The sequence below is a fragment of the Streptomyces globisporus genome (assembly GCF_003501885.1).
Taxonomy (GTDB): Bacteria; Actinomycetota; Actinomycetes; order Streptomycetales; family Streptomycetaceae; genus Streptomyces; species Streptomyces globisporus_D.
The window spans coordinates 1-55,116 of sequence record NZ_QWFA01000062.1; the positions used below are offsets into that span (position 1 = coordinate 1).

The following is a 55,116-nucleotide window of genomic DNA, read 5'->3' on the forward strand; positions in this document are numbered from 1 at the left end:
CCCGCGTAAGCCTTAGGCGGGCCCGTCCTCTGCCCGAGGGGTGGTCGGGGGCCTTAGGAGGCGGGCCCGCCCGCCTTACGCGGGTGCTCGGGCCCGGTCAGCCGCCGGCCGGGGTGCCCGCGCTGGGCAGGGAGGCGAAGAGGTCGAAGTACATGCCCGCGGAGATCAGCACACCGAGGACGCCGAGGGCGACACCGGCCAGGGCGACCGCGCGGACCCAGGCGGGCTGCGGCCGGTCGGCGGGGGCGCCGAAGGCGGGGCGGACCAGGACGACGACGCCGACGAGCAGGGCCAGCACGGCGAAGACGCCGTTGACCAGGGCCGTGGTGTGCCAGGCGTCCCCGTAGATCTCCGAGATCTGCTGGGCCGGGCTGCCGCCGCCGGAGAGTTTGATCTGGCCGATGAGCGTCTCGCGCTCGGCGGCCACCCGGCCGGTCCACGCGCCGGTCAGGGCGACGACGCCGAGGGCCGCGGAGACGACGGCCGCCGCGCCCGCGCCGACGCCGTGCCGGGCCGTCTCGAAGGGGTCGGGCTCCAGGTCCTCGTCCTGGACGCCGTCGTCGGCCGCGTCGTCACGGACGGCCTGCTCGCCGAGGTCGTCGGCCTCCGACGCCGTACCCAGGGCGTCCTTCGTCTCCGTGTCCTTCGTCGCCGCGTCCTCCGCGGCAGCCGTCTCGTCGGGGTTCGTCGTCTTGGAGGGGGTGGTGTTCATGCGCCGCACGCTAGGGGGCCCGGATGAGAGCCCCCTTAACGCCGGGCGTGCGCCGGGGTTCAGCGCCCGGTGCGGGCCTTCCACTCCGGGGCGAGCACCGACCAGATCTCGGAGTCGTGGCGTACGCCCCGGTAGAGGTAGTTCTGCCGGATCACCCCGTCGCGGGTCATGCCCAGCCGCTTCGCCACCGCGATCGACTTCGTGTTCGCTGCGGAGGCGTCCCACTCGATGCGGTGCATGCCGCGCTCGTACACCGCCCAGTCGATCAGGCGCTCGGCGGCGCGGGTGATCAGGCCGCGGCCCTGGGCGGCGGGCTCCAGCCAGACGCCGATCTCGCAGTTGCCGGACGCCGTGTCGAAGATCCGGAAGAGGACGCCGCCGACGAGGGTGCCGTCCAGCCAGATCCCGTACAGCCGCCCGGTGTCCGCCGCCTGCTTCTCCGCGTACCGCTGGAGCAGGGCGCGGGCCGAGTCCCGGTCCGTGGCGAAGGAGGCGAAGGGGATCCAGGGGTCGACCAGCTCGCGGGCCCGGTCCATGTGGGCGAGGAACTCCTCGTCCTGCCAGACCTCCAGCGGTCGCAGCTCCGCCTTGTCGTCACCCAGGGATATGGCGAACATCGTGCTCCTCCTCCGTCTGCGCGACACCCTCCTCGGTGGCGCGCGCCCCGGGGATCTTCGCATGGAGCGGTACGCAGTCGGGCGGCTCGATGGAGATCCGGGGCAGCCGCTTCTCCAGCCAGCCCGGCAGCCACCAGTTCGCGCCGCCGAGCATGTGCATCAGCGCGGGCACGAGCAGGGTGCGCAGGACGAAGGCGTCCAGGGCGACGGCGGTGGCGAGCGCGATGCCGAACATGGCGATGACCCGGTCGCCGCTGAGCACGAAGGCGAGGAAGACGGAGATCATGATCACGGCGGCGGAGTTGATGACCCGGCCGGTCTCGGCGAGGCCGACCCGTACGGAACGCCGGTTGTCGCCGGTCTCCAGCCACTCCTCGTACATCCGGCCGACCAGGAAGACCTGGTAGTCCATGGAGAGTCCGAAGAGGACCGAGACCATGATCACGGGGAGGAAGGGTTCGATGGGCCCGGCGCTCCCGAGGCCGAGCAGTTCGCTTCCCCAGCCCCACTGGAAGACGGCGACGACGACGCCGAAGGAGGAGGCGACGGCGGCCACGTTCATCACGGCGGCCTTGATCGGGATGCCGATGGACCGGAAGGCCAGGAGCAGCAGCAGACAGCCGAGCCCGATGACGACCCCGACGAACAGGGGCAGCTTCCCGACGATGATCTCGGCGAAGTCGTCGTAGCTCGCCGTCACCCCGCCCACATGGGCCTCCAGCGAGGTGTTGTCCCGGACCGGTGGCAGCACGTCGCCCCGGATCCGGTCGACCAGCTCGCTGGTCTCCTGCGACTGGGGCGAGGAGTCGGGGACGACGGTGAGGAAGGCGGTGTCGCCGCCGCTGTTGTACGTGACCGGGCTGACGGACGCGACGCCCTCGGTGGTGCGCAGCTTCTCGGGCAGCGAGTCCAGGGCGAGCCGGTCGTCGGCGCCGTCGAGCTGGGCGGCGATGGTGAGCGGGCCGTTGACGCCGGGCCCGAAGCCGTCGGCGAGGAGGTCGTAGGCCTGCCGGGTGGTGGCGGTGGCCGGGTTGTTGCCCTGGTCCGATGTGCCCAGGTGGAGACCGAGGGCGGGCAGGGCGAGCACCAGCATGACGACGGCCGCGACCCCGCCGAGGAGCTTGGGGTGGCGCTCGACGAAGGCGGACCAGCGGGCGGCGAAGCCGGTGGGCAGTTCGGGGCGCGGTCCGTGTTCGGCGAGCTGCCGGCGTTCGCGGCGGCTGAGGGCCCGCATCCCGATGAGGGAGAGCAGGGCGGGCAGCAGGGTGACGGAGGCCAGCACGGTGAGGACGACCGTGAGCGAGGCGGCGATGGCGACGCCGTTGAGGAAGTCGAGCCGCAGGATCAGCATGCCGAGCAGGGCGATGCAGACGGTGACCCCGGCGAAGACGACGGCGCGGCCGGTGGTCGCGACGGCGTTCTGAGCCGCTTCCGGCACGGACATGCCGCGCCGGAGTCCTCTGCGGTGCCGGGTGACGATGAACAGGGCGTAGTCGATGCCCACGCCGAGCCCGATGAGCATGCCGAGCATCGGGGCGAAGTCGGCCACGGTCATCAGATGGCCGAGCAGCACGGTGCCCGCGTAGGCGGTGCCGACGGAGACCAGGGCGGTGGCGATGGGCAGCAGGCTGGCGGCCAGCGAGCCGAAGGCGAGGAAGAGCACGACGGCCGCGACAATCACGCCGATGCCCTCGGCGACGTGGGCGGACGGCGCTTCGGTGAGGGCGACGGCGGTGCCGCCCAGCTCGACCTGGAGTCCGTCGGCCTCGGCGGCCTTCGCGGTGTCGACGAGGGCCTGGGCCTGGGAGGCGGGGATCTCGTCGGCGGGGCGGTCGAACGTGACCGTGGCGTAGGCGGTGTGGCCGTCCTGGCTGATCTGGCCGGGGCCCGCGGTGCCGTAGGGGCCGGTGACCGCGCCGACGCCCGGCAGGTCCTCGATCGCGTGGAGCGTGCGGGTCATGGTCTGTTCGACGTCAGCGGCTCTGACCGTGGAGTCGGTGGTGTGCCAGACGACGGTGTCGGTGTCACCGCCGAGGTCGGTGAAGCCGCGGGAGAGCAGCTCGGTGGCCCGGCCTGATTCGGTGCCGGGGACCTCGTAGTCGTTGGAGTACGCCGAACCGGCGATGCCCGCCGCTGCGGCGGTGCCGCCGAGGGCGGCGAGCCAGATGAGAACGGCGACGAGACGGTGCCTGATGCACCAGCGGGCGATGGCAGCCAACGGACGAGCTCCCTGCGGGTTCGTGGACCTTTACCCGCAGATAACGTGATCTGCCCGTAAACGTCTCATGACCTGAGACCGCCAACTCTGACAGCAGATCGTGATCCTTTGTCCGTTTCGTGGCCATGGTCACAGGGCCTGATCTGCCCCTTATACGGGGCAGATCAGGCCCTGGGGCCTCTGCGGTCGGTCAGCCCGAGACGCTCGCCCGGCCGTTCTCGATGTGCCCCATGAGCCGCCGCCGGAAGCCGTCCTCCCCGTCGACGGTGACGTCGAGGTCGTACCAGCCGTGCGCGTCGGCCGCCGAGTGCACCAGCGACCGGCTGCGGCCCGGCTTGACCGTGACACGGCGGGTCCAGTCCCGTACGTCGTCCTCGTCGACGTAGCCGAGCGGCCGCACCAGGAAGGTCAGGGGGCGGCGGCCGGTGTTGCGCAGGGTGAGGTGGATGTCGCGGTCGCGGTGGTCGATGCGGCTGGCGACCTCCGCTCCCCCGTCGGCCGGTCCGGCGAACTCGCGCCGGAAGCCGTTCGGCCCGGTGACCGTGAAGCGGTACGCCTCCCCCGCCACCGGGACCGCCCAGTGGGCCCGGCCCCGGACGTCCTTGTGCTGCGGGGCCGGGAATTCGTCCGCGTACGGGTAGAGCGCGAAGTGCGCCGAGGACCGGCCGCTGTTGTCCAGCTCCACCCGCAGTCCGCCGTCGGTCCGCCGCGCCTGGGCGTCCGGCCGGTAGGGCAGCGGGCGCGCCGGGCGTACGCCGGGCTCCTGCTCGGGGAGGTGCTGGACGGCGGGCGGCTTCGGCTGCCAGCGGCCCTCGAACGGCGGGATCGCCCCGGGCGTCTGCACGGCGGGCTGCCGGCGGGCCCGGGTGAAGTCGAAGGCGGAGGTGAGGTCGCCGGTGACCTGGCGTCGCCAGTCGCCGATGTTGGGCTCCTTCACCCCGGTCCAGCGCTCCAGGAACTGGATCACGGAGGTGTGGTCGAAGACCTCGGAGCAGGCGTATCCGCCGACGGTCCACGGCGAGACGACCAGCAGCGGCACCCGGATCCCGAGGCCGGTCGGGCGGCCCTCCCACTGCTCCTCGGTCACCTCGGGGGGTGCGACGGGCGGCGGGACGTGGTCGAAGAAGCCGTCGTTCTCGTCGTAGTTGATCAGCACGGCGGTGTGCCGCCAGACGTCGGGGTGCTTGCCGAGCGCGTCGAGGATCTTGTAGACGATGGTGGCGCTGTGCACCGGCGACGAGGTGCTCGGGTGCTCGGAGTCGACCGCCGAGGGGACCAGGTAGGAGACCTCCGGCAGCGTCCCGGCGGCCACGTCCTTCGCGAACTCCTCGGCGAGCGTCCCGGTGGGCACCCGGCGCAGCCCCCGCTCGAACAGGCTGCGCTCCTGCTTCGTGAGCGTGGTGACACCCTCGTCCAGCAGCCCGAGGAGCCGGGTGCGCTCGGCCTCGGACGCGCCGCGGACCTTGGCGTAGAAGGCTTCCATGTACGTGTGGCCGCCGGTCTTGGCCAGTGCCTTGCGGGCTATGGCCTTGAAGGTGGCGTAGAACTCGATCTGGTTGTCGGTGAAGTTCTCCCACTCGGTGTACGTCCGCCAGCTGCGCCCGGCCTTCTCCAGCCGCTCGGCGTAGGTGGACCAGTCGTAGCCGGGGTGGGTGCCCTCGTTGTAGGCGTCGTTGCCGACGGCCCGTTTCCCGTTCGCCTCGAAGCCGGTCTTCCCGCTCCAGAGGTGGTTGCGGTTGGGGCTGGTGGAGGTGTGGATGGAGGAGTGGTAGGCGTCGCAGACGGTGAAGGTGTCGGCCAGCTCGTAGTGGAGCGGGATGTCGCGGCGGTCGTAGTACGCCATCGTGGCCGCGGTCTTCGCGCTGATCCAGCCGTTCATCCAGCCGCCGCCCCAGGCCTTCGCGCCGCCGCTCCAGGAGTGGTCGAGGGCGCCGATGTACTGGAGGTCCTTCTTCTGCTCCTCGGCCGCCCCGCGCACCGGGAAGGGCAGCACGGTGGAGCCGGCCGCCCCGGGCTGCTCGAACACGGTCCCGCCGGTGGGCAGCTCCACGGCGTTGCGGTCGCCGAAGCCGCGTACGCCGCGCAGGGTGCCGAAGTAGTGGTCGAAGGACCGGTTCTCCTGCATCAGGATCACCACATGCTTGATCGACCCCAGCCCGCCGGACCCCGCGTGGGCGGGCTGCGCGGCGATGGCGGCCTGGAGCGACGGCGGCAGGAACGATCCGGCCGCAGCGGCGCCGAGTGCGCCGCCGCCCAGCGCGAAGAGCCGTCGCCGTGACATGTCCGTGGTCAAGAGAGCCTCCTGGTTCCGGTGGTTACAGCCGGGAAGCTAGTCAGACCGGGTGGCGTCGGGAAGGACTGTGCGCGGCCCGGTGGTGAACGTCCAAGAGGTCCGGCCCGAAAGTCCAACCCGGAGTGACGGCGTTCTCACACCCCGATGAGGTGCAGGGACCCCCAGAGCGCGAGGGTGGCGGCCAGCAGCGTCGCCGGTACGGTCGCGATCCCCAGCCGGGTGAAGTGGCCCAGCTCGGGGGCGTCCCCGTGCACGTGCAGGATGCGCCGCCACAGGAGCGTGGCCAGCGATCCGACGTACGTGAGGTTCGGCCCGAGGTTCACCCCGATCAGGGCGGCGAGCAGCGGCCCGGGCCCCGCCGCCGCGACGATCGGGAGCAGGGCGAGGATCGCGGGCAGGTTGTTGATCACGTTGGCGAGCAGGGCCGCGACCACGGCGACGCCGAGGAGGGCGGGCAGGGTGTCACCGTCCGGCAGCAGGGCGGCGATCCCGTCGCCGAGGCCGTTGTCGACGACCGCCTTGACGACGACGCCGAGCGCGAGGACGAAGACGCAGAACAGCGGGTTGGCCGAGCGGACGACGGCGAGCGGCGTGGTCTCCCGCTTGGCGAGCGCCCGTACGGCGAGCACCAGGGCCCCCGCCAGTGCCGCCCACAGCGGCTCGGCGCCCTCGAACGAGGTCACGACGAACCCGGCCAGGGTCAGCGCCAGCACGACGAGCGTGAAGACAGGGACCGGCGTGCGCTCCGCCTCGGGATCCGGCGCGTGCGCCCCGGCGGCCAGGTCGTCCTTGAAGGCGCGGCGGAAGACGGCGTACTCGACGGCGATGGCGGCGAGCCAGGGCAGCGCCATCAGCGCGGCGAACCGGGTGAAGGAGAGCCCGCTCGCGGTGAACGCCAGCAGATTGGTCAGGTTGGAGACGGGGAGCAGGAGGGACGCGGAGTTGGCGAGGTGCGCGCAGGCGTAGACGTACGGGCGGGGCCGCGCGCCGACCCGGGCGGCGGTGGCGAGGACGACCGGGGTGAGCAGGACGACGGTGGCGTCCAGGCTGAGGACGGCGGTGACGATCGAGGCGACGACGAAGACCCCGCCGAGGAGGGGGCGCGTCTGCCCCCGGCAGGCGCGGGCGACCCAGTCACCGGCGGCCCGGAACAGCCCTTCGTCCGCGCAGAGCTGGGCCAGCACGAGGATCGCCGCGAGGAAGCCCACGACGGGCAGCAGTTCGCCGACCTGTTCCCGCGCCTCGGGCCAGGACACCGCGCCCAGGGCCACCACGAGCACGGCGGCGGGCACGGCGACGGTCGCCTCCGGCAGGCCCCGGGGGCGCAGGACGGCGAAGGCGAGGACACCCAGGAGCAGGGCGAAGGAGACGATCTCGGCGGTGATGGTGTTCAGGGGGACTCTCAGGGTGGTTCAGGGGATCGATCAAGGTGCTGCGAAGCACGAGGGGCCGACGCGTCCGCGATGGCGTACGGCTCACGGCCGAAGGGGCGGCGCGCCCGTGGGTACGTGAGTACGTACGGGTGCACCGCCCCTTCGGGGACGATCAGGCGGTCAGCCCTCGACGCCGAGCTTCTCCAGGATCAGCTCGCGCACGCGCGCCGCGTCCGCCTGTCCGCGGGTGGCCTTCATGACCGCGCCGACGAGCGCGCCCGCCGCCGCGACCTTGCCGCCGCGGATCTTGTCCGCGATGGCCGCGTTGCCCGCGATGGCCTCGTCCACGGCCGTGGACAGCGCGCCCTCGTCCGAGACGACCTTCAGGCCGCGCTTCTCGACGACGGTGTCGGGGTCGCCCTCGCCCGCGAGGACGCCCTCGATGACCTGGCGGGCCAGCTTGTCGTTGAGGTCGCCCGCGGCGACGAGCGCCGCCACCCGGGCGACCTGCGCCGGGGTGATCGGGAGCTCGTCCAGGCCGCGGCCGGTCTCGTTGGCGTTACGGGCCAGCTCGCCCATCCACCACTTGCGGGCCTGGTCCGCAGGGGCGCCCGCCTCGATCGTGGCGACGATCAGGTCGACCGCGCCCGCGTTGAGGATGGACTGCATGTCGTGCTCGGAGACACCCCACTCCTCCTTGAGCCGCGCCCGGCGCAGCCGGGGCAGCTCGGGGAGGCCCTTGCGCAGTTCCTCGACCCAGTCGCGCGCGGGCGCGACGGGGACCAGGTCCGGCTCGGGGAAGTAGCGGTAGTCCTCGGCGTTGTCCTTGATGCGGCCGGCCGTGGTGGAGCCGTCCTCCTCGTGGAAGTGCCGGGTCTCCTGCACGATCGTGCCGCCCGAGGACAGCACGGCGGCGTGCCGCTGGATCTCGAAGCGGGCGGCCCGCTCGACGGAACGCAGCGAGTTCACGTTCTTCGTCTCGGAGCGGGTGCCGAACTTCTCGGTCCCGTTGGGGCGCAGCGACAGGTTGACGTCGCAACGCATCTGGCCCATCTCCATGCGGGCCTCGGAGACCCCGAGGGCCTTGATCAGCTCGCGGAGCTCGGCGACGTACGCCTTGGCGACCTCGGGGGCACGGGCCCCGGCTCCCTCGATCGGCTTGGTGACGATCTCGATGAGCGGGATACCGGCCCGGTTGTAGTCGAGCAGGGAGTGGGACGCGCCGTGAATACGGCCGGTGGCGCCGCCGACGTGCGTCGACTTGCCGGTGTCCTCCTCCATGTGGGCGCGCTCGATCTCCACCCGGAAGATCTCGCCGTCCTCCAGCTGGACGTCCAGATAGCCGTTGAAGGCGATCGGCTCGTCGTACTGCGAGGTCTGGAAGTTCTTCGGCATGTCCGGATAGAAGTAGTTCTTCCGGGCGAACCGGCACCAGTCGGCGATCTCGCAGTGGAGCGCGAGACCGATCTTGATGGCCGACTCCACGCCGATCTCGTTGACGACCGGCAGGGCGCCGGGCAGTCCGAGGCAGACCGGGCAGGTCTGGGAGTTGGCGTCCTGCTTCAGCTCCGTGGAGCAGCCGCAGAACATCTTGGTCTTGGTGCCGAGCTCGACATGGACTTCGAGGCCCATGACGGGGTCGTAGGACGCGAGCGCGTCCTCGTACGACACCAGGTCAGTGACAGTCACGGTGAAACTTTCCCTCTCAGCCCAGCAGGACGTCGTCGTCGCCGAGACGCTTCAGTTCGCGATAGAGGATCGCGAGTCCGGTGACGATGGCGGCCGCGGAGACGGCCGCGTCGACGAGCCGCAGCACGTCGTTGTCGTTGCGGGCGAGCTTCGCCTGCTTGACGACACTGATCGCGCCGAACGCGGTACTGCCGATCGCGATGTACGCGCCCGTCTTGGACTTCTGGAAGTTCTTGGCCTTCTTTGCCATGGCACTCACAGCGACGGAGCCTCCTCAAGCAGCGGGTGCCCCCACTTTTCCACGAAGGCGGCCTCGACGGCGGATCCGACCTTGTACAGCCGGTCGTCCTTCATGGCGGGGGCGATGATCTGCAGTCCGACCGGCAGGCCGTCCTCGGGAGCCAGGCCGCAGGGCAGCGACATGGCGGAGTTGCCGGCCAGGTTGGTGGGGATGGTGCACAGGTCCGCGAGGTACATCGCCATCGGGTCGTCGGCGCGCTCGCCGATCGGGAAGGCGGTGGTCGGGGTCGTCGGGGAGACGATCACGTCGACCTGCTCGAAGGCCTTCTCGAAGTCCTGGGTGATGAGGGTGCGGACCTTCTGGGCCGAGCCGTAGTACGCGTCGTAGTAGCCGGAGCTGAGCGCGTACGTGCCCAGGATGATGCGGCGCTTGACCTCGTCGCCGAAGCCCGCCTCGCGGGTGAGGGCGGTGACCTCCTCGGCCGACTTCGTGCCGTCGTCGCCGACCCGCAGGCCGTAGCGCATGGCGTCGAAGCGGGCCAGGTTGGAGGAGCACTCGGACGGGGCGATCAGGTAGTACGCGGAGAGCGCCAGGTCGAAGGACGGGCAGTCCAGCTCGACGATGGTGGCGCCCAGCGACTTCAGCAGCTCGACCGACTCGTCGAAGCGCTGGAGCACACCGGCCTGGTAGCCCTCGCCGCGGAACTGCTTGACGACGCCGACGCGCATGCCCTGGACGGAGCCGTTGCGGGCGGCCTCGACGACCGGCGGGACCGGCGCGTCGATGGACGTGGAGTCCAGCGGGTCGTGCCCGGCGATCGCCTCGTGGAGCAGCGCCGCGTCCAGGACCGTACGGGCGCAGGGCCCGCCCTGGTCGAGGGAGGACGAGAAGGCGACCATGCCGTAGCGGGACACGCCGCCGTAGGTGGGCTTGACGCCGACGGTGCCGGTGACGGCGGCGGGCTGGCGGATCGAGCCGCCGGTGTCCGTGCCGATGGCGAGCGGGGCCTCGTAGGAGGCGAGGGCGGCGGAGGAGCCGCCGCCGGAGCCGCCGGGGATCCGGGTGAGGTCCCACGGGTTGCCGGTGGGGCCGTAGGCGCTGTTCTCGGTGGAGGACCCCATGGCGAACTCGTCCATGTTGGTCTTGCCGAGAATGACGACGTCGGCGTCGCGCAGCTTCTGCGTGAGCGTGGCGTCGTACGGCGGGACCCAGCCTTCGAGGATCTTGGAACCGACGGTGGTCGGCATGTCCTTCGTGGTGAAGATGTCCTTCAGCGCGAGCGGGACGCCGGCCAGCGGGCCGAGCTTCTCGCCCGCCTCGCGCTTGGCGTCCACGGCACGGGCCTGGGCGAGAGCGCCCTCGCGGTCGATGTGCAGGAAGGCGTGGACCTTCTCGTCGACGGCGTCGATCCGGGCGAGGTGCGCCTCGGTGACCTCGACGGCGGTCAGCTCGCCGGAGGCGATCTTCGCGGCGATCTCGGCCGCGGTGAGCTTGATGATGTCCGTCATGGCGGTTAGTCCTCCCCCAGGATCTGCGGCACCTTGAAACGCTGCTGCTCCTGGGCCGGGGCGCCGGAGAGCGCCTGCGCGGGGGTGAGCGACGGACGGACCTCGTCCGCGCGCATGACGTTGGTCAGCGGCAGCGGGTGGGAGGTCGGCGGTACGTCTTGGTCGGCGACCTCGGAGACGCGGGCGACCGCGCCGATGATGTCGTCGAGCTGACCGGCGAAGTGATCGAGCTCTTCGCCCTTCAGCTCCAGACGCGCCAGCCGGGCGAGGTGGGCGACCTCCTCGCGCGTGATGCCAGGCATGCAGCGATCCTCAGGGGTTGGTGTGTGGTTTTGGCCCAATCCTATGGGGTCTCGGGGGGACGGGTGCCCCGGCCCGATCGGGCTACGCCTGTGCGGGCTCCACTCCCCGGGATCTTCAGGCGGTGTCGGTCTCCGCGGCGCTGTTCACCGTGCTGTTCACCGCGCCGTTGAGCGACCCGTTCATCGAGCCGGTCGCCGAGGCCGTGGCCGACCCCGCGGCGGCCGCCGCCTGGGCCTTCAGCTCGGCTGGCCTGCGCCAGCCGTGCTCGCCGCGCGCACGCAGCCAGGCCGTGGTCTCCTGCGGCGGCATCGCGGCCGCCACCAGCCACCCCTGCACCGCGTCGCACCGCAGATCCCGCAGCCGCTCCCACGTCGTGTCGTCCTCGACGCCCTCGGCGACGACGACCAGGCCGAGCGAGTGGGCCAGGTCGATGGTGCAGCGGACGATCTCCGCGTCCTCGTGGTCGACGGCCAGCCGGGCCACGAAGGAGCGGTCGATCTTCAGCTCGCTGACCGGGAGCCGGCGCAGGTGGACCAGGGATGAGTAGCCGGTGCCGAAGTCGTCCAGCGACATCTTGACGCCGTGCGCGGTGAGCCCGGCCAGGGTGTCGGCGGCGCGCTGCGGGTCCTCCAGCAGCACATGCTCGGTGATCTCCAGTTGGAGCGCTCCCGCGGGCACGCCGTGGCGGGCGAGGCGGGCCGCGACGCCTCCGGCGAAGCCGGGGGTGTGGACGTCGCGCGGGGAGACGTTGACCGCGACGGGCACGCACAGGCCCTGCGCCCGCCAGCGGGCGACCTGGGCGAGCGCCGTCTCCAGGACGTACTCCGTGAGGTGCGGCATCAGTCCGGAGGACTCGGCGATGGCGATGAACTCGTCCGGGGGGACCCGGCCGCGCTCCGGGTGCACCCAGCGCACCAGGGCCTCAAGGCCCGCGACCTGCCCGTCGAAGCGGACCTTGGGCTGGTAGTGCAATTCGACCTCTCCCGCGTCCAGCGCCCGGCGCAGATCGCCGAGGAGCCCGAGCCGGTCGGGGGTGTTGCTGTCCCGCTTGGACTCGTAGACCTCCACTGCGGTGCGGTCCCGTTTGGCCTGGTACATCGCGACGTCCGCCCGGCGCAGCAGGCCCTCGGCGTCGAGGGCGTGGTCGGGGTAGACGGCGACCCCGGCGCTGGCCTCCAGGACGAGGGTGAGCCCGTCGAGGTCGAGCGGTGAGGACAGCTCGGCGACGAGGTGGCGGGCGACCTGCTGGGCGCTGGTGGTGGAGTCGGTGTGCGGGAGGAGGACGGCGAACTCGTCGCCGCCGAGGCGGGCCGCCTCCGCGCCGCGCGGCAGGGCGAGCCGCAGGCGTTCCGCTATCTGGAGCAGCAGCCGGTCCCCGGCGAGGTGGCCGAGGGTGTCGTTGACCGCGCGGAAGCGGTCCAGATCGATGAGGACCAGCGCGGAGCGGGTTCCGATGGACTCCGCGTCCTCCAGCGCCGACCAGGTCCGCTCCAGCAGCCACTGGCGGTTGGGCAGCCCGGTCAGCGGGTCGCGCAGCTGCTCCTCGGCGCGGGCGCGGGCGATCCAGAGGGTGGAGTCCAGGGCGATCAGCGGCACCGCGAAGAGCGGCAGCAGTATGGGCATGGACATCGCGACGGCGCAGATCAGCGGGGCGAGCCCGAGGAGCGCGACGGCGACGAGTCCCTGGCGCAGCATCGCGGTGCGGGCGATGGTCGGCAGCCCGCCGTTGTGAGGTGCCTGGGCGTACCACAGGAGGACCCGGGTGACGAGCAGATACGTCGACGCGGTCAGGAGCAGTTCCGGGACGGCCGCGATGCCCCAGTCGAGTGGCCGCCAGGGCTCCTCGACGGTGGGGGCCACGCCGAACGCGGCCAGCACGAGCGCCGCCGCGCCGATGCCGAGCATGTCGACCCCGCCGTGCAGCAGCCCCTGCCACCAGCGGTGCCGGCGGGCGGTCCCGACGAGCACCACGACGGCGAGGCTGACCAGGACGGCCGGCAGCCAGCCGTACAGCAGGAGCACGGCGAGGGTGAGGGCGGCGCCGGAGCCGGTGCCGCCCCACCACCGGTCGCGGCCGAGGGCCACCAGATGGCCGACGATGATCCCGGTGAGCACGGCGAGGGACCAGCCCACCACTCCGTCCGGGAAGAGTGCGTGGCCCTGTTGGACCGTTCGGTAGGACCCGACCGCCAGCAGTAACGCGGCGATCCCCACGACGGCGGCGCCCACCGGGGGCGTGAGGCCGACGAAACCTTGCAGCCGCGACACCGGGGCGGCGCTCTCGGTCGGTTTCATTCCGTCCCTCTCACAGCCGGCGGTGCCGATGACCCTCGGTGGCGCCCGCTTCCGTGGCACCACGGCCCGGTCGAGGGCCGTGCACGGCGGGCGCACCTCTCAACAGTAGGCCGCGAAAGGCTTCCAGGGGCAGCGCTCTACAGCTCTTGCCCGAATGCGAACCGACCACCCGTCACCATCTGCTATTGGCCCGAACGGGTGGTACGGCAGGGCCATTCGGGGAGCGCCCGACCCTTCTTCACCCCTCTGCCCCGTTTCCTTCCCCGCACGAAGCGCGCCACGCCGGGGCATCGTCTCGAAGGCGTCTCGATCCGGGAAACGGGGAGCGAACGACGGTCCGGCGGACGGTCACTCCCCGTCCACGCCCCCGTCTACGCTCCGCCGGCATCCGGAGCGGCCTCGGGAGCGGCTTCCGGGTCGGACAGGGCTGCTTCCCGGGCGCGTTCGGGTCCGTCCTCGAGCAGGATCGCGAATCCGTCCTCGTCGAGCACGGGCACCTTCAGCTGCATCGCCTTGTCGTACTTGGAGCCGGGGTTGTCGCCGACGACCACGAACGCGGTCTTCTTGGACACCGATCCGGTGACCTTCGCGCCGAGCGCCTGGAGAGCTTCCTTCGCGCCGTCGCGGGTGTGGGTGGCGAGGGTGCCGGTGACGACGACGGTGAGGCCTTCGAGGGGGCGGGGGCCCTCGTCCTCGTCGGAGCCCTCGTCGGCCATCCGCACCCCGGCCTCGCGCCACTTGCGCAGGATCTCGCGGTGCCAGTCCTCGGCGAACCACTGCTTGACCGAGGCGGCGATGGTCGGCCCGACGCCGTCGGCGGCGGCCAGCTCCTCCTCGGTCGCCTCGTCGATCCGGTCGACGGAGCGGAACTGGCGGGCCAGCTCCTGGGCGGCGACCGGCCCGACATGCCGGATGGAGAGGCCGGTGAGGATCCGGGCGAGGGGTGCCTCCTTGGCGGCGGCGATGCCCTCCAGCATGGCCACCGCGTTCTTCTTCGGCTCGCCCTGCTGGTTGGCGAAGACCGTCGCGATCTTCTCCTCTCCGGTCTTCGGGTCGCGCTTGGGCAGCCCGCTGTCCTGGTCCAGGACGTACGCCCGGATCGGCAGCAGCTGCTCGACGGTGAGCGAGAACAGATCGCTCTCGTCCTTGAGGACGGGCTCGGCGGGCTCCAGCGGGCGGGTCAGGGCGGCGGCGGCCACATAGCCGAAGTGGTCGATGTCGAGGCTCTTGCGCCCGGCGAGGTAGAAGACACGCTCGCGCAACTGGGCCGGGCAGGTGCGGGCGTTGGGGCAGCGGAGGTCGATGTCGCCCTCCTTCATCGGGCGCAGCTCCGTCCCGCACTCGGGGCAGTGGGTCGGCATCTCGAAGGCCTTCTCGGTGCCGTCGCGCAGGTCGACGACGGGGCCGAGGATCTCCGGGATGACGTCGCCCGCCTTGCGCAGGACCACGGTGTCGCCGATGAGGACGCCCTTGGCCTTGACCACGTTCTGGTTGTGGAGGGTGGCGAACTCGACCTCGGAACCGGCCACTTCGACCGGCTCGACCTGGGCGTACGGGGTGACGCGGCCGGTGCGCCCGACGCCGACGCGGATGTTGACCAGCTTGGTGTTGACCTCTTCGGGGGCGTACTTCCAGGCGATGGCCCAGCGGGGGGCGCGCGAGGTGGAGCCCAGGCGGCCCTGGAGCGGGATCTCGTCGAGCTTGACGACGACACCGTCGATCTCGTGCTGCACGGAGTGCCGGTGCTCGCCGAAGTACGCGATGAACTCCCGTACGCCGGCGAGGGAGTCGACGACCTTGTTGTGCCGGGCGGTGGGCAGGCCCCAGGCGTGCAGGAGGTCGTAGGCCTGGGAGAGGCGGTCGATGCTCAGGCCCTCGTGGGCGCCGATGCCGTGCACCACCATGTGCAGCGGGCGGGAGGCGGTGACCTTGGGGTCCTTCTGGCGCAGCGATCCGGCGGCCGCGTTGCGCGGGTTGGCGAAGGGCTTGTCGTCGGCGGCGACCAGCCGGGCGTTCAGCTCCTCGAAGCCCTCCATGGGGAAGAAGACCTCGCCACGGATCTCGACGAGCGCCGGGATGTCCTCGCCCTTCAGACGGTGCGGGATCTCGGCGATCGTCCGGACGTTGGGGGTGATGTCCTCGCCGGTGCGGCCGTCGCCGCGGGTGGCCGCCCGGGTGAGGCGGCCGTGCTCGTAGGTGAGGTTGACGGCGAGGCCGTCGACCTTCAGCTCGCACAGGAAGTGATGGTCGGGGGTGCCGGTCTCCTTGGCGACCCGGTCGGCCCAGGCGGCCAGCTCCTCGTCGTCGAAGGCGTTGTCCAGGGAGAGCATCCGCTCCCGGTGCTCGACGGAGGTGAACTCCGTGATGTACGGCCCGGCGACCTTCTGGGTCGGGGAGTCGGGGGTGCGGAGCGGGGGGTACTCGTCCTCCAGGGCCTCCAGGGAGCGCAGCAGCCGGTCGAACTCGGCGTCGCTGACGACCGGCTGGTCCTTCACGTAGTACCGGAAGCGGTGCTCCTCGATCTGCTCGGCCAGCAGCGCGTGCTCCTCCCGCGCCTCCGCCGGGACCGAACTCTCCTGCTCCACCCGCTCTTCGCCCGCCATCGTCCCGTCCTCCTGTGTACCCGTCGTCCCCGTCACTCAGGGTTGTCCGCGAGCGACCTCGCCGCCCGGGCGCTGTGGGCGAGCGCGGTACGGGCGTACGCGGGCGACGCGCCCGCGAGACCGCACGACGGGGTGATCGTGACGGACTCGGCGAGAGTCCCCGGATTGAGCCCCAGCCTGCTCCACAACGTCCTGACCCCCATGACGCTACCGCCCGGGTCTGACAATCCCTCCGAAGCCGCGTCCGTGGAGGGCACCACGCCCAGGAAGAGGTGGGTGCCGCCTTCGACCGCTTCCCCGATCGCCTCCTCCTCACGCTCCGTGAGCAACGAGAAGTCGAACGAGATGCCGTCGGCGCCGGCCCGGCGCAGCAGCGCGACGGGCGCCTCGGGGGCGCAGGAGTGGACGAGCGTCGTCCCGTCCTCGCCGGCCGCCGCGAGGACGTCGCGCAGGGCGCTCTCGACGACCTGACGGTCGACGGCGCGGTAGGTGCGGTAGCCGCTGGCGGAGCGGACCCGGCCCAGCAGGACGGCGGTCAGGGAGGGTTCGTCGAGCTGGAGGACGACGCTAGCCCCGGGCATTCGGCGGCGGACCTCCGCGAGGTGGGCGCGGAGCCCCTCGGTCAGGGATCCGGCCAGGTCGCGGCAGGCGCCCGCGTCGGCCAGCATGGCTTCGCCACCGCGCAGTTCGAGGGCGGCGGCGAGCGTCCAGGGCCCGACGGCCTGGACCTTGAGCAGTCCCTCGTACCCCTGGGTGAACTCCTCCAGGGCGTCCAGGTCCTCTCCCAGCCAGGAGCGGGCCCTGCGGGTGTCGCGGCCGGGCCGGTCGCTGATCCGCCAGCCGCTCGGCTCCACGTGCCCGTACATCTCGACGAGGAGGCCGACGCTCCGGCCGATCATGTCGGCGCCCGGCCCGCGCGCGGGCAGTTCGGCCAGATACGGCATGCCCTGGCCGTCGGCGAAGGAGCCGGTGACGGTCTTCGCCGCCTCCCTCGCGTCTCCCCCGGGCATCGACCCGATGCCGGTCGCCGGACACCCGCTGAACTTGCTCTTCTCGCTCACCCGGGAAGCCTACGGTCCCCCGTACGCCGGTTGCGCGCCGGCCCGCTCAGCGTCCGGGGCGGACCGTGAGGTCGTTGACCTCGGCGTCGCGCGGCAGATCGATCGCCATGAGGATCGTGGTGGCCACCGACTCCGGGTCGATCCAGCGCTCGGCGTCGTACTCCTTGCCCTCCTGCTGGTGCACCTTGGCCTGCATGGGGCTGGCGGTGCGGCCCGGGTAGACGGAGGTGACGCGGACCCCGTTGCCGTGTTCCTCGTGGCGCAGCGAGTCGGCGAGCGCCTTGAGGCCGTGCTTGCTCGCGGCGTACGCGCTCCACCCGGCGTGGGCGTTGAGTCCGGCGCCGGAGTTCACGAAGAGGACGTGGCCCCGGGCGACGCGGAGCTGCGGGAGGAGGAGGCGGGTGATCTCGGCGGGGGCGATCAGGTTGGCGTCGATCTGGAAGTGCCAGGCCTTGGGGGTGAGCTCCCCGACCTCGCCCAGCTCGACGACGCCCGCGATGTGCAGCAGGGTGTCGATCCGCTCGGGCATGGACTGCTGGCCGAACGCCCAGGACAGCCGGTCGGGGTTGCCGAGGTCGCCGACGAGCGTGCGCGCGCCCGGGTAGCGCTCGGCGAACTCCTTGGCGCGGCCGGCGTCGCGGGCGAGCAGGACGAGATCGTCGCCGCGCTCCTGGAGACGGCGGGCGACAGCTGCGCCGATGCCGGAACCGGCGCCGGTGATGAGGTGGGTAGCCATGGGGCGATCCTAGATCCGGGGCGCTTGCCGGCGTCCGGCGGTCTCCTCCGGGTGGGCGAGCGCCGCTCCCGGATCCGGGCCGCTCACTGGAGTCCGGCGGTCTCCTCCAGGTAGGCGAGCGCGCCGACGCCGTCCTTGGCGAAGAAGACGAGGTCGGTCAGCGGCAGCGGCAGGAAGCCCTCGTCCTCCATGCGCTGGAACTGCTGGCGCAGCCCGTCGTAGAAGCCCGCCGTGTTGAGCAGGACGACGGGCTTGGTGTGCTTGCCGTGCTTCTTCAGCTCCAGGATCTCGGTGGCCTCGTCGAGCGTCCCGGTCCCGCCGACCATGATCACCACGGCGTCGGCCTTCTCCAGGAGGAGCGCCTTGCGCTCGGCGAGGTCACGGGCGATGACCATCTCGTCGGCGTTCGGGCGGGCGCTCGCGGCGAGGAATTCGACGGACACCCCGACGAGCCGGCCGCCCGCCGCCTGCACCCCGTCCGCGACGACCTTCATCAGCCCCTTGTCCGATCCACCCCAGACGAGGGTGTGCCCGCCCCGTCCGAGCAGCTCGGCGAACTCGCAGGCGGGCACGGTGTAGCGGTCGTCGAGGTCGGCGGCGGAGAGGAAGACGCAGATGTTCATGGGGCAACCGTACGACCCCGCCTCGGACACTCCCCCGTTCCGGGGAAGGTTCGGCGTACGGGGAAGAAGCCCGCCCCGTACGCCGCTGAAACGGGTATGACTGCCACCCGAGGACACCGCATCACCGTCGAGCAGGGCACCGAGCACGTGCGGGCCGTGCACGACGGACAGGTGCTGGCCGAGAGCCGCCGCCCGCTCGTGCTCCGCGAGAGGGGCTGTCCGGTTCGCTACTACCTGCCGCCCGAGGACGTCCGCACCGAGCTGCTCTCCCCGTCGGACACCTCCACCCACTGCCCGTTCAAGGGGGACGCCTCCTACTGGTCGCGGCCCGGGGCCGCCGATCTCGTCTGGGCCTACCCGGATCCGAAGCCCGAAGTCGCCGCGATCAAGGACCACTTCTGCTTCTACGCCACGGAGACGGTGGCGGACTGACCCTCGATCCGCTCGCCCGGGAACTTTTTCTCGGGCGAGCGATGAGTTTCCCGGCCCGCCCCGGTCTCCTCTCCCATGGACAGGATTCTCTCCGCCGACGGCACGCCGATCGCCTACCGCCGCCAGGGCGAGGGGCCACCGCTGGTGCTGGTCGGCGGTGCGCTGAGCGTGGCAGCGACCGACGCGGCGCTGGCCGCTCTGCTCGCGCCGCGTTTCACGGTGATCACCTACGACCGGCGGGGCCGGGGCGCCAGCGGTGACACCGGGCGCTGTGCCGTGGCGCGGGAGATCGAGGACCTGGCCGCCGTCGTCGGTGCCGCCGGGGCGGACACGTCGGTCTTCGGGATGTCCTCCGGCGGGGCGCTGGCCCTGGAGGCGGCCGCCTTTGGGCTCCCGGTGGAGCTGCTCGCCGTGTACGAGCCGCCCTACACGCCGGGGGCGTCCGGGCTGCGGTTCAAGGCCCGCTGCACGGCCCGGCTGCAGCGGCTGCTGGCGGCCGGGGACCGGGGCGGGGCGGTGGAGCTGTTCCTGTCCATGACGGGGGTCGCCGAGGAGACGGCCGCCCGGATGCGGCGGGCCCCGGTGTGGCCGGAGCTGGAGGCGATGGCGCACACGCTGGCGTACGACGACGCGCTGCTGGGCGACGGGGCGATCCCGGCCGAGCGGTTCTCGGCCGTCGCCGCCCGGACCCTGGTGATCTGCGGCGGCTTCAGCAGCGCCCCGGCGCGGGCGGCGACCCGGACGCTGGCCGAGGCCCTGCCGCGCGGCCGGCACCGCACGCTGACGGGCCAGATGCGCGAGGTGGCGCCCCAGGTGCTCGCGCCGGTGCTGACGGAGTTCTTCGCGAGGGACGTGTACGCGTACCGAAGGGCGTCCTAGCCGGTCTGTACGTGTACGCGTACCGGTAGGCGTCCCAGGACGGCACGCCCTGGGGGCGCCGCGCGGGCTCAGCCGCCCGCCGCCACCCGTTCGCGGCGGACCGTCGTCGCGATGGTGGCCGAGCCGACCACGCGCGTGCCGTCGTAGAGGACGACCGCCTGGCCGGGGGCGACGCCCCGGACCGGCTCGGTGAAGGTGACGTTCAGCTCGGAGCCGTCGACCAGCTCGGCGATGACCTCGGTCTCGCCGCCGTGGGCGCGGAGCTGGGCGGTGTACGTACCCGGGCCGGACGGAGGCGTTCCGCACCAGCGGGGCTTGATCGCGGTCAGCGCGGTGACGTCCAGGGCCTCGACGGGACCGACGGTGACGGTGTTGTTCACCGGGGAGATGTCGAGGACGTAGCGCGGCTTGCCGTCGGGGGCCGGGTGGCCGATCTTGAGGCCCTTGCGCTGGCCGATGGTGAAGCCGAACGCGCCCTCGTGGGTGCCCAGCTTCGCACCCGACTCGTCGAGGATGTCGCCCTCGGCCGGACCGCCGAGGCGGTTCGCCAGGAAGCCCTGGGTGTCGCCGTCGGCGATGAAGCAGATGTCGTGACTGTCGGGCTTCTTGGCGACGGCCAGGGCCCGGCGCTCGGCCTCGGCGCGGATCTCGTCCTTGGTGGTGAGGGTGTCGCCGAGCGGGAACATGGCGTGGGCGAGCTGCTTCTCGTCCAGGACGCCGAGCACATAGCTCTGGTCCTTGGCCATGTCGGACGCGCGGTGCAGCTCGCGGCTGCCGTCCTCGGTGAGCACGACCGTGGCGTAGTGGCCGGTGCAGACGGCGTCGAAGCCGAGGGCGAGGGCCTTGTCGAGCAGCGCGGCGAACTTGATCTTCTCGTTGCAGCGCAGGCAGGGGTTGGGCGTGCGCCCGGCCTCGTACTCCGCGACGAAGTCCTCCACGACATCCTCGCGGAAGCGTTCCGCCAGGTCCCAGACGTAGAACGGGATACCGATGACGTCGGCCGCGCGGCGGGCGTCCCGGGAGTCCTCGATGGTGCAACAGCCGCGCGCCCCGGTCCGGAAGGACTGGGGGTTCGCGGACAGGGCGAGGTGGACACCGGTCACGTCGTGGCCCGCCTCGACGGCACGGGCGGCGGCGACGGCGGAGTCCACGCCGCCCGACATCGCGGCGAGGACACGCAGGGGGCGCTGGGAAGTCTGAGTCATAGCCCCTCCAGGGTACGGGTCGCCGGGAACCGAACGCTCGCGGATAAGCGTTGACGATCACATGGGGAACAACGGGAGCACCCGGGCCGCGCGAAAGCCCTCGGGAAAGCCTTCGCGGAAGAAGCCGGCGGACGGCGTCGGCCGCCGCGCACTGCTGATCGGCGGGGGCGCGGTGGCGGCCGCCGGCACCGCCGCCGTGCTCGCACGCGACAAGGTGAAGCGCCTGTGGTGGCAGGTCCCCGGCGTCGAGAAGCCCCGGAGGCCGGGTGAGCTGGACTACGCGGGGGCGACCTGGGTGGCCGCCTCGGAGGCGAACTGGCGCCGGGCGGACCGGCCCGACGACTTCCCCATCGACCGGGTGATCATCCATGTCACCCAGGGCAGCTTCGCCGGCGCGGTGAAGGTGTTCCAGGACCCGGCCCACCAGGCCGCGACGCACTACATCGTGGGGCAGGACGGGCGGGTGGTGCAGATGATCCGCGAGCTGGACGTGGCGTACCAGGCGGGCAACCGCTCCTACAACGAGCGGGCCGTCGGCATCGAGCACGAGGGGTTCGTGGACCGGCCGAAGGACCTGACGAAGGAGATGTACGCGTCGTCGGCGCGGCTCACGGCGTCGATCTGCGCGCGGCACGGCATACCCATCGACCGGGAGCACATCATCGGGCACGTGGAGGTGCCGGGCACCGACCACACCGATCCGGGCCCGCACTGGGACTGGGACCGGTACATGGAGCTGGTGCGGCGGGCCGCGACGGCGCCGCCGAGCCCTACGCCATCGCCGTCGGCGAAGGCGTAACGCCTCCGGGTGACGGTCCTCGTCAGCTGAGCCCGGCGTTCGCCGTCTCAGCTGAGCCCGGCCGTCCGCGCCCGCTCGACCGCCGGGCCGATCGCCTCGGCGAGCGCCTTCACGTCGTCCTCGGTCGAGGTGTGGCCGAGCGAGAAGCGCAGGGTGCCCCGGGCCAGGTCCGGATCGGTTCCGGTGGCCAGGAGTACGTGGCTGGGCTGGGCGATCCCGGCGGTGCAGGCGGAGCCGGTGGAGCATTCGATGCCCTGCGCGTCCAGCAGCAGGAGCAGGGAGTCGCCCTCGCAGCCGGGGAAGCTGAAATGGGCGTTGGCGGGCAGGCGTCCGGCCGGGTCCGGGTCGCCGCCGAGCACGGCGTCCGGCACGGCCAGGCGCACGGCGGTCACGAGCTCGTCGCGCAGGGCGCCCACGCGCCGGGCGAACTCCTCGCGCCGCTCGGCCGCCAGCCGTCCGGCGACCGCGAACGAGGCGACGGCGGGCACGTCCAGGGTGCCGGAGCGTACGTGCCGCTCCTGGCCGCCGCCGTGCAGGACGGGCACGGGGGTGTGGTCACGGCCCAGCAGCAGCGCGCCGATGCCGAACGGGCCGCCGATCTTGTGTCCGCTGACCGTCATCGCGGCCAGTCCGGAGCGGGCGAAGTCGACCTCCAGCTGGCCGAACGCCTGGACCGCGTCGGCGTGCATGGGGATCCCGAACTCCGCCGCCACCGCCGCCAGTTCACGTACCGGCATGATCGTGCCGATCTCGTTGTTGGCCCACATCACGGTGATCATCGCGATGTCGTCGGGGTTCCGGAGGATCGCCTCGCGCAGGTCCTCGGGGTGGACCCGGCCATGGCGGTCGACGGGGAGGTGGTCGACGTTCGCGCCCTCGTGTTCGGCGAGCCAGTCGACGGCGTCGAGGACGGCGTGGTGTTCGACGGGACCGGCGAGGACCCGGGTGCGGCGGGGGTCGGCGTCGCGGCGGGACCAGTAGAGGCCCTTGACCGCGAGGTTGTCGGCCTCCGTGCCGCCGGAGGTGAACACCACCTCGCTGGGGCGTGCGCCGAGGGAGTCGGCGAGGGCTTCTCTGGACTCCTCGACGGTGCGGCGGGCCCGGCGTCCGGCGGCGTGCAGCGAGGACGCGTTGCCGGTGACGGAGAGCTGGGCGGTCATCGCCCCGATCGCTTCGGGAAGCATCGGGGTGGTCGCGGCGTGGTCGAGGTAAGCCATGGTGGGGCCGATTCTACGAGCCCGGGGTGGGGTGCCCGCCGGGCGCGTCACGGCCTGGTCCCCGCGCACGCCTTCATGGAGTACGACGGACCGGTCGAAGGCCCCGGTCCGGAGCCCGATCCGGAACGGGGAGAGCGGCTCGCGGGGCCGCTTCGGGGCGTGCGTCAGCCGCCGATGCTCCAGGCGACGGTGCCGTTGGCGGTGACCAGGGCGGCGAGCACGGCGAGGTCGGCGACGCCCAGGGCGAGGCCGAGGAAGGCGCGTCCCCGGCGGCGGGTGTGACGGGCCAGAGCCAGCAGCGCCATCACGATCGCCATGGGCCCGAGCACGATGTTGAAGACCAGCAGCCCGACGAGGCCGAGGACGAACGAGGCGACGGCGAGACCGTCCGCCTCACGGCCGAGGGCCCGGCGCGGAGCGGCGTCGGGAGTCTTCTCCGGCGCCGCACCCGGGTCGACGGCGTCCTTGTGGATGGCGGCGTCCGCACCCTTGTCGGCGGCGGCGTCCGTGCAGCGGGTGCGGTCGATGAGGGTGAGGGTCATGGTGCGAGCTCCTTCGGATCGGTACGGGAAACGGCAGGCTCGGCGGGTGCGGGTGCGGCGAGTCGGTTCGTACGGCGGGTCAGTGGGTGCGGCGCGATGTGCGCTCGCGCACGGCGAAGATCAGCAGCCAGCTGCCGATCACGGCCGCGGCGGCCAGCGTCAGCGGCAGCGGGATGTGGGCGACCGCCCCGAGGAGGATTCCCAGAAGGAGCAGCGCGGCGACGAGGACGAGCACGGCGGAACCTCTCTGTGCGACGACGAAAGCCGTTCGGAGTACGAGTGTTCACTGACTTGAAAGTCTAAACCTCGCACCCTTCCCCAGACTCGGAGAACGGTTGTTTACTGAATGGCATGAGTCACACTCCCGTCGGCATTCGCCGGACCCAGAAGCTCAGGACGCGCCAGGCCCTCCTGGACGCGGCGCTCGACCTCCTGGAGCACCAGAGTCTGAGCAGCCTGGGACTCCGGGAGGTGACCCGCGCCGCCGGGGTCACGCCGACGGCCTTCTACCGGCACTTCGAGGACACCGCGGCGCTCGGCGTCGCCTTGGTGGAGGAGGGACAGCGAGGAGCGGCTGGACCGCAGCGTGGCGGTGATAGCGCGTCATGTCGGCGCGCAGCCCGCCCACTTCCGGTTCATCGCGCGTGAGCAGCACGGCGGGGTCGGCCCGGTGCGCGCGGCGATCGCGGCTCAACTGCGGCGGTTCGCCGAGGAGGTGGCGTGCGCGCTCGGCCAGGAGCCGGGGGCGGCGGGGTGGAGCGAGGAGGATCTGCTGATGCTCGGCGGCCTCTATGTGGACCACATGGTGATCACCACGTCGACCCTGCTGGAGGCCGGGCCGGAGGGTGAGGCGGAGGTCGTCCGGGTGGCCCGGCGACGCCTGCGGCTGGTCACCATCGGCCGCGCCCACTGGCTCGACGAGGCGCCCGCCGGGGAGTGACCAAGGCTGCACCCACCCCGGACCGACAACGGCGCTGCCCCTGCCCGGACCGACAACGGCGGCGCCCGTACGGTGCCGGCCCCGTACGGGCGCGGGAGCCGCCCCCGTACGTCCGTACGCCCTACTTCGTGCGCGGGGCCTTGGCGAGCTGGCGGGACTGGGCGACGAGGCGGTCGGCGCTGTCCCAGACCTCGGCGTCCTCCTCCAGGAAGCCGCCCGCGAGGTTACGGGTGGTGATGGCGACGCGCAGCGGGCCGGGCGCGGGGCGGCAGCGGATGTGGGTGGTCAGCTCGACGGTGGGGGTCCAGCCGGTCAGGCCCAGCTCGAACGAGGTCGGCGGCAGGGCGTCCACGGTGAGCAGCAGCGACAGCGGGTCGGGGTCGCGGCCGTCGGCCAGGCCGAACCAGCCGCGCATCTCGCGGGCGGCAGGGCCGTGGTGCGGACGTCGTCGGGGAGCGTGTCCAGGTCGCCGTAGGTGGCCAGGACCCGGATGCGCTCGATCTCGCTGCCGTCCTCCGCGTACTGGAAGAGGGAGGCCTGGCCCGTGGAGAGGGTGCGGCCGGTCCGGACGGTCTGGGTGCGGATCACCGCGGGGCCGGGCACGGAGGCGGTGAGGTAGTGCGCCGAGACGGAGAACGGGTCGGGGTGCGGCAGGGCCTCGCCAAGAGCCCGGCCGAGCAGGGCCAGCAGATAGCCGCCGTTGACGGCGTGGATGATCGTCCAGCCCGCGGAGAGCTCGGCGTCGTAGACGCCCTCCTCACGGAGGGTGACCGCCGTGTCCCGGTCGAACTCGCTGTCGCCGATGGTCGCCGGTGCGGTCGGCGCCGCTCCGGTCACTGCCTCAGTCGCTGCCTGTGCCATGGCATGCACGGTACATCCATCACCCTACTGAGCGGTAGCTTTTTGTGGGCCCCGTTACCCGGCCGACCCGCCCTACGTCGCCGCCGACCCCTCCTCGGCCCGCGCCGACGACCGGTTGTAGGCCCGGGGCGCCCGCCAGTGGAAGCGCAGCGCCAGCAGCCGCAGGACGAACGCGGCGATCACCGCCATCCCGCTGGTCAGCGCGTTCAGGGTGTCGAAGCGGATGCAGAGGACCACCATGGTCGCGCCGACGATCGCGGGCACCGCGTACAGGTCGCGGTCCCAGCGCAGCAGCGAGGGGACCTCGTTGGCGAGGACATCGCGCAGCACACCGCCGCCGACCGCCGTGGCCAGGCCGAGCGCGGCGGACGCGGTGAGCCCGAGGCCGTACTCGTACGCCTTGACCGTGCCGGTGACGCAGAACAGGCCGAGCCCCGCCGCGTCGAAGACGTTGACGCCGACCTGGATGCGCTCCACGTGCGGGTGGAGGAAGAAGACCAGGCCGGCGGCGAACAGCGGGGTGATGAAGTAGCCGAGGTCGGTGAAGGCGGCGGGCGGGATCGCGCCGATCATGACGTCACGGAACAGCCCTCCGCCCAGCGCTGTCACCTCCGCGAGAACCGCGATGCCGAAGACATCGAAGTTCTTGCGGACGGCGAGCAGGGCGCCCGAGATCGCGAAGACGAAGATCCCGACGAGGTCGAGCGCATGCTGGACGGAGGGCGTGAACAGTTCGGTGAGCACCGGCCAATTGTGCCGGTCCCGGGCGCTCCCTAGGCCTTGGGGCTGCCCTCCGCCTTCTTGGTGGCGTCCGAAGCCTCTTCCGCGGCGTCGGCAGCCTTCGCCTCGGTCTCCGTGGCGTCGGCCGTCTCCTTCTTGGTGTCCTCGGCCTCCGCCGCCTTCGCCTCGGTCTCCTTCTCCTTGGCGTTCGCGTCGGCCTGGGCCGGTACGGTCGCGGGCTCCTTCTTCGGGGCGTCCGCTGCCGGGGCCTCCGTCTCGCCCTCCGAGACCTCGACGGCCTCGGCCGCCACCGTCTCCGTCCCCGTGACCGCCTCGATGCCGGTCGCCAGGGTCTGCTTCACCGTGCCGGCCTCGATCTCGGCCGTGAAGTGGCAGGCCACCTTGTGACCGTCGCCGGTGTCCAGCAGCGGCGGGCGCTCCGTGGCGCACTTGGTCTCCTGCACCCACGGGCAGCGGGTGTGGAAGCGGCAGCCGGCCGGCGGGTTCGCCGGGGAGGGCAGGTCGCCGTGGAGCAGGATGCGCTCGCGGCGGTCCTCGACCTCGGGGTCGGGCACCGGGACGGCCGACATCAGCGCCTTGGTGTACGGGTGCCGGGGCCCCGCGTACAGCGCGTCGCTCGGGGCCTCCTCGACGAGCCCGCCGAGGTACATCACCCCGATGACGTCCGAGATGTGCCGGACGACCGCGAGGTCGTGCGCGATCACCAGGTAGGTCAGGCCGAGGGACTCCTGGAGCTCCTCCAGCAGGTTGATGACCTGTGCCTGGACCGAGACGTCGAGCGCGGAGACCGGCTCGTCGCAGATGATCACGTCCGGCTCCAGGACCAGCGCGCGGGCGATGCCGATGCGCTGGCGCTGGCCGCCGGAGAACTCGTGCGGGTAGCGGGAGAGCGCGTTGGAGGGCAGGCCGACCTTGGCCAGGATGTCCTTGATCTTCTCCCGGCGCTCCGTCTGGTCCTTGCCGATGCCGTGGGCGGCCATGCCCTCGGACAGGATCGACTCGATGTTCTGCCGGGGGTTGAGGCTGCCCAGCGGGTCCTGGAAGACCATCTGGAGGCGGCGGCGGAAGGCCCGCATCTCCTCGCCCGGCAGCTTCGCCAGGTCGGTGCCGTCGAAGACGACCCCGCCGTCGGTGATGTCGTTCAGCCGCAGGACCGCCCGGCCGAGCGTCGTCTTGCCGCAGCCCGACTCGCCGACCAGGCCGTACGTCTGACCGGCCTCGATGGACAGCGAAACACCGTCGACCGCGTAGACATGGCCGACCGTACGGTCGAAGAAGAGGCCCTTCTTGACCGGGAAGTGGACTTTGACGTCGTCCAGTTCGAGAAGGCTCATGCCGGGACCTCCGCTGTGGGCAGGACCGGGTTGACGCAGCGCACCTGGTGTCCGGCCGCGCGTGGTTCGGTCAGTTCGGGGGTGCCGGTGAGGCACTCCATCGTGTAGTGGTCGCACCGGGGTGCGAACGCGCAGCCGTCGGCCCAGGCGATCTTGTCGTTGATGGAGCCGCGGATCGGGTTGAGCGGCTCGCCGCGCGGTGCGTCCAGACGCGGGATGGAGCCGAGCAGCCCGTGCGCGTACGGGTGGGTGGGGTGGGCGAACAGCTCGCGGCGGCCCGCCGACTCCACCGCCCGCCCGGCGTACAGGACGTTGACCTCGTCGCAGAGGCCGGCGACGACGCCGAGGTCGTGCGTGATCATCAGCAGGGCGGTGCCCTCCTGGTCGACCAGCTCCTTCAGGAGCTCCAGGATCTGCGCCTGGATGGTCACATCGAGTGCCGTCGTCGGCTCGTCGGCGATCAGCAGACGGGGCGCGCAGGCGACCGCCATGGCGATCAGCGCCCGCTGGCGCATACCGCCGGAGAGCTGGTGCGGGTACTCCTTCAGCCGCCGGTCCGGGTCGGGGATCCCGACCCGGTCGAGCAGCGAAGCCGCTTCCTTGCGGGCCTTCTCGCCCTTCAGCCCGCGGTGGCGCTGGAGGATCTCGGTGACCTGGATGCCGATCGGGACGACCGGGTTCAGCGAGGACAGCGGGTCCTGGAAGATCATCGCGAGCTGGCTGCCGCGCATGTCGCGCAGCTTGCGCTCGTTCATGGTCAGCAGGTTCTGGCCGTCGAACTCGGCGCGGCCGCCGATCCGCACGCCCTTGCGGGGCAGCAGCCCCATCAGGGCGAGCGAGGTGACGGACTTGCCGCAGCCCGACTCGCCGACCAGGCCCACGACCTGGCCCTGGTCGACGGCGAAGGAGACGCCGTCCACGGCCGTGGCGTCCTTGCGGCCGCGGGCGGTGAAGGTGACGCTGAGTTCCTCAACGGAGAGCAGTGACATGGGACTTCAGCCTCGCAACTTCGGGTCGAGGGCTTCGCGCATGGCCTCGCCGAGCAGGGTGAAGCCGAGGGCGGTGATGATGATCCCGACGGCCGGGTAGGCGGCCATCATCGGCTCGTTGTCGAAGAAGCGCTGCGCCTGGGAGAGCATCACGCCCCACTCGGGAACGGCCGGGTCGGGGTTGCCGAGCCCCAGGTAGGACAGGGCCGCGGCCTCGATGATCGCGGTGGCCAGACTCAGGGTGGCCTGGACGATCACGGGGCTCAGCGAGTTCGGCAGGATCTGCGTGAGCACGATCCGCTTGCGCCGGATGCCGACCGCCTTCGCGGCGAGCACGTAGTCCGCACCGCCCTGCACCAGCATCGAACCGCGCAGCAGGCGGGCGAAGATGGGGATCTGGACGACACCCACGGCGATCATCACCGTGGTCAGCGACTGGCCGAGCACGGCGGCGATGGAGACCGCGAGCAGCAGCGAGGGCAGCGACAGCATGATGTCGGTGAAGCGCATGATCACGGTGTCGACGCGCTGCCCGGCCTTGCCGCCGAGGGTGGCGGCGGCTCCGGAGAGCACACCGACGAGCGCGCCGACGATCAGGCCGATGAGCATGGAGACCACACCGACGAGCAGCGTCTGCCGGGCGCCGACGAGCCAGCGGGAGAACATGTCTCGGCCCAGATGGTCCAGGCCGAACCAGTTCTCGCCGCGCATGCCGACGAACTTCCCCTGGTTGGGGAAGACTTCGCTGCGCCAGTTCTGTGCGGTCGCGCCGTGCGGGGCCAGCATCGGCCCGACGATGGCGACCAGGATGAACGCGGCGATGATGGCCGCGCCGATGATCGCCATCTTGCTGGAGCGCATGCGCCGGAACGCCTCGCGCCACAGGCTGCTGCCGCTGACGCTCTCGGTGCTCTGGGTCAGCTCGGCAAGACGGTCGATCTTGTCTGCTTTGTTGGTCAGGATCGTCACGTCAGTGCACCCGCACTCTCGGGTCGATGATGCTGTACGCGAGGTCGACCAGCAGGTTGATCAGCACGTACACCATCGCGATGAAGAGAATGAACCCGACGAGGACCGGGTAGTCGCGGCCGTCGATCGCGGTACGGATGAAGGATCCGATGCCGCCGAAGTCGAAGACGGACTCGGTGAGGACCGCACCGGAGAGCAGGCTGCCGGTCAGCAGGCCGACCGCGGTGATCACCGGCAGCAGCGCGTTGCGCAGCACGTGCCGACCGCGCACGGTCTTCTTGTCGAGGCCCTTGGACTCGGCCGTGCGGATGTAGTCCTCGCCCAGCACCTCCAGGACGCTGGCGCGGGTCATCCGGACGATGACGGCGAGCGGGATGGAGGCCAGTGCGACGGCGGGCAGGATCAGGTGCATGATCGCGTCCCAGCTGGCGTCGAACTCGCCGGTCAACAACCCGTCCAGCACCGCGAATCCGGTGACGTCGGTGGCGTTGATGCCGGTGGTGAGGCGGCCCTGGCTCGGGAACCAGCCCAGCTCCACGGAGAAGATCCCGCGCAGCAGCATGGCCAGGAAGAAGACCGGGATGCAGATGCCCAGCAGCGATCCGGAGACCGAGGCGACATCCAGCCAGCCGCCGCGGTGCTTGGCCGCCAGGTAGCCCATCGGGATGCCCACGACCACGGCGATCAGGATCGCGGCGACGCTGAGCTCCACGGTGGCCGGGAAGCGCAGGGCGAACTCGTCCCACACCGGCTGGCCGGTCTGGGTGGAGGTTCCGAGGTCGAGCTCGAAGATGCGCTTGAGGAAGCGCCAGTACTGCACGTGCACCGGCTCGTCGAGCCCGAGTGCACGGTTGATTCTCGCCACTTCGGCTTCGGTGGCCCGCTCGCCCAGGATCGCTGAGGCGGGTCCGCCGGGCAGTCGGTTCAGCCAGAGGAACAGCAGGACCGACAGGCCGAGCAGGGTGGGAATGAGCTGGAGAAGTCTTCTTACGACGAGTCGCAGCACCCCGCATGCCCCTTTCTCACGTGCGTCGAAGCAGGACCGCCCGGCCACCTGGTTGCTGTGGCCGGGCGGACCCGCTGGTGTGCGATTACTTGAAGGAGACCTCGGCGAAGTTCTCCTGCGTCAGCGGGGAGACCTTCGGCGGGTTGACGTTCTTCGCGAACGCGATGGCCGGGGGCGACGAGGAGATCGGCACGCCCGGGACGTACTCGGCGATGGCCTCGTTGGCCTTCTTGTAGGCCTCGGTGCGGCCGGCCGGGTCCGTGATCTCGGAAGCGGCGTTCACGGCGTCGAAGACCTTCTGGTCCTTGAAGCCCCACTGCTTGTCCGGTCCGGCGAACCAGGTGCCGATGAAGTTGTAGCCGTCGTTGAAGTCACCGGTCCAGCCGAGCATGTGCAGGGCGCAGGAGCCGGCCTCGGTGGCGTCCAGGTAGTCCGGGGCCCACTTCATGGCCTTCGGCTTGATGGTGATGCCGGCCTTCTCCAGGTCGGCCTTCATCAGCTCGAACATGTCCTGCGGGGCAGGCATGTACGGGCGGGTGACCTCGGTCGGGTAGCAGAAGTCGATGGAGAGCTTCTCCTCGCCGGCCTGCTTGAGGAGGTCCTTCGCCTTGGCGGTGTCGAACGGGTAGGTCTTCACCTTGTCCGAGTAGCCGGCGACCGTGTCGGGCATGAACTGGGTCGCGACCTTGCCGCCCTCGGGCAGCTGGGTGTTGACGAGGTTCTCGCGGTCGATGGCGTGGGTGATCGCCTGACGGACCTCGGGCTTCTTCAGCGCCGGGTTCGCCGACTGGCTCATGCCGAGGTAGAAGATGTTGAAGACGTCACGGGTCGGGACCTCGTAACCCTCCTTCTCCAGCGTCGTCACATCGGCCGGCGCGACCAGGTCGTAGCCGTCGATGTCACCCGCCTGGAGCGCCTGGCGGCGGGTCTCCTCGGTGGAGATGGTGCGGAAGACCAGATTCTTCACCTTGGCCTTGGCGCCCCAGTAGTCGTCGAAGCGCGTCAAGGAGACTTCCTTGTTGCCCTTGTTCCACTTGGTGATCTTGTACGGGCCGGTTCCGGCGACCGTGCCGGCCTCCTGGCTGTACTTCGGGTACGTGATCGCGTCGCCCTTGGCGCTCGCGTCCTGCTTCTCGTACTCCTTGATGGCCTTCGGCGAGTGGATCGCGAGCGCCTGGAGGGAGAACCCGCCCGGCAGGTTCGCCGAGGGCTCGTTCACCTCGATGACGGCCGTGTTCTCGTCCTTGGCGGTGCAGGACTTGTAGTTGGGCTTGGGCGCCTCGGCGTCCTCGTTCTTCGCGAACCCGCCCATGATGGTCTGCCAGTAGTAGGAGACCGCGCTGGACTGGTACGTGCCCTTCCAGTTGAACCAGTGGTCGTAGTTCGCGCAGACCGCGGCGGCGTTGAACGCCTCGCCGTCGTGGAACTTGACGTTCTGGCGGAGGTTGAACGTCCAGACCTTGCCGGCCTCGTCGCTCGACCACTTCTCGGCGAGACCGCCGACGAGCTTGCTGCCGCCGGGCTCGTGCTCCAGCAGCGCCTCGAAGGCCTGACGCGTGACGCGGAACGTCTCGCCGTCGCTCGCGAGGGCCGGGTCGAGGGAACCGGGGTCACCGGCTCCGGCGAAGACGAAGGTGTCCTTGTCGCCCCCCTTGGCGTCACCCCCGTCCCGATCGCTGGAACAGCCCGTGGCGATCAGACCGACAGCGACCGCTGTCGTGATCGCCCGGACAGCCCGGGACTTGAATATTCGCATGGGTCCACCCCTGGTTCGCCATGTGGTGAGGTTTGATGGCCGCACACTACAGACGGTGCCTGCCGCAAGAGAACAGTCCGGATAGCGGTGAGACCTAGTCGAGACCCGGACAGTTAACAAACCGTCCAGTTCCGGGACATCCTCCCGGGGGAAGTTAACAAGCCGGACATCGAAGGGTGTTCGACGGAGGGTGACCGAGGGGGGAGCCCTTCCCCGCGATGGGGGTCCTTCGGGTCAGCGCGGAAGCGGCGGGTAGCCGTAGCCCGGGGCGGCGGCCGGAGGCGGGCCCGCGGGGGCGTGGGCCTCGCGGTCGTAGAACGGGCGGGTGTTGGCGCGCAGCCACATGCCGACCGGGTCGTACTCGTCGGAGAGCGCGACGGTGGAGACCGGCAGCCCCTCGGGGACCGCACCGACCGACTGGCGCATCATCTCGCGCACCGATTCGACGGCGGCGCGGCCGGTGTCGTAGAGGTCGAGGCCGATCGCGAGATACGGGACGCCGACCGCGGGGTGCACCCAGGCGCGGCGCAGGGAGCGGATCGCGGGGGTGCGGTGGGCGTTCTGGGTGAGGAGGGCGTAGAACTGCGGGAGCTCGATGGCGGGTTCGCTCAGCCGGAGCGGTCCGGCGGGCAGCCGGTCCAGGCCCGTGGCGATACGGCGCAGATCGAGCCAGGGGATGCCGACGCCGCCCCCGGGGGCGTGCGGGTTGAGCCAGATGCCCCAGCGGTCGGGGAACAGGGCGCGGGCGATCTCTCGTCCGGTGACCAGCTCGTGGGCCCGGTTCCAGCCACTGGCGGAGAGCTCCTGGGCGGAGGTGACGCAGGGGGCGTACCCCAGGCCGTCGATCTCCATGTTCCCGTACTGGGCGTCCGGCGAGCCGGCCGTGCCGTGCCAGAGCAGCATCCAGATCCGGCCCTCGGCGACAGCGGAGAGCAGCTCCTCGTAGGCGTCGTAACGCCCGGGGGTCACCTGGCGGAGCAGCTGCTCCACCTTTCCGGCCGCCGCGGTGCCTGACGCACTCACCCTGGGTTCCGCCCCTCGTCGATCCGTCGCAGATCCGTCGCATTCACGCCATCGCTCCCGGGCACACGGGAGCGACCACGCCATCAAACCAGCTTATGCGCCACTTCAGGGACCGACTTGACGCCATGGTCCCGCGGCGCCCGGTCCCGAGGCCCTCAGTGGTCCTCGCGCCGGTGAATCCGGCCCTCAGTGCCCCTCGCGGCGGTAGAACGGGCGTACCTTCTCCCGCATCCAGTCGCCCACGAGGTCCTGGGCCACATCGAGGAGAACCAGGTTGACCGGCCACGGCACATGGACCCGGCCGAGCGCCCGGCCGATGGCGTCCATGGGGGCGCTCTGTCCCGCTCCGTCCCAGGTGGCGAACTCGACGCCGACGAAGAGGACCGGGTCGCCGCCCTCGATGCTGGCCAGCGTCCGGCGGGCGGTGCTCACGACTCCGGTGGCCTCGAACTCCTCGGACACGGCGGTGAGGAAATCGACCGGGTCGTGCTGCCAGTCCGGCTCGAACAGCCGGACCCGGCCGCCGGTGGCGGGCCCGTCCAGGGCGGTGCGGCCCGCCCGGCAGAGCTCGGCGACGGCGGGCGGCGGCAGCGGTATGCCGACGGCGCCGCCCGGGTTCACGGCGATCCCGACCTGCGGGGGCAGGCCCCGGGCGAAGTCGCGGGCGGGCGCGACGGTGAAGGACATGTGGCTGCCGACGCAGCTGAGGAACTGGGCCTCCGAGCTGAAGACGGGGACGAAGGCCGCCCCGTCGATCTCCATCATCGGCAGGTCGAGGTCCGCGCTCGCGGGGGTGCCGCCGTTCGGCAGGGGCACCCAGACCGAGCTGCGGCCGAGCACCTCGACCAGGCGACCGCCCGCGTCCGGGACGCCGAGCGAGGCCGTCAGCACCTCTTCGAGCTCGTTGGCGGGCCACCCCTGCTGGGGTTGGGCCGGTGCGGGTGCCGGAATGTCCACTGGCTCTGCGCCCTCTCTCATCCGCCCGGGCCGCGCCGCGGCGGCCCTCTGCTCCGGCCAGCACCCTAACCGCAGCGGGCGGTGGAAGCTCAGGCGTCCGTGAAGGAGATCCGGCGGAGCGCCCCCGCGGCCTCCCGGTCGAGCAGCACCGCGGAGGTGCAGCCGGCGGGCAGCAGCCCCTGTTCGGTGTCGCGGAGCAGACGGGCCACCGCGTGCCGGTGGCGGGCGAAGGCGTAGCCGGAGACCCCGCGCCCGCGCTCGCGCTGCCCCTGCCGGGCCACCTCGGGCGTCACGTCGAGCAGGATCAGATGGAAGGTGCGGTCCCGGGCCACCGCGTACCGGGCGAGCCAGCGGCGTACCCAGGTCTGGGTGCCGCAGTCGTGCACGACGACGGATTCGCCGGAACGCAGGGCCTTGCGGAGGCCGAGGTAGTGCGCGGCGCGGACGAGGGGGCGGTAGAGGGCGTAGGGCAGTAACCCTGGCACCGCGGCGGCCCAGCTGTCACGGGTGTTCTGGGAGTCGATGGCGCGCCCCTGCACGGCCCGCCGGATCAGGGTGGACTTGCCGCTGCCGGGGAGCCCGGAGACCACGACGATGTCACCGGCGGTGAGATCGAGGCTGTACGGGCTGTAGCCGGTGCGCCCGCGCAGGTCGCGTACCACCGGCGCACGGGTCTCCATCAGCTCCCGCACGGGAGCGCCGCGCCGGGCGGGCACCGCGCCGTGCGCGACCCCCGCGGCCGGTACCGACCGCTGCAACGTCATCGCCATCCCCCTGCTGTCGGGTCTCGCCCATCTGCTTCTGAAGTGTAAAGAAAAGGCAATGCGGCACAACCGACATCGGACCCGCCGTCCGGATCATGCCCTGATCGCGGTGCTTCGCGTCCCCGGAGAACGGAGTGGAGACCGGACCCCCCACTCCCGCCCGATGCGTGCGATGATGACCCCGCCAACTGCATACCGGCCGTTCGAATCCGCGCGGGAGAGTTCCGGCCACAGTGTGAGCCGGGCGCCGAAGGAGCAAGATCCTCCCTTGAATCTCTCAGGCCCCGTACCGCGTGGATGAGGCAGATCTGAAAAGCGAGTCGCCCCGCGACTCCACCCAAGGTGCAAGCCGAGCCCCCTGAACCGGGGCGCCCTCCAGGGGCATACCCCGCCAGGGGCTATCGGCGAACCTCTCAGGTTCCGATGACAGATGGGGAGGATTTTCCGTCCTGACGTCGTCATGCCCTGGAGCCATGCCCATGAGCACTGCCCCCCGTCTCACCGCCCTCGACGCGCTGCACCGCTCGCTCGGCGCCACCATGACCGACTTCGCGGGCTGGGACATGCCCCTGCGGTACGCCAGCGAGCGCGACGAGCACAACGCCGTACGCACCCGGGCCGGTCTCTTCGACCTCTCCCACATGGGCGAGATCACCGTCACCGGGCCCGAGGCCGCCGCCTTCCTGAGCTACGCGCTGGTGGGCAACATCGCCACCGTCGGCAACGGCCGGGCCCGCTACACGATGATCGTCCAGGAGGACGGCGGGATCGTGGACGACCTGATCGTCTACCGGTTGGGAGAGACCGGGGCCGCCGAATACATGGTGGTCGCCAACGCGGGCAACGCCCAGATCGTGCTGGACGCGCTGACCGGGCGCGTCGGCGGCTTCGACGCCGAGGTGCGCGACGACCGGGACGCCTACGCGCTGCTCGCGGTCCAGGGCCCGGAGTCCCCCGCGATCATGAAGGCAGTCACCGACGCCGACCTGGACGGGCTGAAGTACTACGCGGGCCTGCCGGGCACGGTCGCCGGGGTGCCGGCGCTCATCGCCCGTACCGGCTACACCGGCGAGGACGGCTTCGAGCTGTTCGTCGCGCCCGAGCACGCCGAGCAGCTGTGGCGGGCGCTGACCGAGGCCGGCGCGCCGCACGGCCTGATCCCGTGCGGGCTCTCCTGCCGGGACACGCTGCGCCTGGAGGCGGGCATGCCGCTGTACGGGCACGAGCTGACGACTGCGCTGACCCCGTTCGACGCGGGTCTGGGCCGGGTCGTGAAGTTCGAGAAGGAGGGCGACTTCGTCGGCCGCGAGGCGCTGCAGGCCGCCGCCGAGCGCGCCGAGACCGCCCCGCCGCGCAAGCTGGTCGGCCTGATCGCCGAGGGCCGCCGGGTCCCGCGCGCCGGTTTCCCGGTTGTCGCGGACGGCAAGGTGATCGGTGAGGTCACCTCCGGCGCCCCCTCCCCCACCCTGGGCAAGCCGATCGCCATGGCCTACGTGGACGCGGCCTTCGCCGCGCCGGGCACCGAGGGCGTGGGCGTGGACATCCGGGGCACGCACGAGCCGTACGAGGTCGTCGCGCTGCCGTTCTACAAGCGCCAGAAGTGATATCCCGGAGGGAACGGCGCATTCCGGGCCCTCCTCACCGGCACGCAGGCGTCACGGAAGTGACGTACCTCCGTCTCACACCGCAAGACCACCGTTCATCAGCACTCCCCCGCGTACAGGAGAATTCAGGTCATGAGCAACCCCCAGCAGCTGCGGTACAGCAAGGAGCACGAGTGGCTGTCGGCCCTCGAGGACGGCGTGGCCACCATCGGCATCACGGAGTACGCGGCCAACGCGCTCGGTGACGTCGTCTACGCCCAGCTCCCGGAGGTCGGTGACACGGTGACCGCGGGCGAGACCTGCGGCGAACTGGAGTCGACCAAGTCCGTCAGCGATCTGTACTCGCCGGTGACCGGCGAGGTGACGGCGGCCAACCAGGACGTCGTGGACGACCCCTCGCTGGTGAACTCCGCTCCCTTCGAGGGCGGCTGGCTGTTCAAGGTGCGCGTCGCGGAGGAGCCGGCCGATCTGCTCTCCGCCGACGAGTACACCGCGTTCTCCGGCAACTGAGACCTTAAGGGACCCCCTGATGTCGCTTCTGAACTCCTCCCTCCACGAGCTGGACCCGGACGTCGCCGCCGCCGTCGACGCCGAGCTCCACCGTCAGCAGTCCACCCTCGAAATGATCGCCTCGGAGAACTTCGCTCCGGTCGCCGTCATGGAGGCGCAGGGCTCCGTCCTCACCAACAAGTACGCCGAGGGCTACCCCGGCCGCCGCTACTACGGCGGCTGTGAGCACGTCGACGTCGTCGAGCAGATCGCGATCGACCGGATCAAGGCCCTGTTCGGCGCCGAGGCCGCGAACGTGCAGCCGCACTCCGGTGCGCAGGCGAACGCGGCCGCGATGTTCGCGCTGCTGAAGCCGGGCGACACGATCATGGGCCTGAACCTGGCCCACGGCGGTCACCTGACCCACGGCATGAAGATCAACTTCTCCGGCAAGCTCTACAACGTGGTCCCGTACCACGTCGACGAGACCGGTGTCGTGGACATGGAGGAGGTCGAGCGCCTCGCCAAGGAGTCCCAGCCGAAGCTGATCGTGGCCGGCTGGTCCGCCTACCCGCGCCAGCTGGACTTCGCCGCCTTCCGCCGGATCGCGGACGAGGTCGGCGCGTACCTGATGGTCGACATGGCGCACTTCGCGGGCCTGGTCGCGGCCGGGCTGCACCCCAACCCGGTGCCGCACGCCCACGTCGTCACCACCACCACGCACAAGACCCTCGGCGGTCCGCGCGGTGGCGTGATCCTCTCCACCCAGGAGCTCGCCAAGAAGATCAACTCGGCGGTCTTCCCGGGTCAGCAGGGCGGTCCGCTGGAGCACGTGATCGCGGCGAAGGCGGTCTCGTTCAAGGTCGCGGCGGGCGAGGAGTTCAAGGAGCGCCAGCAGCGCACCCTGGACGGCGCCCGGATCCTGGCCGAGCGCCTGGTCCAGCCGGACGTCACCGAGGTGGGCGTCTCCGTCCTCTCCGGCGGCACCGACGTGCACCTGGTCCTGGTCGACCTGCGCAACTCCGAGCTGGACGGCCAGCAGGCCGAGGACCGGCTCCACGAGCTGGGCATCACGGTCAACCGGAACGCCATCCCGAACGACCCGCGTCCCCCGATGGTCACCTCGGGGCTGCGGATCGGCACCCCGGCGCTGGCCACCCGCGGCTTCGGCGCCGAGGACTTCGCGGAGGTCGCGGAGATCATCGCGGCCGCCCTCAAGCCGTCGTACGACGCGGACGACCTCAAGGGCCGCGTCGCCGCGCTGGCCGAGAAGTTCCCGCTGTACCCCGGCCTGAAGTAGCACCTGGCCTGCGGTTCCGCGCATCCGGACGGGGCACCGCGCACACTGGAGAAAAGTGAGCGCGGTGCCCCGTTCCTTGCCCCCGACAGTCCTTCTCATCCCGCTTGCCCCGCTTGTCCCGCACCACCCAGGCAGACAACGGCGTCTTCCCACCCCCCAAGGAGTCCTCCCGTGGCCATCTCGGTCTTCGACCTCTTCTCGGTCGGTATCGGCCCCTCCAGCTCCCACACGGTGGGACCGATGCGCGCCGCCCGGATGTTCGCGCGCCGCCTCAAGAACGAGGGCCTGCTCGCGCACACCGCCTCGATACGGGCCGAGCTGTACGGCTCACTCGGCGCGACCGGCCACGGGCACGGGACACCGAAGGCGGTCCTGCTCGGCCTGGAGGGCGAGTCCCCGCAGACGGTCGACGTGGAGGGCGCCGACACCCGCGTGGAGGAGATCCGCTCCACCGGCCGGATCAACCTGCTGGGCATGCACGAGATCCCGTTCGCCTTCGACGACGACCTGGTCCTGCACCGCCGCAAGGCGCTCCCGTACCACGCCAACGGCATGACGATCTTCGCGTACGACACCGAGGGCGCCCCGGTCCTGGAGAAGACGTACTACTCGGTCGGCGGCGGCTTCGTGGTCGACGAGGACGCGGTGGCCGGGGAGAACCCGATCGTCCCGGACGACACGGTCCTCAAACACCCCTTCCGCACCGGCGACGAACTTCTGCGGCTCTCCCGCGAGACGGGCCTGTCCATCTCCTCGATGATGCTGGAGAACGAGCTGGCCTGGCGCACCGAGGCGGAGATCCGCTCCGGTCTGCTGGACATCTGGCGCGTCATGCAGGCCTGCGTCTCGCGCGGTATGTCGCGCGAGGGCATCCTCCCCGGCGGCCTGAAGGTCCGCCGCCGCGCCGCGAACTCGGCCCGCCAGCTGCGCGCCGAGGGCGACCCGCAGGCCCACGCGATGGAGTGGATCACCCTCTACGCGATGGCGGTCAACGAAGAGAACGCGGCGGGTGGCCGCGTCGTCACCGCCCCCACGAACGGCGCGGCGGGCATCATCCCGGCCGTCCTGCACTACTACATGAACTTCGCGTCCCACGGCTGCACCGAGGCGGAGAAGGAGGACAGCGTCGTCCGCTTCCTCCTCGCGGCGGGCGCGATCGGCCTCCTCTTCAAGGAGAACGCCTCGATCTCCGGCGCGGAGGTCGGCTGCCAGGGCGAGGTCGGCTCGGCCTGCTCGATGGCGGCCGGCGCCCTGGCCGAGGTCCTCGGCGGCTCCCCCGAGCAGGTGGAGAACGCCGCCGAGATCGGCATGGAGCACAACCTGGGCCTGACCTGCGACCCGGTCGGCGGCCTCGTCCAGATCCCCTGCATCGAGCGCAACGGCATGGCGGCGGTGAAGGCGGTCACGGCGGCGCGGATGGCGCTGCGGGGCGACGGCAGCCACAAGGTCTCCCTCGACAAGGTCATCAAGACCATGAAGGAGACCGGGGCGGACATGAGCGTGAAGTACAAGGAGACGGCGCGGGGCGGGCTCGCGGTGAATATCATCGAGTGCTAGGCATACAGGCCCTGGCCAGTGCTCTTCTATCTTTCAGCGCTGTCAGGGCCTTCCCTGCCTCCACAGCGGAAAATCCCTGAAATCTCCCTGGGACAGACGTGAAAGTCCCTGAGATGTCCCTGGGGTGTCCCTGCCGATACCTCGCTCCCGGCGGCGCCCTGGCCGCCCGCCGTCGTACTCGGTGCCCTGAGGCACCTCCTGGCATGGAGTGCGCCAGTGCACGCATGCTCGAGCTGCGTCGTGTTCAGCTTCGGCTGCCTCCGAGCTCGACGGGTGCTGTCTTGAGAGCGGTGATGCAGGCGGCTGTTGAGACGGCGGCGAGAGCGATGAAGAGCTGGGGATAGCCTCCGAGCGGTGCGGCGGCGGCGGCTCCGGCGAAGGGTGCAGTGGCGGCGGCCGTGGTGGTGGGCGCGGCGAGGAGCCCGGAGAGGCGGCCGTAGTGGGTGGCGCCCCAGCGATCGGTGATGGCAGTGGCTTGGAGCAGGGTGAGGTTGCCACGGACCGTGCCCGCTGCGACCGAGAGGGCGACGAGTAGCGCGTACGGTCCTGGGGTGACGGCCAGGGCCGCAGTGGTGACGGCACCGAGCACCACGAGCGCGATGGTGCGGGTGGTGGGGCTGGTGCGGCGAGCGAGGGTGGCCCCGTTCCGGTCACGGCCCCGCGCTCAGGAGCATCGAGATCGGTCACGAGCCGCAGCAGCCGCCCGCCGGTGCTTCGTCGGCAGACGCAGTGGAGGCCAGTGTGCCGACGCCGAGCTGCACCAGGGCCGGTTCCGGCGTCGTGCAGCAGCCTCCGGCATCAGCCTGGGCCGCGTCCGGGTCGTCGAACAGCCCGGCTCCGCCGCAGACCCCGGTCTCGGGCAGGGTGAGCTCGACGCGGTCGGCAGCTTCCAGGTCTCCGGCGAGAGCGGCAGCCACGGAGCGGACCTGCTCGTAGCCGGTCATGGCGAGGAACGTCGGTGCGCGGCCATAGGACTTCATACCCACCAGGTAGATCCCGGTCTCCGGGTGGGAGAGCTCTCGGTGGCCGTGCGGGTAGACGGTGCCACAGGAGTGCTGGTTGGGGTCGATCAGCGGGGCGAGCTCGGTGGGGGCCTGGAGCCGTTCGTCGAGGCCGAGGCGGAGCTCGTCGAGGAAGCCGAGGTCGGGTCGGAGGCCAGTCAGCACGATGACTTCGTCGACCGGGTCCAGGCGGCGTCCGTCCTCGCCCACCAGGACCAGGCGGCCGTCGGTGTCGCGTTCGATCGCTTCGGTGCGAAATCCCGTGACCGCGTCCGCGTGTCCCTGGTCGACGGCCGCCTTCGCCGCGAGGCCGAGGGCTCCGCGGGCGGGGAGCTGGTCGGCGCTGCCGCCGCCGAAGGTGGAGCCGGAGATGCCCCGGCGCAGGACCCACACCCCCTTCGTGCCCGCGCCGTCGTCGGACGTGGCGAGGTCGGCGAGTGAGGCGAGGGCGGTGAACGCGGAGGCCCCCGAGCCGATCACGGCGGTGCGACGCCCCGCGTAGCGGGCGCGGACGGCGGGGTCCTTGAGGTCGGGGACGCGGTAGGTGATCCGGTCGGCGGCGGCCTTCTCACCCAGGGCGGGCAGGCCGGAGGCGCCCGCCGGGGACGGCGTGGACCAGGTGCCGGAGGCGTCGATGACGGCGCGGGCGAAGACCCGCTCCTCGCGGTCGTCCGCGTGGGTGATGTGGACGACGAACGGCTGCTGGTCACGGTCGGCGTCGACGATCCGGTCGCGGCCGGTGCGCGAGACACCGGTGACCCGGGCACCGAGGCGGACCCGGTCGCCGAGCACGTCGGCGAGCGGCTGCAGGTACTGCTCGGCCCAGTCCCCGCCGGAGGGATACGTGGCTGGGTCGGGGTGGATCCAGCCGGTGGGGGCCAGCAGCTTCTCGGCGGCCGGGTCGATCAGCTCGCCCCAGGTCGAGAAGAGGCGTACGTGCGCCCATTCCCGAACGGCGCTCGCGGCGGCGGGGCCGGCTTCCAGGACGAGCGGGAGGAGGCCGCGCTCGGTGAGGTGGGCGGCGGCGGCCAGGCCGGCCGGGCCCGCGCCGATCACGACGACCGGCAGGTCCTCGGGGGTGGTGGTCATGGCGGTGATGTCCTCCATGGAGAGGCGGCAGGTCGCGCCGCTGTTTCGATTACTGTCTATGTTCGGAGCTTGCCACTCGCATCGATGGGTGTCAACATAGACGCATGTCGAAGTCTGAGGTTGTCGAGTTGCCGGTCCTGGATCCGGAAGCGGTCGTGCCGTGCTGCCCGCCCATCACCGCCGGGGAGCTGTCCGTGCCCGACGCGGAACGGATGGCCGCGATGTTCAAGGCGCTCTCCGACCCGGTGCGGCTGCGCCTGTTCTCCAAGGTCGCCTCGCATCCGGGAGGAGAGGCATGCGTGTGCGACATCCAGGACGTCGGCGTCTCCCAGCCGACCGTCTCCCACCACCTGAAGAAACTCCGCGAGGCCGGACTCCTGACTTCGGAGCGGCGCGGGACCTGGGTCTACTACCAGGTCGCACCCTCCGTCGTCGCCGCCATGTCCGCCATGCTCGACCTGCGCCCGGCCGCCGACCGCACCTGACCCTCCGGCCCCGCCCCGCCCGGCCTCAGCAGCCGGCGCCGGGCGGACCAGCGTCGCAGGGCGCCACGGCTTCGCCCGCGTGCTGGTCCTGGAGAGCGCCGAGGAGCCGGGCGGGGCCTGGTCGCGCTACTACGACAGCCTCACTCTCTTCTCCCCCGCCCGGTACTCCTCGCTGCCGGGCATGCGATTCCCCGGCGACCCGGACCACTACCCGCGCCGCGACGAAGTCGTGGACTACCTGCGCGCCCACGCCGAGCACCTGCCCGCCTCCATCCGCACCCGGACCAGACACCCGCGTCCGTCTCCACCCGCAGCCGCTCGCCGTCACGGTGTACGCCCTTCACCCGGACCGGTCGCTGGACCGGCAGGGCGTAGCGCTCCTCGTACGCGGTCAGGTACTGGACGACGTGGCGCGTATCCGGGTACTCCGCTCCGTCCTGGGCGGGCATCAGCCGGCCCGGCAGGGAGGAGTACGCGGCCGGGGAGAACAGGTGGAGCGAGTCCCATGTGTGCTGCCACGCTCCGCCCGGTGCGGGCCGGGCGTCGAGGATGACGAAGTCGAGGTTCTGGCGGCGCAGGTAGTAGCCGGTGGCGAGTCCCGCCCGGCCGCCGCCGATCACCACGACGTCCACATCCACCGCGTGTGTCACCAGTTCACCTCCGTGGCGGCGTAAGAAGCCCCGGCCCCCGACCCACCTCTGTGCGGCACCGCTTCCGCCGTCGGTCGGACAGCGAGGCGGGCCCTCGCGCGGACGGCGGGATGCGGGCGGGAGCCGAGGCGGTGCATCAGTGCTGCGTGGTGCTGGTGGTGATCGCGGTCGGGGCGAACTTCTTGCGCCAGGCCAGGGCCACGTAGACCAGGGCGATGAGAACCGGGACCTCGATGAGCGGGCCGACGACGCCGGAGAGTGCTTGGCCCGAGGTGACGCCGAACGTGGCGATGGCCACGGCGATGGCGAGCTCGAAGTTGTTCCCGGCGGCCGTGAAGGCCAGCGTCGTGGTGCGGTCGTAGGCCAGGCCGATGGCCTTGCCGATCAGGAAGCTGCCGAAGAACATGATCGCGAAGTACACCAGGAGCGGAAGCGCGATCCGCGCCACGTCCAGAGGCTGCGAAGTGATCGTCTTCCCCTGGAGGGCGAAGAGGATGATGATCGTGAAGAGCAGGCCGTAGAGGGCCCAGGGGCCGATCTTCGGCAGGAACGTCGCCTCGTAGGACTCGCGGCCCATCTTCTTCTCGCCGATGCGGCGGGTGAGGAAGCCGGCGAGCAGGGGTACGCCCAGGAAGATGACGACGTTGAGCGCGATCTTCCACATGGAGATGTCGAGCGTCTCGCCTTCGCCGAGACCGAGCCAGCCGGGCAGCAGGTCGAGGTAGAGCCACCCGAGCAGGCCGAAGGCGATGACCTGGAAGACGGAGTTGAGGGCGACGAGGACGGCGGCGGCCTCTCGGTCGCCACAGGCGAGGTCGTTCCAGATGATGACCATGGCGATGCAGCGGGCCAGACCGACGATGATCAGGCCGGTGCGGTACTCGGGCAGGTCCGGCAGGAAGATCCAGGCCAGGGCGAACATGACGGCCGGGCCGATGATCCAGTTGATGACCAGCGAGGAGACCATCAGCTTGCGGTCCCTGGTGACGACGTCGAGCTTGTCGTAGCGGACCTTGGCCAGGACCGGATACATCATGATCAGCAGACCGACGGCGATCGGCAGCGAGATACCGCCGACCTCCACCTTCGCCAGAGCGTCGTTCAGGCCCGGGATCAGCCGACCGAGGCCGAGGCCGAGAGCCATGGCCAGGAGGATCCAGACGGCGAGGAAGCGGTCCAGCGTGGACAGCTTCTGCACGACCGAGGATTCCTCGGCCGTCGCGGGTGCTTGCGTGGGGGTCACGGACAGGCCCTCTTGTTCTCGGCAGCGGTACGGGCGGACTCGGCCAGGTCGGCGAACTGGCCGGCGAGATGGGCGATGACGTCCGGGCGGAGCTTGTAGTACGTGAAGCGCCCGCACGGTTCGGTCTCCACCACCCCGGCCTCGCGCAGGACCCTCAGATGGTTGGAGAGGTTGGTCTGCTTCGCACCGGTCTCCTCCACCAGGTGGGTGGTGCACAGCGTCTCGCGGGCGAGCAGGGTCACGATCCGGAGCCGGAGCGGATCGCCCAGCACCCGGATCAGTTCAGTGTCGACTGACGTCATCATGGGCTGATACTCTCACATCAGTGGCTACTGACTCCACCGGGTGCTGATGTCATGTGTGCCTGATTCGACCGTGATGAGAGAGACCTCCTGATGTCCGAGAAGCCCTCTGTTCTGTTCGTCTGTGTCCACAACGCCGGCCGCTCCCAGATGGCCGCCGCCTGGCTCACCCACCTCGCCGGAGACCGCGTCGAGGTCCGCTCCGCCGGGTCCAACCCGGGTGACGCGGTGAACCCGGCCGCCGTCGAAGCGATGGCCGAGGTCGGCATCGACATCTCCACCGAGACCCCCAAGGTCCTCACGGTCGACGCGGTCAGGGAGTCGGACGTCTGCATCACCATGGGCTGCGGCGACACCTGCCCCGTCTTCCCCGGCAAGCGCTACCTCGACTGGAAGCTGGAGGACCCGGCCGGCCAGGGCGTGGCGGCGGTTCGCCCTATCCGCGACGAGATCAAGGTCATGGTCGAGGGCCTGATCAAGGAAATCGCGCCGGAGACGTCCAAGTGAGCGCCGACACGGACGTCCGGAACGTCACCGTCATCGGCTCCGCCGGATACACCGCCGCCCCGACGTGGCCTCGGTGCGGCCCCGCGCCTCGCGCAGAGGGGCTGAGCTGACGTCAGGCAGCTACGGCCGGGCGCAGATCCTTTACATGAACGCCTCGGCCAACGAGGTCAACTCCATCGACCGGGCCGGTGGTGTGGAGACCACCCAGGACGACACCTTCGGCAACACCGTGCGCCGGCTCTCGGCCGGCAAGCACGCCCTTGCGCTGGGCAAGACAGCCGACGACAAGCAGCGGCTCGACCGGCTCGGCATCCGTCGCCCGGCCACCGGGGAACGCGCTGAACTCCTGTCCGACGGCGCTCCTGGCGGCACCGGCAGGGCATGGTCGATCAGCTCTCCGCCGGGCATGAGGTCGCGGGCGTGGCCCACGGCGTAGCCGGCGGCGGGGCGTACGGTGAGTGCGTCGGCCAGGGTGGTGAGCGCGTCCGCGGACGGGCGGGACCACTTCAGCGGGAAGCCCCCCGTGGGACGGCGGTGTCTCAGGTGACACAGCCGTACCTCCGGTGACATTGATTGCGTATCCGTGGATCCGCCTCCTCGGATATCCGTAGGCACAGCCGTGGCATAGCTTCGGGCCGCGGTGACCGGGCTTGCGGAAGGAACCTGCGCGCGTCGTCCTTCGGGGTCCCAGCCGGAAGGGCCCTGCGCCCTGCGGGCAGCAGTCGGCCGGGCGTGCTCCGCTGCGCGCCGTTTCGCCGAAGGGCCTTCCGTACGCCCGGGCATCCGCATCCCCCCGCGTGCGCGGACCGTGACCGCGGGCGACTGCCCGTGAAGAGGTACGTCCGTTGTCGTTCGCCGAGAATGGGCCTGGGCATCACTGTGGTGGGCCCGGGCCACGGGACGACGGAGAGCGAGGGTGGCGACGTGATCGCGACGTGTGGTTCTGCCCGACGGTCCCTCGCCCGCGCCTTCGCCGCCCCCGACGCGGGGCCGGTGCTGCTGTTCGTCGAAGGCGCGGCCGGACTGGGCAAGACCCATCTGCTGCGCGAGCTGGCCGATCTGCCCGAGACACCGGATGTGGCCCGCCTGTGGTGGCGGTGCGGGGTCGACGGCGGGCGGCCGGAGCCGGCGGAGGGCGAGGTCTGGCGGGAGCCGACCCTGCTGCTGGTGGACGACGTCCACCGGGCGGACGAGGACGAGCTGCGGCGGCTGCGCCGGGTGCTGGCGGGGATGGAGCACGGTTCGGCGGCCGCGGTGACCTACCGCCCCGAGGAACTCCCCGTCCCCGGCATGCCGTTGGGCGGCTCCGCCATGACGTACCCCTTCCGGCTGACGGTGCTGAGGGACCGCCTGGCGCCCTGGGACGAGGAACGCGTCCGGCGGGCCGCCGCGGAGGCGCTGGGCGAGGGCGCGGGCTGTACGGCCGAGGCGGTGAGCGCGCTGTGCGAGCGCACCGGCGGGGTTCCCCGGGCGGTCGTCGATCTGCTGGCCATACTGCGGGAACAGCGCCCGGCCTTCACCGGCACCGCCGCCGAGGTGGCCGCGGCCGGGGTGCCGGCCCGGCTGGCGGAGCTGGTGCTCAGCCGGACGTACGCGGTGCCCTCGGCGCACCGGCCACTGGTCTGGGCGGCCGCCGTCCTGGACGGGCCCGCCGCCCGGGACGAGCTGATCGGGGTGTCGGGGCTCGGGGCCGTACCGGGGGGCGACGCGCTGCTGCGGGCCCTGGAGAGCGCGGCGCTGGCGGAGCTGGGCGAGGGTCGCTACGGCTTCGCCGTCCCGCTGGCCGCCTCCGCCGTACGGGACGCCGTGCCCGGTCCCGTACGGCAGGATCTGCACCGGCGGGCGGCGGGGGTGCTCAGCCGCAGGCAGCCCGTGCCGTGGGCCGCCGTGGGCGCACACCACCGGGCGGCCGGCGAGTACCGGGGCTGGCTCAGGGCGGTGGAGAAGGCGGCCGAGTCGGCGGCGGCGTCCGGCCGGCACCAGGAGGCGATCACCCTCCTGGAGCGGACGCTCGCCACCCCCGGCATCCCCCCGCAGGCCCGGGCCCGGCTGGCGCCCCTGCTGGCCCGTAACGCGGTGACCGGGCTGCGTTCGGACCAGACCGTGGAGGTGCTCGCGCAGATCGTGCAGGACGCGGATCTTCCGCCGGCCGTACGCGGGGAGCTGCGGCTCGACCTGGGGCTGATGCTCTCCAACCAGATGGGCCGGTTCGCCGAGGGCTGGCGGGTCCTGGAGGTCGCCGCCGCCGAACTCCGCGAGGTGCGGTCGGTGCTGGCCGCCCGGGCCATGGCGGCCCTGGTCACCCCCTACTGGCCGGGCGCCTCCCTCGACGTCCACCGGGGGTGGCTGATCAAGGCGGCGGCCGCCGCGGACGACAGCGGGGACGACGCCATGCGTACGGCGGTGCTGGCCAACCATGTGGGGCTCGCCATGAGTTGGGCCGACCCCGAGGCCTGGGACCTGGTGGAGCGACTGCCCGTGCAGAGCACCGACCCCGCCTGCGCCCGGCAGGCGGCGCGCGGTCTGTGCAACGCCGCGGACTCAGCCGTCTGGCTCGGCTTCTACCGGCGCGTGGACGGTCTGCTGGCCGAGGGGCGCGAGTTGGCCACGCGCAGCGGCGCACCGTACACCGAGCACAGCGCGTCGGGGACGCGGCTGCTCCAGGAGTGGTGGACCGGCCAGTGGCTGGGCCTGGCCAAGCGGTGCGAGGACTTCGTCGCCGACACGGCGGACATGCCGTTCCTCGCCTCCGACGCCTACGTCGTACGCGGCTTGCTCGCCGTCGCCCAGGGCGACTGGGGAGAGGCCCGGGCCTGGCTCTCCCAGCGCGGAACGTTCGGTACGGAGAACCTGCCGGTGCCCCTGGGCGCGACGGCGGCCGGCGCCGTGATCCGCCTGACGCTGGCCCGCCAGGAGGTGGCCGACGCGGCGGAACAGGCACGGGCGGCGTGGACGGTGGTGGCCGAGAAGGGGGTATGGCCCTGGGCGGCGGAACTCGCGCCGTGGGCCGTGGAGGCCTTGGCCCGGGCGGGCGACACGGCCACGGCGCACACCATGGTCCGGGACTTCGCCCAGGGCCTCGGCGACGCGGACGCGCCCGCCGCCAGGGCCGCGCTGGCCTGGAGCCGGGCCGCACTGGCGGAGAGCGAGGCGCTGGCCGAGGGGCGGCCGGACGGTCTGCCGGCAGCAGCGGAGGCGTACCGGAAGGCGGCGGCGGCCTACGCGGAGCTTCCGCGCCCCTACAGCCGGACACTGACCACGGAGTGCGCGGCGCGCTGCGTGCTGGCGGCGGACGCGATGGGCGGGGCCAAAGAGCCAGCGGCGGTGTGCGCGGGTGAGGGCCACTCCGGCCGAACCGGCCCGGCGGCCTCGGCATGCCCGGAAGGCCCCCCGGACCCCACCGCCTGGGCCGTCGCCGAACTGGAGTCCTGCGCCCAGCACTTCACCGACCTCGGCGCCGTCTGGGACGCCACGCGGGCCCGGGCCCTGCTGCGTACCCGGCAGCCGGCCAAGAAGGGCCGGCCGCCCGGGCGCCCTTCGCACTCCGACCAGTTGTCCCCCCGGGAGGCGGAGGTCGCCCAGCTCGCGGCCTCCGGGCTGACCAACCGGGAGATCGCCGCGACCCTGCATCTCTCCCCGCGGACCGTGGAGCAGCACATCGCCGGTGCCATGCGGAAGACCGGTGCGCTCTCCCGCCGCGACCTCGCTCACCGGATCTGAGGTCACCGGCTCCGAGGTCACCGGCCGCGGGGCGTGCCCAGCGGCAGAAAGGACCGGGCGGCCCAGAAGCTCCGGTCGTGTTCCCAGACGGCCACGGTCGCGGCCGCCCAGTCGAACACCCAGCCGGAACGCACCCCGCGCGCTCCCCAGCCGTCCGGGCGCCGACGCGGGATGGCGAAGCCCGCCTTCTGTGCGGCGACCGCCGCGTCGCACGCCTCGCGCGCGATACGCAGGGCATCCGACTCGGTCTCCGCGCACCCGGTGAAGACGTGCAGGCCGCACCGGTCGGGCTGCACGGCGCTCCGGGTGGGGACATTGACCTGGAAGTAGAGCTCGGCCATGACGCCATCTCCTCGGTGTCGCGGTATCCCCAACGTACGAGGCGCGCCCGGCCCTCAATATCCGGAATGACCCGATCACCTATACGTATCTCGAACCCATTCCGCACATACCCCGTCGCCCCACGCGCGGTCCCGGCCGCGCTCGCCCCGCATCCCGCCGACCGGAGCCCGGCGACGGCGGGCGAGCGGCGTGCCCATCGCCGGGGCCCCGCCGCGACGCGCACCGGAGCGGGCCGGCCCGTGCGCACAACGCCGTATCCGTGATTCACGCCCACGGATAAAAAATGCGCACGCTCTGTCACTAGGTTCCACCCACCGACACACATCGCCATGCCCATGACCAAGGGAAGCATGAGCACCTCCATGAAATTCATCCGCCCCGGAATCGCGGCAGGATCATTCGCACTTCTGTTCGCCAGCGGCTGTCAGTTATCCCCCACCGAGCCCGCGGACGAAAAGCCCATCACCATCGGAACGTCCAGTGTTCTGGCGGGACTCGACCCGGCCGGGGTGTACGACGCCGGTTCCTGGGCGGTCTTCACCAACATTTACCAGAACCTGCTCACCTTCGAGCCGGGGTCGCCCACCCCGAAGCCCGACGCCGCCGAGTCCTGCGAATTCACCTCCCCCGCACTCACCACGTACCGGTGTGAACTCCGTGACGGCCTCACGTTCTCCAACGGGAACCCCCTCACGGCGACAGCGGTGAAGCATTCGTTCGAACGCATTCTGCGTATCCGCGATCCGCTGGGGCCCGGTCCATTGTTCGCGAACCTCCTCTCCGTGGACGCCCGCGGTTCCCTCGTGACCTTCCATCTGGCGACCGCGGATGCCACCTGGCCGTCGAAAATCGCCACGGGGGCCGGGTCCGTCGTCGACCCGGCGGAGTTCCCGGCGGACCGACTGCGGGAGGAGGAGAACGCCTCGGGCTCGGGGCCCTACGTCATCGCGTCCTACACGGCCAAGAAGTCCATCACCCTGAAACCGAACTCCGCGTACAAAGGCGCCGTGACCAGACGCGGGGTCACGGTCGAGGTCCACTACTTCGAGACGTCACGACACGTCGAGGAAGCCTGGGACGCGCGAACGGTCGACATCGCCTACGCGGGACTTCCGGCCGCCACCCTCGCCGAGATCGACCCCAGCGACGAGGACGTCCGCCTCTCAGCCGGAGACAGCGCCGAGGCCCACTACCTCGTGCTGAACATGCGCTCGCCGGACAAGCCGTTGAGGCGCGCCGAGACCCGCAGAGCCCTGGCCTCGCTCATCGACCGCGGGCACCTGGCGGGCGAGGTGTTCGAGCACACGGTGACGCCGCTGTACTCACTCGTCCCGCAGGGCGTCGTCGGACACAGCACGGCGTTCTTCGACCGCTACCCGGAGGCGGATGCCGCCCACGCGGCGGGGCGTCTGCGGTCCGCCGGCATCACCACTCCGGTACGCATCAGGCTCGGCCACCAGACGGGCATCGCCGCCGTCGAGGCGCGCGCACTGAAGGAGCAGTGGGAGAAGGACGGGCTGTTCCGGGTCGAGCTGGTCGAGGAACGCGACTTCACCACGTACCAGAAGCGCAGCCTGAAGGGTGAGTTCGACGTCCACCTCTACCAGTGGATACCGGACTTCCCCGACGCGGACACGTTCGTCCAGCCCTTGGTGGGGACCGGCAATGTCCTCGGCAACGGCTACACATCGGCCGACGTCGACCACGCCATCAAGGACACCCAGCGGTTCACCGATCGCAGCAAGGCCATTCAGCGGTTCCGGGCGGTCCAGGACACGATCGCGAAGGACGCCCCCCTGATTCCCGTCTGGCACAAACAGCGCCATGTCGTGACGCGCTCCACCGTCCTGGGCGGACATCTCCTCGCCGAGGACGCCATCTGGCGGCTGTGGGAACTCCGCCGGCTGTGAGGCGCTTCGATCCTCGGGAGCCCCCTCGCATTATCTGCGTATCCGTGAATGCGCCGATCCGGGTATCCCGGAGAACGCCGGGCCTCAATAGTTCGGCTCGCGGCGAGTTCTGAACTCGCCGTCGGCCAGGGCCCGGCGCTTCACCCCCCATACGGGTCTCCGGCTGTCATCCGGAAGGAATCAGCGTGCGCAACACACGTAAGTACAGCCTCGCCGCCGCGGGCGTCCTGCTCTCGGCCGCCACGGTTCTGGGAACCCAGAGCATGGCCCAGGCGCAGGACGCGGCGGCCGCGCCCCGCTACCAGCCCGAGATGGTCCGGGCGTTGGCCGCCTCGCTCGGTGTGAGCGAGAAGGCCGCGGTCGACCGGCTGGACCGGCAGGACGCCCAGCAGGCCAAGCTCGCCGGTCTGCAGAAGCGCGGCATATCCGGCGACGGGGCGTTCTTCGACGCCTCGGGCCGGCTGACCGTCAACGCCGACGACCCGGCCGAGGCGGCCCGGATCGAGAAGGCCGGCCTCGATGCCCGCGTGCCCGCCAGAGGCCAGGCCGCACTCGACCGGATCAAGGCCGAGCTGGATCGCCTCGCCGCCGGCAAGACGCCCTCCGGTGTGGTCGCCTGGTCCGTGGACCTGCCCGCCGACCAGGTGACCGTGAAGGTCAACAACGAGCGGGGAGCCGCCGCCAAGGCGTTCCTCGCCCAGGCCGCCGAGCACGGCTCCGCCGTCCGGATCGTGCGCGGCCAGGAGAAGCTGGAGGCCAAGGCCGCGATCTACCCGGGCAGCAAGATGACGTTCAACAACACCACCCAGTGGTGCTCCGTCGGCTACGGCGCCCGTGACAGCTCCGGCAGGCAGTACCTGGTGACCGCCGGGCACTGTGTCACGAACACCCTGCGCTACGACGGGGCGGCCTTCGCCCAGGGCTACAAGAGCCGGTACGCGCTCGGCACCCGCAGCGTCGACATGGGGCTCCTGACCATCAACTCCGGTCACTCGATCACCACCGGCGTCGGCACCTGGGGCAACAGCAACCCGGTCGCCGTCCGCGGCGGCACCCGCGCCTCGTCCGGCGCCGCGGTCTGCAAGTCCGGCGCCACCACCGGCTGGACCTGCGGCACGATCGGCTCGTACAACAACACCGTCACCTACGTCGACCTCAACGGCGGCCCCGACACGGTCGTCAGCGGCCTGGCCACCTCCAGCGTCTGCGTCGAGGGCGGCGACAGCGGCGGCGCGTACATCTCCGGAAACCAGGCCCAGGGCATGACCTCCGGCGGCCCGATCGACCAGCAGTGCACCGGCGGGGTCAACTCGCGCGGCTCCTCCTACTTCCAGCCGCTCGACGACGCCCTCCGCCACTACGGGCTGACGCTCAACACCAACTAGGCGCATCCCTGACAGAACAGGCCGGGGGCCGTTCGCACGACCTGCGAGCGGCCCCCGGCCTCGCCACTGCTCCCCATTATGGGACAAAGCGCCCGATATGTTGCTAGCTTTCCCTGGTTGGCCGATGACCGCAGCGACGAGGGAACCCATGAGCCACCCCGAGGCCCCGCCCCGACCGGCCGCCAAACTGACGCTCCCGACCCTGACCGCGATGGTGGTCGGCTCGATGGTCGGGGCCGGAGTCTTCTCGCTGCCGAGCCGGTTCGCGCAGGAGACCGGGGTCGCGGGGGCGCTGATCGCCTGGTCGGTCGCCGGGACGGGCATGCTGATGCTCGCCTTCGTCTTCCAGGCCCTCGCCGTGCGGCGTCCGGACCTGGACGCCGGGGTCTACGCGTACGCGAAGGCCGGGTTCGGGGAGTATCTTGGCTTCTTCTCCGCCTTCGGCTACTGGGCCAGCGCCTGTGTCGGCAACGTCACCTACTGGGTGCTCATCATGTCGACGGTCGGCGCGGTGGCGCCCGTGCTGGGCGACGGCGACACGGTGACGGCGGTGGTCGTCTCCTCGGTGGGGCTGTGGGGGTTCTTCCTGCTGATCCGGCGAGGTGTGAAGGAGGCGGCGGCGATCAACCGGATCGTCACCGTCGCGAAGATCGTGCCGATCCTCTTCTTCGTCGTGCTGGCACTCTTCTACTTCGAACCGTCCGTCTTCGCCGACAACTTCAGCGGGACCGACGAGGCCGGCACTCTCTTCGGCCAGGTCCGCGGGACGATGCTCGCCACCGTGTTCGTCTTCCTCGGCGTCGAGGGCGCCAGCGTCTATTCGCGGCACGCCAAGCGCCGTGAGGACGTCGGCCGGGCCACCGTCCTGGGCTTCCTGAGCGTGTTCGCCGTCTTCGCCTCCGTCACGATCGTCAGTTACGGGCTGCTGCCGATGGCCGAGATCGCCGGGCTGCGGCAGCCGTCGATGGCCGAGGTGCTGGAGTCGGCGGTCGGGACGTGGGGGAAGGTCTTCATCAGCGTCGGCCTCATCGTCTCCGTGCTCGGCGCCTATCTGGCCTGGACCCTGATGGCCGCCGAGGTCCTCTTCGTCGCCGCCAAGGACAAGGACATGCCGCGCTTCCTGGGGCAGTCGACCGCGGCGGACGTGCCCGAGAACGCGCTGCTCCTGACCACGTGTCTGAGCCAGATCATGCTCGTCGTGACACTCTTCTCCGACGACGCGTTCACCTTCGCCCTCGATCTGACCAGCGCGCTGAGCCTGATCCCGTTCCTGCTGGCCGCCGGCTTCGCGGTGAAGGTAGCGGGCCGGCCGGAGCGCTGGGGCGCGGTGGGGCGCTCCACCCGGCGTGAGCTGGTCATCGCCGTCGTGGCGACGCTCTACACCGCGTTCCTGCTGTACGCGGCCGGGCCGAAGTTCGTCCTCGTCTCCTTCATCCTCTACGCCCCGGCGACCTTCCTCTTCGTCAAGTCCCGCAGGGAGCAGGGGCGCAGGCTCTTCTCGCCCGGCGAGGCGGTCATCTGCGCGGTGACGGTCATCGGGGCGGCGGTCGGGATCGCAGCCCTGTCCGTCGGCTGGATCGAACTCTGAGCACCGCACCCCGCCGCCCCTGTTCCCCACCGAGCGAAAGGCCCCCCGTGACACCTACCGTCCCCGCCTCCACCCTCGGCGTCCACTCCGAAGTGGGGCGGCTGCGCAAGGTCCTGGTCTGCGCCCCCGGCATGGCCCACCGCCGGCTGACCCCGACCAACTCCGACGATCTGCTCTTCGACGACGTGATGTGGGTGGAGAACGCCCAGCGGGACCACGCCGACTTCGTCGCCCAGCTCACCGAACGGGGGGTGGAGGTCGTCGAACTGCACGCCCTGCTGGCCGCCACCATGGAGATCCCGGAGGCCAGGTCCTGGCTGCTCGACCGGAAGATCGACGCGAACGAGGTGGGCCTCGGGCTGGTCGACGACACCCGCGCCTTCCTCGACACCCTGACCCCGCGCCGGCTGTCCGACCATCTCATCGGCGGCCTGGCCATCGCCGACCTTCCGGAGGAGTTCCGTTCGGCGTACGTGGGGCTGGCCCGGGAGGGCACGGGGGCGCGGGAGTACCTGATGCCGCCGCTGCCCAACACCCTCTACACCCGGGACACCACCTGCTGGCTCTACAGCGGGGTGACGCTCAACCCGCTCTACTGGCCCGCCCGGCACGACGAGACCCTGCTGATGAAGGCGATCTACACCTTCCACCCCGACTTCCGGGGCTCCACGATCTGGTGGGGCGACCCGGAGAAGGACTGGGGCCGGGCCACGTTCGAGGGCGGCGACATCATGCCGGTCGGCAGCGGCGTCGTCCTCATGGGCATGAGCGAACGGACCTCCCGCCAGGCGATCACCCAGGTCGCGGCGGCGCTCTTCGCGCAGGGGGCGGCCGAGCACGTCATCGTCGCCGGGATGCCGAAGCTGCGCTCCGCGATGCACCTGGACACGGTGTTCACCTTCGCGGACCGGGACATCGTCACGCTGTACCCGCGCATCATGGACGGCGTCCACACGTTCTCGCTGCGGCCGTCGGACCGGGCGCCCGGGATCGAGATCACCGACGAGGGGACGACGCCGTTCACCGAGGTCGTGGCCCGGGCCCTGGGCCTGCCCCAGCTGCGAGTGATCGAGACGGGCGGTGACGTCTACGCCTCGGAGCGCCAGCAGTGGGACAGCGGCAACAACGCGGTGGCCCTGGAGCCCGGTGTGGTCTTCACGTACGACCGCAACACCCAGACCAACGCCCTGCTGCGGCGGGCCGGGGTGGAGGTCATCACGATCGTCGGGGCGGAGCTGGGGCGGGGCCGGGGCGGCGG

At 71.3% G+C, this 55,116-nt stretch carries 46 protein-coding genes, 4 pseudogenes and 1 riboswitch; of the genes and pseudogenes, 16 read left to right on the forward strand and 34 right to left on the reverse strand.

Annotation, left to right across the window (positions count from 1 at the left end):
• Positions 1-97 precede the first annotated feature (97 nt).
• The 14 genes from D3105_RS14015 to D3105_RS14080 all read right to left on the reverse strand — a co-directional run bounded on the left by D3105_RS14015 (position 98) and on the right by D3105_RS14080 (position 18,272).
• The gene (locus D3105_RS14015) at positions 98-712 is read right to left on the reverse strand and encodes a hypothetical protein (RefSeq protein WP_118903557.1); all 615 of its coding nucleotides are present in this window, start codon (positions 710-712) and stop codon (positions 98-100) included.
• A 59-nt stretch (positions 713-771) separates the two neighbouring features.
• Entirely contained in the window at positions 772-1,329 is a 558-nt protein-coding gene (locus D3105_RS14020; protein ID WP_118903558.1) for a GNAT family N-acetyltransferase, read from the reverse strand.
• Positions 1,307-3,547 (reverse strand): MMPL family transporter, encoded by a 2,241-nt coding sequence (locus tag D3105_RS14025; protein ID WP_118903559.1) that lies wholly within the window; start codon positions 3,545-3,547, stop codon positions 1,307-1,309. Before D3105_RS14025 ends, D3105_RS14020 begins: the two co-directional genes overlap by 23 nt.
• A gap of 190 nt (positions 3,548-3,737) precedes the next feature.
• Complete coding sequence (locus tag D3105_RS14030; protein ID WP_118903560.1) at positions 3,738-5,840, reverse strand: phosphocholine-specific phospholipase C; 2,103 nt, start codon at positions 5,838-5,840, stop codon at positions 3,738-3,740.
• A gap of 134 nt (positions 5,841-5,974) precedes the next feature.
• Positions 5,975-7,213 (reverse strand): SLC13 family permease, encoded by a 1,239-nt coding sequence (locus D3105_RS14035; RefSeq protein ID WP_425315737.1) that lies wholly within the window; start codon positions 7,211-7,213, stop codon positions 5,975-5,977.
• Positions 7,214-7,393: 180 nt separating this feature from the next.
• The gene (gene gatB / locus D3105_RS14040) at positions 7,394-8,902 is read right to left on the reverse strand and encodes an Asp-tRNA(Asn)/Glu-tRNA(Gln) amidotransferase subunit GatB (RefSeq protein WP_118903562.1); all 1,509 of its coding nucleotides are present in this window, start codon (positions 8,900-8,902) and stop codon (positions 7,394-7,396) included.
• 16 nt (positions 8,903-8,918) lie between these two features.
• Positions 8,919-9,152 (reverse strand): hypothetical protein, encoded by a 234-nt coding sequence (locus D3105_RS14045; RefSeq protein WP_030580164.1) that lies wholly within the window; start codon positions 9,150-9,152, stop codon positions 8,919-8,921.
• 5 nt (positions 9,153-9,157) lie between these two features.
• Entirely contained in the window at positions 9,158-10,651 is a 1,494-nt protein-coding gene (gatA, locus tag D3105_RS14050) for an Asp-tRNA(Asn)/Glu-tRNA(Gln) amidotransferase subunit GatA (RefSeq protein WP_118903563.1), read from the reverse strand.
• A gap of 5 nt (positions 10,652-10,656) precedes the next feature.
• Positions 10,657-10,953, reverse strand: a complete 297-nt coding sequence (gene gatC, locus D3105_RS14055) for an Asp-tRNA(Asn)/Glu-tRNA(Gln) amidotransferase subunit GatC (protein ID WP_003966094.1) — start codon at positions 10,951-10,953, stop codon at positions 10,657-10,659.
• A 115-nt stretch (positions 10,954-11,068) separates the two neighbouring features.
• Entirely contained in the window at positions 11,069-13,249 is a 2,181-nt protein-coding gene (locus tag D3105_RS14060; protein ID WP_118903564.1) for a putative bifunctional diguanylate cyclase/phosphodiesterase, read from the reverse strand.
• Positions 13,250-13,620: 371 nt separating this feature from the next.
• Complete coding sequence (gene ligA / locus D3105_RS14065) at positions 13,621-15,852, reverse strand: NAD-dependent DNA ligase LigA (RefSeq protein WP_118903565.1); 2,232 nt, start codon at positions 15,850-15,852, stop codon at positions 13,621-13,623.
• A 32-nt stretch (positions 15,853-15,884) separates the two neighbouring features.
• Positions 15,885-16,913, reverse strand: a complete 1,029-nt coding sequence (locus D3105_RS14070) for a methionine synthase (RefSeq protein WP_118903566.1) — start codon at positions 16,911-16,913, stop codon at positions 15,885-15,887.
• A gap of 46 nt (positions 16,914-16,959) precedes the next feature.
• Positions 16,960-17,649: an SDR family oxidoreductase gene (locus tag D3105_RS14075; protein ID WP_118903567.1), complete on the reverse strand. Its 690-nt coding sequence runs from the start codon at positions 17,647-17,649 to the stop codon at positions 16,960-16,962.
• 83 nt (positions 17,650-17,732) lie between these two features.
• The gene (locus D3105_RS14080) at positions 17,733-18,272 is read right to left on the reverse strand and encodes a TIGR00730 family Rossman fold protein (RefSeq protein WP_118903568.1); all 540 of its coding nucleotides are present in this window, start codon (positions 18,270-18,272) and stop codon (positions 17,733-17,735) included.
• A 96-nt stretch (positions 18,273-18,368) separates the two neighbouring features.
• On the opposite strand from D3105_RS14080, the gene D3105_RS14085 reads away from it, so the two are divergent.
• Both D3105_RS14085 and D3105_RS14090 read left to right on the forward strand, forming a co-directional pair.
• Positions 18,369-18,704, forward strand: a complete 336-nt coding sequence (locus D3105_RS14085; RefSeq protein WP_118903569.1) for a DUF427 domain-containing protein — start codon at positions 18,369-18,371, stop codon at positions 18,702-18,704.
• A gap of 75 nt (positions 18,705-18,779) precedes the next feature.
• Positions 18,780-19,583: an alpha/beta fold hydrolase gene (locus D3105_RS14090; RefSeq protein ID WP_118903570.1), complete on the forward strand. Its 804-nt coding sequence runs from the start codon at positions 18,780-18,782 to the stop codon at positions 19,581-19,583.
• A gap of 68 nt (positions 19,584-19,651) precedes the next feature.
• On the opposite strand, the gene mnmA is transcribed toward D3105_RS14090, so the two are convergent.
• A complete protein-coding gene (mnmA, locus tag D3105_RS14095) occupies positions 19,652-20,788 on the reverse strand; it encodes a tRNA 2-thiouridine(34) synthase MnmA (RefSeq protein ID WP_118903571.1) in 1,137 nt (378 codons plus the stop codon).
• A gap of 61 nt (positions 20,789-20,849) precedes the next feature.
• On the opposite strand from mnmA, the gene D3105_RS14100 reads away from it, so the two are divergent.
• Positions 20,850-21,587, forward strand: coding sequence for an N-acetylmuramoyl-L-alanine amidase (locus D3105_RS14100; RefSeq protein WP_118903572.1), 738 nt, complete (start codon positions 20,850-20,852; stop codon positions 21,585-21,587).
• Between the two features lie 47 nt (positions 21,588-21,634).
• Here D3105_RS14100 and D3105_RS14105 read toward each other — a convergent pair whose 3' ends face one another.
• The 3 genes from D3105_RS14105 to D3105_RS34550 form a co-directional block, all read right to left on the reverse strand.
• On the reverse strand, positions 21,635-22,804 hold the full coding sequence (locus D3105_RS14105) for a cysteine desulfurase family protein (protein WP_118903573.1): 1,170 nt from the start codon (positions 22,802-22,804) through the stop codon (positions 21,635-21,637).
• 164 nt (positions 22,805-22,968) lie between these two features.
• Positions 22,969-23,346, reverse strand: coding sequence for a hypothetical protein (locus D3105_RS14110; RefSeq protein ID WP_118903574.1), 378 nt, complete (start codon positions 23,344-23,346; stop codon positions 22,969-22,971).
• A 79-nt stretch (positions 23,347-23,425) separates the two neighbouring features.
• Positions 23,426-23,581, reverse strand: coding sequence for a hypothetical protein (locus tag D3105_RS34550; RefSeq protein ID WP_165891012.1), 156 nt, complete (start codon positions 23,579-23,581; stop codon positions 23,426-23,428).
• 116 nt (positions 23,582-23,697) lie between these two features.
• Between D3105_RS34550 and D3105_RS14115 the strand changes: the two are divergent.
• A pseudogene (locus D3105_RS14115) lies at positions 23,698-24,286 on the forward strand (TetR family transcriptional regulator).
• A gap of 121 nt (positions 24,287-24,407) precedes the next feature.
• Here D3105_RS14115 and D3105_RS35860 read toward each other — a convergent pair.
• The 10 genes and pseudogenes from D3105_RS35860 to D3105_RS14165 all read right to left on the reverse strand — a co-directional run bounded on the left by D3105_RS35860 (position 24,408) and on the right by D3105_RS14165 (position 34,686).
• Positions 24,408-25,147, reverse strand: a pseudogene (locus D3105_RS35860) (thioesterase family protein).
• Positions 25,148-25,219: 72 nt separating this feature from the next.
• Entirely contained in the window at positions 25,220-25,891 is a 672-nt protein-coding gene (locus tag D3105_RS14125) for a trimeric intracellular cation channel family protein (protein ID WP_010059993.1), read from the reverse strand.
• 29 nt (positions 25,892-25,920) lie between these two features.
• The gene (locus D3105_RS14130; protein WP_118903575.1) at positions 25,921-27,222 is read right to left on the reverse strand and encodes an ABC transporter ATP-binding protein; all 1,302 of its coding nucleotides are present in this window, start codon (positions 27,220-27,222) and stop codon (positions 25,921-25,923) included.
• Positions 27,219-28,211, reverse strand: a complete 993-nt coding sequence (locus D3105_RS14135) for an ABC transporter ATP-binding protein (RefSeq protein ID WP_118903576.1) — start codon at positions 28,209-28,211, stop codon at positions 27,219-27,221. Before D3105_RS14135 ends, D3105_RS14130 begins: the two co-directional genes overlap by 4 nt.
• 6 nt (positions 28,212-28,217) lie before the next feature.
• A complete protein-coding gene (locus D3105_RS14140; RefSeq protein WP_075264102.1) occupies positions 28,218-29,180 on the reverse strand; it encodes an ABC transporter permease in 963 nt (320 codons plus the stop codon).
• A gap of 1 nt (position 29,181) precedes the next feature.
• The gene (locus D3105_RS14145) at positions 29,182-30,186 is read right to left on the reverse strand and encodes an ABC transporter permease (RefSeq protein WP_118903577.1); all 1,005 of its coding nucleotides are present in this window, start codon (positions 30,184-30,186) and stop codon (positions 29,182-29,184) included.
• 85 nt (positions 30,187-30,271) lie between these two features.
• Positions 30,272-31,942 carry an ABC transporter substrate-binding protein gene (locus D3105_RS14150; protein ID WP_118903578.1) on the reverse strand — a complete coding sequence of 557 codons (1,671 nt, stop codon included), beginning with the start codon at positions 31,940-31,942 and terminating at the stop codon, positions 30,272-30,274.
• A 234-nt stretch (positions 31,943-32,176) separates the two neighbouring features.
• Positions 32,177-32,965 carry an enhanced serine sensitivity protein SseB C-terminal domain-containing protein gene (locus D3105_RS14155; protein WP_107413469.1) on the reverse strand — a complete coding sequence of 263 codons (789 nt, stop codon included), beginning with the start codon at positions 32,963-32,965 and terminating at the stop codon, positions 32,177-32,179.
• 186 nt (positions 32,966-33,151) lie between these two features.
• Entirely contained in the window at positions 33,152-33,922 is a 771-nt protein-coding gene (locus tag D3105_RS14160; RefSeq protein ID WP_118903579.1) for an enhanced serine sensitivity protein SseB, read from the reverse strand.
• Between the two features lie 89 nt (positions 33,923-34,011).
• Positions 34,012-34,686 (reverse strand): AAA family ATPase, encoded by a 675-nt coding sequence (locus D3105_RS14165; RefSeq protein WP_118903580.1) that lies wholly within the window; start codon positions 34,684-34,686, stop codon positions 34,012-34,014.
• A gap of 204 nt (positions 34,687-34,890) precedes the next feature.
• Positions 34,891-34,988, forward strand: a riboswitch (glycine riboswitch).
• A gap of 177 nt (positions 34,989-35,165) precedes the next feature.
• Here D3105_RS14165 and gcvT point away from each other — a divergent pair.
• The 4 genes from gcvT to D3105_RS14185 all read left to right on the forward strand — a co-directional run bounded on the left by gcvT (position 35,166) and on the right by D3105_RS14185 (position 39,636).
• Positions 35,166-36,290, forward strand: a complete 1,125-nt coding sequence (gcvT, locus tag D3105_RS14170; RefSeq protein ID WP_118903581.1) for a glycine cleavage system aminomethyltransferase GcvT — start codon at positions 35,166-35,168, stop codon at positions 36,288-36,290.
• Positions 36,291-36,422: 132 nt separating this feature from the next.
• A complete protein-coding gene (gene gcvH / locus D3105_RS14175) occupies positions 36,423-36,800 on the forward strand; it encodes a glycine cleavage system protein GcvH (protein WP_010060008.1) in 378 nt (125 codons plus the stop codon).
• A 19-nt stretch (positions 36,801-36,819) separates the two neighbouring features.
• The gene (gene glyA, locus D3105_RS14180; RefSeq protein ID WP_118903582.1) at positions 36,820-38,079 is read left to right on the forward strand and encodes a serine hydroxymethyltransferase; all 1,260 of its coding nucleotides are present in this window, start codon (positions 36,820-36,822) and stop codon (positions 38,077-38,079) included.
• Positions 38,080-38,250: 171 nt separating this feature from the next.
• Positions 38,251-39,636, forward strand: a complete 1,386-nt coding sequence (locus D3105_RS14185) for an L-serine ammonia-lyase (RefSeq protein WP_118903583.1) — start codon at positions 38,251-38,253, stop codon at positions 39,634-39,636.
• A 244-nt stretch (positions 39,637-39,880) separates the two neighbouring features.
• On the opposite strand, the pseudogene D3105_RS14190 reads toward D3105_RS14185, so the two are convergent.
• Together D3105_RS14190 and D3105_RS14195 are read right to left on the reverse strand one after the other, a co-directional pair.
• Positions 39,881-40,276: pseudogene (locus D3105_RS14190) on the reverse strand (MFS transporter); the annotation flags it as partial.
• Between the two features lie 43 nt (positions 40,277-40,319).
• Entirely contained in the window at positions 40,320-41,726 is a 1,407-nt protein-coding gene (locus tag D3105_RS14195; RefSeq protein WP_118903592.1) for an NAD(P)-binding domain-containing protein, read from the reverse strand.
• 104 nt (positions 41,727-41,830) lie between these two features.
• Here D3105_RS14195 and D3105_RS14200 point away from each other — a divergent pair, with 104 nt between their 5' ends.
• Entirely contained in the window at positions 41,831-42,211 is a 381-nt protein-coding gene (locus D3105_RS14200) for an ArsR/SmtB family transcription factor (protein WP_024127206.1), read from the forward strand.
• Between the two features lie 266 nt (positions 42,212-42,477).
• On the opposite strand, the pseudogene D3105_RS14210 reads toward D3105_RS14200, so the two are convergent.
• The 3 genes and pseudogenes from D3105_RS14210 to D3105_RS14220 form a co-directional block, all read right to left on the reverse strand.
• Positions 42,478-42,864: pseudogene (locus D3105_RS14210) on the reverse strand (FAD-dependent oxidoreductase); the annotation flags it as partial.
• A gap of 133 nt (positions 42,865-42,997) precedes the next feature.
• On the reverse strand, positions 42,998-44,104 hold the full coding sequence (gene arsB / locus D3105_RS14215; RefSeq protein WP_118903584.1) for an ACR3 family arsenite efflux transporter: 1,107 nt from the start codon (positions 44,102-44,104) through the stop codon (positions 42,998-43,000).
• The gene (locus tag D3105_RS14220) at positions 44,101-44,409 is read right to left on the reverse strand and encodes an ArsR/SmtB family transcription factor (protein ID WP_118903585.1); all 309 of its coding nucleotides are present in this window, start codon (positions 44,407-44,409) and stop codon (positions 44,101-44,103) included. Before D3105_RS14220 ends, arsB begins: the two co-directional genes overlap by 4 nt.
• 90 nt (positions 44,410-44,499) lie before the next feature.
• Here D3105_RS14220 and D3105_RS14225 point away from each other — a divergent pair, with 90 nt between their 5' ends.
• The 3 genes from D3105_RS14225 to D3105_RS14235 all read left to right on the forward strand — a co-directional run bounded on the left by D3105_RS14225 (position 44,500) and on the right by D3105_RS14235 (position 48,633).
• Complete coding sequence (locus tag D3105_RS14225) at positions 44,500-44,913, forward strand: arsenate reductase ArsC (RefSeq protein WP_118903586.1); 414 nt, start codon at positions 44,500-44,502, stop codon at positions 44,911-44,913.
• Positions 44,914-45,058: 145 nt separating this feature from the next.
• Positions 45,059-45,349, forward strand: coding sequence for a hypothetical protein (locus D3105_RS14230; protein WP_118903587.1), 291 nt, complete (start codon positions 45,059-45,061; stop codon positions 45,347-45,349).
• 488 nt (positions 45,350-45,837) lie between these two features.
• Positions 45,838-48,633: a LuxR C-terminal-related transcriptional regulator gene (locus D3105_RS14235; RefSeq protein ID WP_118903593.1), complete on the forward strand. Its 2,796-nt coding sequence runs from the start codon at positions 45,838-45,840 to the stop codon at positions 48,631-48,633.
• A 17-nt stretch (positions 48,634-48,650) separates the two neighbouring features.
• Here D3105_RS14235 and D3105_RS14240 read toward each other — a convergent pair whose 3' ends face one another.
• Positions 48,651-48,974, reverse strand: coding sequence for a hypothetical protein (locus D3105_RS14240; RefSeq protein ID WP_118903588.1), 324 nt, complete (start codon positions 48,972-48,974; stop codon positions 48,651-48,653).
• Between the two features lie 336 nt (positions 48,975-49,310).
• On the opposite strand from D3105_RS14240, the gene D3105_RS14245 reads away from it, so the two are divergent.
• From D3105_RS14245 to D3105_RS14260, 4 genes are all read left to right on the forward strand, one after another.
• Positions 49,311-50,885, forward strand: coding sequence for an ABC transporter substrate-binding protein (locus D3105_RS14245; RefSeq protein WP_240646901.1), 1,575 nt, complete (start codon positions 49,311-49,313; stop codon positions 50,883-50,885).
• Between the two features lie 185 nt (positions 50,886-51,070).
• Positions 51,071-52,270 carry a S1 family peptidase gene (locus D3105_RS14250; protein WP_118903590.1) on the forward strand — a complete coding sequence of 400 codons (1,200 nt, stop codon included), beginning with the start codon at positions 51,071-51,073 and terminating at the stop codon, positions 52,268-52,270.
• 148 nt (positions 52,271-52,418) lie between these two features.
• The gene (locus D3105_RS14255; protein ID WP_118903591.1) at positions 52,419-53,858 is read left to right on the forward strand and encodes a basic amino acid/polyamine antiporter; all 1,440 of its coding nucleotides are present in this window, start codon (positions 52,419-52,421) and stop codon (positions 53,856-53,858) included.
• A gap of 47 nt (positions 53,859-53,905) precedes the next feature.
• The coding region (locus D3105_RS14260) for an arginine deiminase (protein WP_133305683.1) at positions 53,906-55,116 on the forward strand (1,211 nt) is incomplete at its 3' end.

Bases quoted from the DNA above. Each gene is read 5' to 3' on its own strand.
- D3105_RS14015 (WP_118903557.1), bottom strand. From the start codon at position 712: ATGAACACCACCCCCTCCAAGACGACGAACCCCGACGAGACGGCTGCC.
- D3105_RS14020 (WP_118903558.1), bottom strand. From the start codon at position 1,329: ATGTTCGCCATATCCCTGGGTGACGACAAGGCGGAGCTGCGACCGCTG.
- D3105_RS14045 (WP_030580164.1), bottom strand. From the start codon at position 9,152: ATGGCAAAGAAGGCCAAGAACTTCCAGAAGTCCAAGACGGGCGCGTAC.
- gatA (WP_118903563.1), bottom strand. From the start codon at position 10,651: ATGACGGACATCATCAAGCTCACCGCGGCCGAGATCGCCGCGAAGATC.
- gatC (WP_003966094.1), bottom strand. From the start codon at position 10,953: ATGCCTGGCATCACGCGCGAGGAGGTCGCCCACCTCGCCCGGCTGGCG.
- D3105_RS14060 (WP_118903564.1), bottom strand. From the start codon at position 13,249: ATGAAACCGACCGAGAGCGCCGCCCCGGTGTCGCGGCTGCAAGGTTTC.
- ligA (WP_118903565.1), bottom strand. From the start codon at position 15,852: ATGGCGGGCGAAGAGCGGGTGGAGCAGGAGAGTTCGGTCCCGGCGGAG.
- D3105_RS14075 (WP_118903567.1), bottom strand. From the start codon at position 17,649: ATGGCTACCCACCTCATCACCGGCGCCGGTTCCGGCATCGGCGCAGCT.
- D3105_RS14080 (WP_118903568.1), bottom strand. From the start codon at position 18,272: ATGAACATCTGCGTCTTCCTCTCCGCCGCCGACCTCGACGACCGCTAC.
- D3105_RS14085 (WP_118903569.1), top strand. From the start codon at position 18,369: ATGACTGCCACCCGAGGACACCGCATCACCGTCGAGCAGGGCACCGAG.
- D3105_RS14090 (WP_118903570.1), top strand. From the start codon at position 18,780: ATGGACAGGATTCTCTCCGCCGACGGCACGCCGATCGCCTACCGCCGC.
- mnmA (WP_118903571.1), bottom strand. From the start codon at position 20,788: ATGACTCAGACTTCCCAGCGCCCCCTGCGTGTCCTCGCCGCGATGTCG.
- D3105_RS14100 (WP_118903572.1), top strand. From the start codon at position 20,850: ATGGGGAACAACGGGAGCACCCGGGCCGCGCGAAAGCCCTCGGGAAAG.
- D3105_RS14105 (WP_118903573.1), bottom strand. From the start codon at position 22,804: ATGGCTTACCTCGACCACGCCGCGACCACCCCGATGCTTCCCGAAGCG.
- D3105_RS14110 (WP_118903574.1), bottom strand. From the start codon at position 23,346: ATGACCCTCACCCTCATCGACCGCACCCGCTGCACGGACGCCGCCGCC.
- D3105_RS14130 (WP_118903575.1), bottom strand. From the start codon at position 27,222: ATGAGCCTTCTCGAACTGGACGACGTCAAAGTCCACTTCCCGGTCAAG.
- D3105_RS14135 (WP_118903576.1), bottom strand. From the start codon at position 28,211: ATGTCACTGCTCTCCGTTGAGGAACTCAGCGTCACCTTCACCGCCCGC.
- D3105_RS14150 (WP_118903578.1), bottom strand. From the start codon at position 31,942: ATGCGAATATTCAAGTCCCGGGCTGTCCGGGCGATCACGACAGCGGTC.
- D3105_RS14165 (WP_118903580.1), bottom strand. From the start codon at position 34,686: ATGACGTTGCAGCGGTCGGTACCGGCCGCGGGGGTCGCGCACGGCGCG.
- gcvT (WP_118903581.1), top strand. From the start codon at position 35,166: ATGAGCACTGCCCCCCGTCTCACCGCCCTCGACGCGCTGCACCGCTCG.
- gcvH (WP_010060008.1), top strand. From the start codon at position 36,423: ATGAGCAACCCCCAGCAGCTGCGGTACAGCAAGGAGCACGAGTGGCTG.
- glyA (WP_118903582.1), top strand. From the start codon at position 36,820: ATGTCGCTTCTGAACTCCTCCCTCCACGAGCTGGACCCGGACGTCGCC.
- D3105_RS14195 (WP_118903592.1), bottom strand. From the start codon at position 41,726: ATGACCACCACCCCCGAGGACCTGCCGGTCGTCGTGATCGGCGCGGGC.
- D3105_RS14200 (WP_024127206.1), top strand. From the start codon at position 41,831: ATGTCGAAGTCTGAGGTTGTCGAGTTGCCGGTCCTGGATCCGGAAGCG.
- D3105_RS14220 (WP_118903585.1), bottom strand. From the start codon at position 44,409: ATGATGACGTCAGTCGACACTGAACTGATCCGGGTGCTGGGCGATCCG.
- D3105_RS14225 (WP_118903586.1), top strand. From the start codon at position 44,500: ATGTCCGAGAAGCCCTCTGTTCTGTTCGTCTGTGTCCACAACGCCGGC.
- D3105_RS14230 (WP_118903587.1), top strand. From the start codon at position 45,059: ATGAACGCCTCGGCCAACGAGGTCAACTCCATCGACCGGGCCGGTGGT.
- D3105_RS14240 (WP_118903588.1), bottom strand. From the start codon at position 48,974: ATGGCCGAGCTCTACTTCCAGGTCAATGTCCCCACCCGGAGCGCCGTG.
- D3105_RS14245 (WP_240646901.1), top strand. From the start codon at position 49,311: ATGACCAAGGGAAGCATGAGCACCTCCATGAAATTCATCCGCCCCGGA.
- D3105_RS14255 (WP_118903591.1), top strand. From the start codon at position 52,419: ATGAGCCACCCCGAGGCCCCGCCCCGACCGGCCGCCAAACTGACGCTC.